Here is a 56837-nt window from a genome sequence, read left to right as displayed (position 1 = left end):
GTATTGCCACTTTTCAGACGCCGAACGGATGTGCAGCACCTTTCCATTCATCAGCAGATCGATGTCGCCGATCTCGTCGATGTTGTCCCGGATGCGCATGAACTCCCAGTCGTTCGGATCGTCGACCTTGGCGGCAAATGTCGATGTCGGACCCTCGGAACGCGGCCGATCGATCCAGAACTGGACGGCGTATTTGTCCCCGGCCACCAGCGATCCCGGCCCGCTGAACTCGATCGCGAACCGGCCTTTCCCGCTGGAGAAGGCGAGCCAGGTCTCGGTGCCATAGGGCCGCTTGGCGCGGCAGAAGGATGGGCGGCCGCTGCGGTCGGGAATCACCTCGACGATCCATTCTCCCTTGCGCGCGTAGGGCTTGGCCTGCGCATGCGCCGCCGCTTCACACGAGAACTGAAACCCAGCAAACAGCGCAAGACATGCAATGGCGCCTCGGCGCCATGTCCTTTCCAGAAACATTTCATTCCCTTCGCAACGAAGAAGCCGCGGCGATACCGTGATGTGATGCAGGCAAAAACGTCAACGCGCTTATTCACAGATGATCACAGGAAGTTATAAAGCAACAGGGCCTCGCCGATCGCGACCAACCAGGACCGCGATCGCTGGTCGCAGCAATGCGTTCGCCCACTGAGCTTGACTCGGATTTTTTCCATCGCGTACGACCTACCGCACCGGGATTTGACGCGCGTTGGGGGAACTTTGGACATGCGAGAACTGGGGCTTGTCGCCATCACAATCGGTGCGCTCGCGTGCGCCGGACCGGCTCACGCCGGGCCGTCGAACTTTCAGCGATCCTGCAACGATATCCGGATCGAGCGCCCCGCCGGCGACGTGTCGATCGGGGCGACGTGCCGCGACCGATCTGGTCGAACGGGGCCGGCTGATTTCGATCTGCATGGCTACCATAACGTCGATGGGCGCCTGACATTCGACGGGAGGGGCAAGTCCACCTTCCAGCGCTCTTGTGACGGGATCGACATCAGGGTCAGCCCGGAGCGTGTCCTCCTCGTCGCAGAATGCCGGGACCGCAATCAGAACGTCCGCAAGACCACGATCGAAATCCAGGACATCCAGAACATCGATGGCCGGCTGACCCGTATCGTCGCGTCCGCGCAGCCCGCGCAGAACGTGGGCATCGATCTGAACCTGCGATGGAGCGGAAACTGGGTCTGGCGGAAGACGGGACAATCAAACAACATCTCGACATTTGAAATGCTGAAGAACAATACAGCATCCTATTGCTACGACCGTGACTGCCAGACCGTACGATATCAGTTCAAGGATGGCGTGCTTCGCTTCTCGAAGAACGGCAAGGATCATTTCGAATTCCGTCCCACAAACGGCGGCGAGGTCGTTTTTGCCAAATACTGGTTCGACCGCAAGGATCGCGATGACGCGCCCGTCGCGACTGCCAGGTTCAACAAGGCGGGCCGATGACGCCGGGTTTTCGCCCGGCGTCCGACCATGCGCTGATCATCAAACCTGTTGCGCCATCAAGGAGCGACCAGACGCCGCATAGTCTCCTGGCGCCGTCCGGTCGGAGTGTCGTCTGCTGGTTGTGAGCACGTCGAAGGGACCCCACACCGTTGACCTGCACGACGTTTCGCCGTCGGTCCGGGCGTAGTGCGGCGGTTCAGCGTTTGATGATGACGGCTTCCAGATATTGCGACGGCACCACCATCGTGCCGTCCGTCGACGCGTTGGACTGTTCGACCAGAGCGACGACATCGCGCGCGAGCGCCGTTCTGCCGGCATCGTCGAGTGCCTCGAATGCCTTGAGCATCGGCCCGTAATAGGTTCGGAAAATCTCAAGGAAGTGCTGCGGCGAGCGATAGCGGAAGTTGAAAATGCGTGGCTCGGCGACAATTTCGCTCGCGTCCTTGCCGAACAACTCCTGCAGGCGCGCGCGCGTGCCCCACATTGCCGGTGACTTGACGCCGGCCGGTGGCGGCAGGTGCTTGCCGATGACCTTGAACATCTGCCCGATGAAACCGTCCGGGGTCCAGTTGGCGAGACCGATCCTGCCGCCGGAACGGCACACCCGCAGCAGTTCGGCCGCGGCGCGATCCTGGTCGGCGGTGAACATCACGCCGAAGGTCGACACCACCGCGTCGAACGCGCCGTCCGCGAACGGGAGTTTCTCGGCGTCGGCGGTCCGGAACTGGACGGCGACCCCCTCCGCCTCGGCCCGCTGACGACCGCGCGCCAGCAGGGAATCGACGTAATCGGTCGAAGTAACCTCGCACCAGCGGCGTGCGGCAGCCAGCGTCGCGTTGCCGTTGCCGGCCGCGACGTCGAGCACGGTCTGGCCCGAACGCAAATCCATCGCCTCGGCCAAACGCTCTCCAACAATCTGTAGCGTGGTGCCGACGATGGCGTAGTCACCCGATGCCCAGCTCGCCTGTTGTTTGGCCTTGACGGCAGCGAGGTCGGGTCCGGTCTTCGCAACGCCGGGATGGCATTCGATCACGGTGGTCATGCTGGTCTCCCTATATGAAACGCCCTGAAGGCGGCGCGGTCGGATTACCCGCCTTGAGGCCTTGTCTGAATGACCGAGCCGCCAGACTTGTTGCCCATGCGTCCAGACTTGCTATCGTCCCGGCCCGCGCGTCCGGTCGGCTTGCTTCTGCGTCCGCCACGGCGGGCGCGGGGCAAGACGGAACGCTCAGCCCCGGCAAGACTTCGATCCGCCTCCGGTGAAAGGAAGTCTCGATGAGCACCGATGTCCTGTCAGACGTGCTTTCGGCCGTGCGCCTGACCGGTTCGGTATTCTACGATGTCAGCGCGAGATCGCCCTGGGTCGCCGAAGCGCCGCCTGCGGCACAAATCGCCAATGAGGTGACGCCCGGCGCACAGCACGCAATCGAGTATCATGTGGTTACCAGCGGGTCCTGCTGGATTTCGCTGGTCGATTGCGGCCCCTTCGATCCGGTCAGGCTCAACGAGGGCGACATTGCCGTCATGCCGCACGGCGATCCCCATGCGCTTTCCAGCACGCAAGGCATGCGCGCCGAGCCGGTCCCGGAAATCTACCGCCGGCCGGAAGACGACAACGCACTGCCTTTCATGCTGCATACTGGAACCGAAGGACCCGCGGAGACCCATCTGGTTTGCGGCTTCTTCAGTTGCGATGTTCGGCCATTCAATCCGCTGCTCGATTCGCTGCCGCGCTTCATGCGGGTCGGTCGCAATACATCGAATGCTCCGGGCGGGCTGCTCGACCAGTTCATTCGCTTCGCCACGGCCGAGACGACGAGCAAGCGTGCGGGAAGCCAGAGCATTCTCAACAAGCTCTCGGAACTGATGTTCGTCGAGGTCATCCGCATGCATATGGACACGCTCGCGACCGACAATACCGGCTGGCTCGCCGGGTTGCGCGATCCGCTTGTCGGGCGGGTGCTGGCGCTGCTGCACGCGCGTCCCGCCCGCGCCTGGACGCTGGAGGACCTCGCAGCCGAAGCCGGCGCATCGCGTTCGGCAATGACCGAGAGATTTTCACATCTCCTCGGCTGCGCGCCGATCCAGTACCTGACGCGGTGGCGCATGCAGATTGCCGCCAGGCGGCTTGCGGATCGCAGTGCCAAGATTGCTGCGATCGCCCAGGACGTTGGCTATGAGTCGGAGGCGGCGTTCAGCCGGGCGTTCAAGAAGACGGTCGGCCAGTCGCCGAGTGAGTGGCGTTCCAGGCTCTCGTGAGGCCGTAGCCGCGGTCGCCGAATATCTTCGCTGAATATTGAACTGGCTGGGGGACTAGGATTCGAACCTAGAAAAACAGAGTCAGAGTCTGCTGTGATACCATTTCACCATCCCCCAGCAGGGGCGCGCGCGTGCGCGATCCGGACCGGATTCGGCCCCTAGATATACGTACCCGCGCAGCATTTCAAATGCTCAGGCGGCGTCTCAAATGTTCAGGCGGCGTCACCCCGCGGCTGGTTTGGCACGGGGCCGAAGCGGCGGGGCCGGAAGCGCCTCGTCCACCTCGCGACACAGAATGCCGCAATAGAAGCGCTCGGCGCCGAGTTGCCAGGCCCGCAATTCCTCAAGACAGCGGCCGCAGCCGGCACACAGGAACCCGAACATCGGATGCCGCACAATGGATGCATGGTTAGATCTGGTCATGGCGGCCTCCAACGCCCGGCCGGGCGGGACGTTACAGGACGGCCTGCCGCACGGCGAGCGGCACCATCGCCGCTTAAAGCCTCCTTAGCCCTGACGGCGCTAGGATTGCGGTTCCGATATCACGCGCGACAGAAGCCGCCATGCCGCCCTCGACGATCGCCGCAATACAGGCTCCCGCCGCATCGCTCGCAAAACCGGTCGAACTGACCCTGTTCGGCCTGTGCGTGGCGAATGCGCTCTATCTCGTGTTCGCGCTCCTGCATGGCACCATTCTCGTCGGTGCGGACGGCCTGCCGATTCCGACCGACTTCGTCAATGTCTGGGCGGGCGGACGGGTCGCGCTGGAAGGCCAGGCGGCCGCGGCCTACGACGCAGTGGCACACAAGGCTGCGCAGGTCGCCGCGCTCGGCCGTGACTTCGCGGGCGAATATCCTTGGGTCTATCCGCCCACGTTTTTCTTCGCGGCCGCCCCGCTCGCCATGCTGCCGCTCACGGCGGCACATGTCGCGTGGGTGGCCATGACTTTCGCGGCTTTCGCCGCCGTCATGGTTGCCATCATGCGCGGTCCGGTGGGACTTGTCATGGCCTGCGCGTTTCCCGGCATCGTCGCCAACGCCTCTGTCGGGCAGAACGGATTTCTCACCGCGGCCCTGATCGGCGGCATGCTGATCGTCCTGAACAGCCGGCCGTTGCTGGCCGGCATCCTGCTCGGCCTCCTGTCGTTCAAGCCGCATTTCGGCGTGCTGATCCCGCTGGTGCTGATCGCGGGCGGCTATTGGCGCGTGCTGTTTGCGGCGGCGGCGACCACGCTGCTGCTGGCGCTCGCCGCCTGGCTCGTCTTCGGTTTTGAGGTCTGGGAGGGCTTCTTCGATGCGCTGCGCAGCGCCTCTCAGGCCGCGCTCTCGCTTGGACTTGCGGACTGGTCCAAGCTGCAAAGCCTGTTCGGGCTCGTGCGCATCCTCGGCGGCGGCGAAACACTCGCCTTCGTGCTGCAATGGATGCTGGCGGGAGCGACCGGGCTGCTGCTCTGTCTGCTGTGGCGAAGCCGCGCGCCGTTCAATCTGAAGGCCGCAGGCCTTGCCGTCGGCATCCTGCTCGTGCCGCCCTATCTCTTCATGTACGATGATGTGACGCTGGCGGTCGCGATGGCGTTCTTGTTCCGCGAGATGCAGGCGCGCGGCGCGTTGCCGGGCGAACAGGCGGGACTCGGCGCAGCCCTGCTGCTCGTTCTGATCTTTCCGATCGTAAAGGTGCCGGTGGGGTTTGACGCCACGCTGGTGGTTGCGCTGCTGATCGCGCGGCGGACGGACATGGATTCCGGCTTCGCGCCCTTCGGGCGCGCCCCGGAATGACGAGTGCCCTACCCTGCCGCTCGCACCCGCTCCGGCACCAGCCGTTCGCTCTTCAGCGCATGCTGCGCGCCTGACGCGCCGGCCTCGTGATACTCAGCATCCTCGTTGACGTCCCAGACATCGTAGAGCCGCTCGCCGGCGAGGATGTTCCGCGCGGTCAGCATCGCCGTCATCATCGCATGATCCTGGTTGTTGTATTTGTGCATGCCGTTGCGGCCGATCATGTGCAGCGTCGGGAACGTGGTTTCGAGATCGAGCCGTACCATCTCCATGTTCTGCCGGTAGGCGTCGTCATAGACCGGATAGGCCTTGGGCTGCCGCACCACGCAGGCATCGACCACATCGCCCGCCTTGACGAGGCCGATCTGCGCGATTTCGCGTTTCGCCAGCGCTACGAGGTCGGCATCGCTCGAATCCCACAGATCGTCGCCCTCGAAGCAGAAATATTCCAGCCCGAGACAGCTCATGCCGGGCGGCACCATTTCCGGCGACCAGGAACTGAAATTCTGCACCCGCCCGACCTTCACCTTCGGATCGTGGACATAGATCCAGTTGTCCGGGAACAGGTTCTCCTTGTTGACCATCAGCGCGACGGTAAGGAAGTCGCGGTAGCGCAGCGCGCGCGCATGCAACAGCGAGATCGGGCGTGGCGAGATCGTTTCGACCAGTTCGCGCACCGGCGCCGAACTGATGACATGACGCGCGACATAGCGTTCGGTCGTGCCGTCGGCGAGCGTGGCCTGTGCGGTCCATAATCCCCGGCTGGCGTCATAGGAAAGGCTGTTCAGCTCTTTGCCCTTGAGGATGGTGCCGCCCTGTTTCTGGATCTTGCGGGCCGCGGCCTCCCACATCATGCCCGGGCCCTTGCGCGGATACTGAAAGCTCTCGATCAGCGTCTTCACCACGGCGCCATCCGCCGATGCGGATTTCCGCTTCGGCAGGGCACGCATCAGCGCATTCCTGATCGCGACGCCGAGGTCGAGCCCCTTGATGCGCTGCGCCGCCCAGTCGGCGGAAATCTCGTCGCAGGACATGCCCCACACTTTCTCGGTGTAGGTCTTGAAGAAGATCGAGAACAGCTTCTCGCCGAACTGGTTGCGCACCCATTGGTGGAACGTCTTCGCATCGGCGATCGGATTGGCGCGCGCCCAGGCATAGGACAGCACGCAGGCGGCGCTTCGGATCACACCCAGATTGGTCAGCGCTTCGAATGCGCTGAGCGGATAGGAATAATATTTGCCGCCGTAATAGATTCGCGACAGCCGCGGGCGCTCGATGAAATCGTCCGGCAGGATTTCATGCCAGAGATCGACCACCTCCTTCGCCTTGGAGAAGAAGCGGTGGCCGCCGATGTCGAACAGATAATCCTTGTAGCGCACGGTGCGGCTGATGCCGCCGACATAGACCGGGTCCTTCTCGATCACCAGAACCGAAGGCATTTCCTTGGTCAGGCAATAGGCCGCAGTGAGACCGGCCGGACCCGCGCCGATCACCAGAACGTCAACATGTCTTGTCATGATTGGGCGCCGTCACCGGTTTTTTGAAGTGTGGGTTGCTGCGACCGGCGCAAAGGCGAACAGCCGGTGACCGTTGTAGGAAATGAGCGCGCCGCAGGCGGCGCCGATCACGATCGCGGCCTGCGGCAGGCCTGCGAGCAGAGTCAATGTCAGGACCGCAAAGACCGCGTAGCTCGTGCCCTGCGCCGCTGCCGTGACGGCGCCGTAGCGAATCGCTTCGCGGTGCTGCCGGCGTCCACTGCGATCGAATGTCAGCGCGCGGTTGAGCCGCCAGGTCACCAGCGTCGCCAGCGACAGAGAGACCAGGCGGGCGATCAGCGGAGAGACGCCGAAATTGACAACCAGCGTGAAAGCGCCGAGGTCGGTGACCAGGCCGAGACCGCCGACGATCAGAAACCGGGCCGGGCGCGGCAGCCGTTCGGCCAGGGCGCGCAACGTATCCCGTTCGGATTCGGCAGCGGGCTCGAAACGCTCTCCGCCGCCAAACGCCATCGACTTGCCCTGCATTTCGCCGCCCGTCCCGTTGTCGCCGGCGCACGCGCCCGCGTCCGGTCATCCCGGGCTATCCATCGCAGGTGGGGGTTAAGGCGCGGCTTATCCGGTGCCGGAAATGCCGCCTTTTCGATTACGGTTAAGCAAATCGAAAAGGGTCGGCCCCGATATTCCGCGCGAAACGCCGCGCGGTTTCACATCGGGAGAATGCGCAATGTCGGTTCAGGCGGCGGCATCGTTGCGGATGCAGGAGGCGAACCGGGACTTGTTCTTCAAGCTCGCTTTCGCGTTCGGCGTCGTCATTTTCGGTCTCGAGATCGGCTATCTCGTCAAATCGCCGCTGCCCTACGATGCAGTCGGATATTATCTCGGCCGCGATTTCGTCAATGCCTGGCTCGGGGCCAAGCTCGCGCTTTCCGGGAATCCGGCGCCGTATTTCGAGTTCGGCGCCTATCAGGCGCTGCTGCAGAAGAATTTCGGCGCCGATTACCCGATCCACATCTGGTCGTATCCGCCGCATCTCCTCCTGCTTACCTGGCCGCTCGGGCTGATGCCCTACGTCACGGCCTATGTCGTCTATTGCGTCTTTGGCCTGATCCTCTATGTCGCGGTCGCAAGCGAAGGTTCCAGGCGGCCGGAACATCTGCTGCTGCTGATCATCGCTCCGGCGGTGACGGTCAATATCTGGTGCGGCCAGAACGGCTTCATCATCGCAGCGTTGCTGGTCGGCGGACTGACGCAGCTCGACCGCCGCCCGGTGCTTTCGGGCATCCTGTTTGGGCTGCTGAGCATCAAGCCGCAGCTCGGCCTGCTGCTGCCGCTGATGCTCGTGCTCACCGGACGCTGGCGAACGGTCGTCGCGGCGACAGCGACCATCGCGATCCTGCTGGTCGCAACGGCGCTGGTCTTCGGCGGCGAGGTCTGGACCGCCTATATCCGCGACGCGATGCCGATCCAGCGGCGTCATACCTTCGAGGGCGTGCAGAATTTCATGCTGCACATGCCGACCGCCTTCATGAATGCGAAGATCGCCGGGCTGCCGATGGCGGCGTGCATCGCGATCCAGTCCGTGGTGTCGGCCGCGACCGTCGCCGCGGTGGTCTGGACCTTCTGGCGCAGGCGCGATCCGGCCCTTTCGATGGCGCTGTTCGTGACCGCGATCTTCACGGTCACGCCCTATGCCTTCAACTACGACATGGTGGTGTTCGGCTGGATCGTCGTGAAGCTGATGGACCGCGCCGACAACGAGCCGCTGGATTACGCGCTGATGCTCGCGGTGTGGGCGACGCCGGCGCTGACCGTCGCGCTCGGCATGACCGGCTTTCTGCCGTTCTCCGCGTTGCCGATCATCGCTTTCGGCGCACGGCTCTGGTGGCGGCTGCGTCGCGACCCTGCCATCGCAGGAGTCGCGCCTTGATCGATCGGCAATTCAGAATGCCTGGGCGATGGCCCATATGACGTGGCCTATCGCAACCCACATCAGGATGGAGACCACGACCGCGAAGAGCACGCCCTGTCGCCTGTTCCTGTCGGTGCCGGGGCGGGCGCTGGTTCGTTGAAGGCGCATTGAGCCTGCTTTTCAAATCAGCGATGCGCGGCATTGCCGGCAAGGCGTCTCACGAGGAGCACGCCGCCTGCCACCACCGATGTCCGGAACGGACTCATGGGTCCGTTTCGCTCGCGCGAGCCTCGGTCGCGGGCTGAGGCCGCGCGTTGTCCGGCTGACGCGATCGTTCCGGCAAATCGATATCGGTCCATCGTACCGTCGCTGAAAACAGTCCGAAAATGTCTCCCGAAGAAAACTGAATCGGCTTGCGCACCATTGGACTGAGCAGCGACGACCCATAATAGGAAAGAACATCCTCAGCGCGGTAACCCATCAGCTTCATCAGGGTCGGCGCGATATCGAAGTGGCTGAAATGCCCCGCGGTGCCGTTCGTCGACGCATCGAAGCTGGTTTTCAGGGCTGGCCTATTGGTCGAAACAAGCAACGGCACCACCGCCTCGCTCGGATCGGGCCCCTCTACGCTGCAATGGGTCAGGCGGCCCTCGCTCAGATTCTGCCCGTGATCCGATGTGTAGATCACCACCGCGTCATCGGACGGCGTATCCCGAAGCAGTCGGGCGACAACCCGATCGACCGACCAGCGGATCGCGTTCCTGTATGAATTCGTCCGCGCCTGCGGCGACCGTTCGTCCTGCAAGGTCGGCTGAAATTCGCGCGCGGAGGGCGGGTATCGGTCCTCGTAGGGGAAATGCGCGCCGACCTTGTTGGCATAGATGAAGACCGGCTCCGGCAACCGCATCAGTTCCAGGACCTTCTCGATCAGCTGATGGTCGAGATCGTGGGCCGGCTGCGTTCCATCAAGCTCCACATAATAGTCGATGTCCTGGGCTTCCCAGGCGGTCATGAAATTGTTGAACTTGCTGCCGTATTTTTTCACCAGGACCGCCTGAGCGTCGATGAACGCGGTCTTGTAGCCGGCAGCCTTGGCGAATTTCCAGATTGGCGCGTTGGTGCGGACGGAGTGGGTGAGGTCATCCTGCTTCGCGCCGAACCGTAGAATCGCATTGGAATAGGCGGAGCAGTTCGATCCCGAGGCTGCCGGACCGAAATTGACGACCTTGTCGCGAAGCGCTGCCAGCTCTGGCGACGTTCGGCTGCTCGATTGCAGGTCGATGTGATCGGATCGGACGCTTTCGTCGACCAGCAGCACGATCTTGCGAGCGAGGCCGGGGCCGGGTTCCCAGGCGACGGCTTGTCGCTCCTGTTTCTGGTCGGATACGAGGATCGGTGCGACCAGCGCAATCATGCCCAGCGGAGCGAATTGCTGCGGAAGACCGCGGCTGCCTTGCCCTTCACGCGCATGGATGATCGCCACGATCGCAAGAATGGGCACAACCGGAAAGCACCAGAGAACTTTCCATTGCGGAAGCAGGCGGCCGCGGAACGGCGACAGGATGGCAGCCAGTGCCAGAAGCACAGCGACGGCAATCCCAAGCGCGAAGTCGAACTGATGAAACGCGATCGCGTCCCCGGCGCCGTATCGCGCGTACCAGATCGACAGGATGTCGAAGACCGAGAGTTCGCCGCCGCTGGTTCGCAGGAAGATCAGTCCGGACGCCGTCGATGCGCCGAGCAAAATGCCCCAGAAGGCGCGGACCGCAAGGCTCGATGATGTGACGACACACAGCACGGCGAACAGGGACATCAACCACACGCCCAGCAGACCGAGCAGCGCCGCGGTCTTGCCTTCCTCGACGACGATTGAAATCCGTTGCAGGACGCCGGGATTGGAGATCACGAAAAGCCCGGCAAGCGCCAGAAGCCAGGCCGCTTGCAGTATCGGCAATCGCTTGTGACCATTCTGTCGCATCGCTGCACCGTTTGCACCGTGAGGTTGTACTCAACGGCTACAGGGCCGGCCGGCGCGGATCAATCAAAGGTGGCAAGCGGCACTGGCGCAACTTGCTTTAACATTACATATTAAGGTTTATGCCGCGCGGCAGGGTGCGGCACGTTTTCGCCAAACCTGACAGCCTCATCCCGCGTCTGGAATAGGCAGCGGCGGCAGGTCGGACTCATCCTTCAGCCGAACGCCGGAAAATCTGCGCATGCGCATTGCGCGCAGAAGATGCGCGATCTTGAAGGCCGAGTCGGCATGGCCGATGCCTTCGGTGCGGATGTTCGAGAGGCAGTTGCGGTCGGCGTCGGTGGTCTCCGCGTTGGGCCGCCAGGTGAGATACGCGCCCATGGAATCCGGTGCGGACAAGCCGGGCCGCTCGCCGATCAGGATTGTGACCGCGTCGGCCCGCAGCGCCTGCGCAATCGCATCCCCGATTGCGACGCGAGCATTGCGTGCGATCACCAGCGGGGCGATGGTCAATCGCTCCGCCTGCAACGCCGGCAGCAATGCCGCGAGCACCGGCGCCGCATGGGTCTGCACGGCGCGCGCGGACAGGCCGTCGGCGACAACCAGCGCGACGTCGGTTTGCCCGGCATGAGGCGCAAGCGCCGCTTCCGACTCCGGCGAAAGCCGACGCCCGAGGTCGGGCCGCATCAGGTAGTCGCGGCGCGAGCCGACGGCGCTGTCGACCACGAGCACCGGCAGGCCGAATGCGGACAGGTCGGAGCGAAGTTTCTCCGCATCCAGTTCCTCATGCACGGCGTCGCGGGCGCGTGCATGCGCGAGCTGAAATTCAAGCAGCGGTCCGGTGCCGATGGAGGCACCGGTGCGTGCAAGCCCGATGCGCGCGGCGGTCAATGTTCGCAGACCGCGCCAGATCGGGGAAACCGTATCCTTGGGCGCAAGCTTGTCGTTCATGCCGGCAACAGCGCGCGGAAGCGGCCCGGCAGCGCCTGCGGCCGGATGCGATTGACCTCGTCGATCAGCCCCTGCCGGTGCAGCCAGGCCTCGAATTCCGGGGCGGGGCGCTTGCCGTAAAGATCGCGCGCCGCCAGCGCATCATGGAACGAGGTACTCTGATAGCCGAGCATGATGTCGTCGGCGCCCGGCACCCCCATCACGAAGGTGACGCCGGCCGCCGTCAGCAATGCGAGCAGCGCGTCGGCGTCGTCCTGATCGGCCTCCGCGTGGTTGGTGTAGCAGACATCGACACCCATCGGCAGGCCAAGCAGCTTGCCGCAGCAATGATCCTCCAGGCCGGCGCGCGTGATCTGCTTGCCGTCATACAGATATTCCGGACCGATGAAGCCGACCACGGTGTTGACGAGCAGCGGCTGGAAATGCCGCGCCACCGCATAGGCGCGCGCTTCCAGCGTCTGCTGGTCGACGCCGTGATGCGCGTTGGCCGACAGCGCCGAACCCTGACCGGTTTCGAAATACATGACATTGATGCCGACGCTGCCGCGGTGCAGCGACAAGGCGGCCTCGCGCGCCTCCGACAACAGCGCGAGATCGACGCCGAAGCTGCTGTTCGCGCCCTGCGTCCCCGCGATCGACTGAAACACGAGATCGACGGGCGATCCCCTGCGGATCAGGTCGAGCGTGGTGGTGACATGCGCCAGCACGCAGGATTGCGTCGGGATGTCGAGTTTTACACGAATGTCGTCCAGCATCGACAGCAGCGCATGAACGCGTTCCGGGCTGTCGGTCGCCGGATTGATGCCGATCACGGCGTCGCCCGCGCCAAGCAGAAGGCCATCGAGGATGCTGGCCGCGATCCCCCGCGGGTCATCTGTCGGGTGGTTCGGCTGCAGCCGCACCGACAATGTCCCGGGCAGCCCGATGGTATTTCGAAAGCGCGTGACCACCGAACATTTCGAGGCGATCACCATGAGGTCCTGCAACCGGCAGATCTTTGCGACCGCGGCGACCATCTCCGGCATCAGGCCGGGCGCAAGCGCGGCAAGTCCAGCCGCCGTCGCCTCGTCGGAGAGCAGGAAATCGCGCAATCCGCCGACCGTGAGATGCGATACCGCGGCGTAGGCCGCCCGGTCGTGCCGGTCGATAATGAGCCGGGTCACCTCGTCCTGCTCGTAGGGCACCACCGTCTCGTTGAGGAAGGTATCGAGCGGGAGGTCGGCGAGCGCAACCTGCGCGGCGACCCGTTCCTCGCCGCTCTCCGCAGCGACGCCCGCCAGCCGGTCTCCGGATCGCAGCGGAGAAGCCCTGGCCATGAGGACTTTGAGGTCCCCGAAGGTAAAGCGCTGTCGCCCGATCGTGGTCTGATACATGATGGGTTCCGAAAATCGCCCATGATCCTCTATAACAGTGATCGCATCGTTCCGAACCTCGACTTTGCTTATGGCTTCGGCTCAGGCCGGGTCGGTATCCGTCTGAAAGGCCCGTCATGCCCGCAACCCGCACCGCCTTGACCCTCCTGTGCTGCCTTGTCCTGCTGCTTTCGGTAGCGCCGGTCCGCGCGCAGCCCTCCCAACTCGCCACCGGGATGAAGCTGGAGGACGCGGGCTTCAAGATGCGGGAAGCGAACACCCCGGAAAAAATGGCGCGGCTGCGCTCCATCCCGCCGCACCGGTTCGTGCCACACCGCAAGAACGGTCAGCGCTACTATGTCTATGCCGACCCGACCTCGTGCCGGTGCGCCTATGTCGGCGGCGAGACCGCCATGCAGGCCTATCGCGACATGGTGGCTCCGCCGCAGGCGACCGGCTTGCCCGGCGTCGGGGATATCGGGCGTGATACCGGCGGCATCAATCTCGGGAACGAGCTCCAGACCGAGATGAACGACGAAAGCGGCACCAATTTTGACGATATTTTCCATCCGGGTTTCTGACCCGGACCGGCATCGAAACCGCTCGCCGCGCCGCCGCGGCAGGCCCGCTTCCGGGCCGCCCTGGCCTTGCAGTTCCGGCAAAATCCGTGTCCACTGGCGCAATGGGGGCATCGGCAGTCATTGCGAGTGACCGCGAGGCGACCGCAGCGGCCCCGCCGCCGGCCGCGGTCGCGTCGCGATGCTTCAAGATCGTTCTGATCAAGCCGTCGCATTACGATGCGGACGGTTATGTCATCCAGTGGTGGCGCTCGACCATCCCGTCCAACAGCCTCGCCAGCGTGTATGGGCTGCTGCGTGAATGCGCCGAAGCCCGGACCCTCGGCGACGATGTCGAGATCGACATCGAGGCCATGGACGAGTGCAACACCGTCGTCGACGTCAGGAAAATCGTACGCGACATCCGGCAAGCCGGCGGCGGCTTTGTCGGCCTGGTCGGCGTGCAGTCCAATCAATATCCCCGCGCCCTCGATCTTGCCCGCATCTTCCGGCAGCAGGATATTCCGGTCGTGATCGGCGGCTTCCATGTCAGCGGCGTGATCTCCATGCTGCCGAAGCTGACGCCGGAATTGCAGGACGCGCTCGATCTCGGCGTCGTGCTTTATGCCGGCGAGGCCGAGGGCCGCATGTCCGACTTCCTGCGCGACATGGCGTCCGGACAGGCGAAGGGCATCTACAATTACCTGAAGGACCAGCCCGGCATGGAGGCGGCCACCTTCCCGATCCTGCCGCGCGAGGTCGTGACCCGCGTCGCCGGGCATTACGCCAGCTTCGATGCCGGACGCGGCTGCCCGTTCCAGTGCAGCTTCTGCACCATCATCAACGTGCAGGGCCGCAAATCGCGCTACCGCACCGCCGACGACGTCGAAGGCATCGTGCGCGCCAACGCCAAGCAGAACATCACCCGCTTCTTCATCACCGACGACAATTACGCCCGCAACAAGAACTGGGAACCGATCCTCGACCGGCTGATCCATCTGCGGGAACAGGAAGGCTTCAAGATCCGCCTGCTGCTGCAGGTCGACACGCTGTGTCACAGGATACCGGGCTTCATCGAGAAGGCGGCGCGGGCGGGCTGCACCGCCGTGTTCATCGGGCTGGAGAACATCAATCCCCAATCGCTCGCCGGCGCGAAGAAGCGGCAGAACAAGATCTGGGAATACCAGGAGATGTTCCACGCCTGGCGCAAGGCCAAGGTGATGACCTTCGCCGGCTATATCCTCGGCTTCCCGACCGACACTCCGGAATCGATCGCGCGCGACATCGAGATCATCAAGAAGGAATTGCCGGTCGATATTCTCGAATTCTTCTATCTAACACCCCTGCCCGGCTCCGAGGATCACAAGGTCCTGCATCTGAAGGGCGTACCGGTCGATCCGGACCTGAACAAATACGATCTCGAACACGCCTGCACGGCCCACCCGATCATGTCGAAGGAGACATGGGAGGAGGTCTATCGCAGCGCCTGGACCCGCTATTACTCGGACGAGCATGTCGAAACCATCATGCGCCGCGCCGCAGCGACCGGCCTGAACAAGACCAAGGTGATGGACGGTATCACGCTGTTCTCCGGCGCCTCGCGGATCGAGGGTGTGCATCCGCTGCAATTCGGCTTCGTCCGCCGGAAAATCCGCACCCAGCGCCGCTACGGCATGACGATCGTCAATCCGCTGATCTTCTATCCGTGGCGCGCCTACGACTTCACGCGGACGGCTGTTCGCTGGGTCAGGCTGGTGCGAAAATATCGCAAGATCCTGAAGAAGGTTTATTCCGATCCCGATGCGGTCAAATACACCGACCATGCGCTCGACCCGCCGGCCGGGCACAACGCGCCGATGTCGGATTTCGTGAAGACCTATGCCGACAAGATCCCGAATACCCACGGCGCGCCGGTGCGCGAGGCGGCGCTGAATTAGCGGCGGCGGCGTTCCGCTGTTGCATGGCGTGTGACGCCCACGCTAATCCTGTCGGCATGACCGACAGCGCAACCGCCACCGGCCCGCTTTCCGGGGTCCGCATCCTCGATCTGACCAGCGTCATCCTCGGCCCCTACGCGACCCAGATCCTCGCCGATTTTGGCGCCGATGTGATCAAGGTGGAGTCGCCATCGGGCGATATCATGCGTCATGTCGGCCCGATGCGGAACCAGGGCATGGGCCACATCTATCTCAACCTGAACCGCAACAAGCGCTCGATCGCGCTCGACCTGAAGCAGGAGGCCGCGCGCGACGCGCTGCGCAGGCTCGGCGCCACCGCCGATGTATTCGTCACCAATGTGCGGCCCGCCGCGATGGCAAGGCTGGGGCTGGGCTACGACGACATCCGCAAGGTCAATCCGCGTATCGTCTACGCCAGCGCGACCGGCTTCGGCGCGCGCGGCCGCTATGCCGGCAAGCCCGCCTATGACGATCTGATCCAGGGCCTGTCCGGGATCGCTGCGATCGCGCCACAGGCATGGGGCGGCGAGCCGCGCTACATGCCGCTGGCGATCGCCGACCGCACCACCGGCCTCTATCTTGCCAACGCGATCTCCGCCGCGCTGTTTCATCGCGAGCGCACCGGCGAAGGTCAGACCATCGAAATCCCTATGTTCGAGGTATTCGTCGAATACCTGCTCGGCGACCACCTGTCGGGCCTGACCTTCGACCCGCCCGAGGGCCCGCATTATTATCCGCGGCTGGTCTCGAAGCATCGCAGGCCTTACGCCACAAAGGACGGCCATGTCTGTGCGCTGGTCTATACCGACACGCACTGGAGGAATTTCTTCAAGGCGATCGGGCGTGAGGACCTGCTGGTCGATCCGCGCTTTTCGACGCATGGCGGGCGCGCCGACCATATCGACGCGGTCTATGCGTTCGTCGCCGACACGCTGAAGACGAAGACCACCGCGGAATGGATCGCGCTGCTCGACCAAGCCGACATTCCGGTCGCGCCGCTGCACGACATTGCGAGCCTGTTCGACGATCCGCATCTGAACGATGTCGGCTTCTTCCGGTTCGTCGACCATCCGACCGAAGGGCGGCTGCGGATGACGGATGTGCCGGGCACCTGGTCGGCGTCGCAGCCCGCAGTGCGCAGCCTGCCGCCCAACCTCGGAGAACACACCACAGAGGTGCTGCGCGAGGCGGGACTGTCCGAGACGGAAATCACGGCGGTCTTGGGTGAAAAGGCGCCGCGCGGCTGACGCCGCCCAACATCAGCCGCTTGCGGCGGCTTCGCAATCGCGGTCAAATGGACTCCTGTGAGCGGGAGTTGAGGGGCTTTTCATGCGTGCGCAGGTTTCCGCAGGCGTTGGCGCCGTTGCAATGGCAGTATTGGTGGCGACATCCTTCAGCGCGCTGGCCGCGGAGGTAGAGCGGCCGGCCACCTACAGTCCCGGCAAGATTCCGGGCATCCGTGCGGCCGGCCCGAACTACACCATCCTGAACCCGGTGCGCAGCGACGGCTTCCTGCGCATCTACAGCGTTCGCTCGCCCTACGGCAATTTCACCGTCGTAAGCGATGCCATGATGCAGGTGCGCATCCGTGAGCTCGCGGCCGTCGCCGAGCTTGACAAGCTCACCGAGTCGAACGAATTCAACAACGCCCTCGGCCAGGCCGGGCTCGCCCCGGTGAAGTTCGCCGGCGAGTTGCTGGTCAATCCGCTGGAGACGCTCAACAACACGTTCACCGGCCTCGGCAACCAGATCGGCCAGATCGGGTCTGGCATCAGCAACGCCGGCAAGTCGCAGGACCAGGCGTTCGGCGGCTTCGGCGCCGACCAGAAGCGGCGCGAGCTCGCCGCCAAGCTCGGCGTCGATCCCTATTCCGATTACGAACCGCTGCAATCGCGGCTCCAGAAGCTGTCGCAGGCGGCCGCCGCCGGCGGTCTCGTGGTGTCCGGCGCGATGATGGCGATCCCCGGCGCGGTCGGCATCGTCATCTCGAATGTCGGGACGTCGGGCAAGGTCAAGGATTCGTTGCGCGACCGGACCGCCGCCCAGCTCATGGATATGAACCGCGAAAAGATGATGGCGATGGGGCTCGACCGCGGCACCGCCGACGCGCTGCTGCAGAACCGCAACTACACGCCGCTCGACATGACCTCGATGGTGTCGTCGCTCGAGGTTGTGCCGGTGCCGGGCCGCGCCGAATTCCTGAGGCGTGCCGTGGCCGTCAAACGCCGCGACGCGGCGGTGTTCAACCGCCGCTATACCGAGATGGTGGCGGACTATCACCTGAAGAACCGGTCGATCGTGAGCTACGTATCGGTTGCCGAATTTCCGTTCAATCAGACCGCCAACGGTGCGGTGGTCGGTATCTGGCCGGTCGACGCGCTGTCCTGGACCGAGGGCACGCAGCGCGCGGCGACTAGCGCCGCGAGCGCGATCCGTGCCAACCGGCTCGGACGTCCGGAATTGCGGATTTCCGGTCAGGCGACGCCGCGCGCAAAGGAAGGGTTGCGCGAACTCGGCTTCTCGATCGCGGAGAATACGCGGCGGTAGCGCCTGTCATTTCCGCGGCGCAAGAGAAGCTCGCGAACCCGGAATGACAGTCAGTTTGCGAGTCGCAGCGAGTCAACCGTTCCGCCACAGATAAATGACTCGCCCTACCCGCGCAGAATCGCGATTCATGTTTGCCTGTCGGACCAAACGAGGATCGGCCATGCTGCCGCTGTCCCGCTCGCTATTTGACGCTCACGCCGCACGGCTGATGACGCTGTGCGTGACCGGGGCGCTTCTCTCCGCCACGCTGGTGGTGATCGCCGTGCTGAGCGTCTAGGGGGAGTCCGGCGCAACCGTCCTGATCGCGATCTCCAGCCCGTCGAGGTCGAACGGCTTGCCGAGAAAGCAGATCGGCGCGTAGTCCTTGAGCCGCGCCGTGACCTCGGTCTGATCCTCGCCGCTCGCCACCACCAGCGGCAAGGACGCATGGGTCTGCCGGATTTCACGCACCAGGTCGTCTCCGCGCTTGTCGGGCAGGCCGAGATCGAGCAGCACCAGCGCGTAATCCGCCCCGGGCGCGTGCAGCAATGCGAGCGCCTCCGCTGCGGTGCCAGCCTCGTCCGCCTCGCGCCCGAGATCGAGCAGCATGTCAACCGCGAGCATGCGGATCAGCACCTCGTCTTCGACGACGAGTACCCGGCCCGAACTCATGTCCCCCTCATTCTCCGCGCCGCTTCATCTATAATCCGCCGCGGCACAAGCGCATAAAAAAATCGGCGGCGGGCCGTCAAGCCCGCCGCCGCTTTGTCTCACGTCAAGGCGATCAGTTGGTCTGGGCGCCGCTCTTGAGGATCGGCTCGCGCCATTTCGCGATTTCGTCCTTCACGAATTTCGCGAGATAGTCGGGGGAGCGGCGGTCGGGCGCAACGATCATCGCTCCGAGGCCGGCCAGACGCTCCTTCACTGCCGGGGTCTCCATCGCCTGATTGGCGGCATCGGCAAGTTTCTTGACGATCGGCGCGGGCGTGCCCTTGGGCAGGAAGATCGCGTTCCAGGTATAGGCTTCCATGCCCTTGGTGCCCTGCTCCTCCGCGGTCGCCAGATTCGGCAGCGCCGGCGAACGATCCTTGGTCATGATGGCGATCGCCTTCACGGTGCCGCCGTCGATCTGCGGCTTGGCCGTGGAGATGATCTCGCACAGGAAATCGATGCGACCGCCCTGCAGATCCTGCATCGCGGGGCCGGTGCCCTTGTAGGGCACATGCACGATATCGGTGCCCATCACCATGTTGGCGACCACGCAGCCCAGATGCGTCGCCGAACCCGCGCCGGCCGAACCGAACTGCATCTTCGCGGCGTTCTTCTTCGAATATTCTACGAATTCCTTCAGGTTGTTCGCCGGGAAATCCTTGCGCGCGATCAGCGCGATCGGCACCTCGGCGATCAGGGCGACCGGCGTGAAATCTTCCGCGGCGTTGTAGAGCGGCTTCTTGCTGAGCGTCTGGCTCTGGGCATGAGTGCCCACCGTGCCGAGCACCATCGTATAGCCGTCGGGCTTGGCTTGCTCGACGCGCTTGGAGCCCGTCTGTCCGCCGGCCCCGCCGACATTCTCGATCACCACCTGCTGGCCGAGAATTTCGCCCATGCGGGCGGCAAGAACCCGGCCGAGGACGTCCGTTGGGCCGCCGGCGGCAAACGGAATGATCATGGTGATGGGCCGGCTTGGATAATCCTGCGCCGACGCCGTGCCGGACGATACCATCAGACCCACGGCCGCAGCCGTGAGAAACAACTTCCTGAGCATGCATTCCTCCCTTGGGGATTTTGGCCAGACTTGCCCGCCGGCCCGGCCGGGGTCAAGCCACACCTTGTGGGCACGTCGTCTCAGACGTAAACACCGGACCCACATCGGAGCACGCCTCGAACATGCCGGAAATTCGGGTTGCCATCGCAGGCCTTGGAGCCATCGGGCGCATGCTGGCCCGCAAGCTGAGTGCCGGACTGCCCGGCCTGACGCTGGCCTGCGCCGCCGCCGGCGACCGCGCCAAGGCTCAGGCCTTTCTGGAAAGCGAGGGCATCGCCTGCCCGATCGTTGCGCCCTCCGAGTTCCCGGCGCGGGCCGACATCGCCGTCGAATGTGCGCCGTCCGCCCTGATCGAAGACATCTGCCGGCCGATGCTGCAGGCCGGCAAGTCGGTCATCGTGCTGAGTTGCGGCGCGCTGCTGCCGCGCCCGGAACTGCTCGAACTGGCCAAGGCCAGAGGCGGCAAGGTCATCGTGCCGACCGGCGCTCTTCTTGGTCTCGACGCGGTGGTTGCCGCCGCCGAGGGAGAAATCATCTCGGTGCGCATGACCACCCGCAAGCCGCCGGGCGGCCTGAAGGGCGCGCCCTATCTCGAGAAGCACGGTATCTCTGTTGATGGCCTGACCGCGGCCAGGCGCGTGTTCTCCGGCAGCGCGCGGCAAGCCGCGGCGGGCTTTCCGGCCAACGTGAATGTGGCCGCGGCGCTCTCGCTCGCCGGCATCGGCCCGGACCGCACGCAGATCGACATCTGGGCCGATCCCATGGTTACCCGCAATTGCCATGAGATCGAGGTCGAAGCCGATTCCGCGCGGTTTCGCATGTCGATCGAGAATGTGCCGTCGGAGAATCCGAAAACCGGGCGGATCGTCGCGCTGTCGGTGCTCGCCACGCTGCGCAAGCTTGGCGCGCCGCTGAGTGTCGGCACATGAGCACGGCGGCGCCGCGGATTCTGGTCCTCGATTCCGGCCTTGGCGGACTGACCGTCTATCGCGAGGTGACGAAGCTGCGGCCGGACGCGCACTATGTCTATGTCGCGGACGATGTGGCGTTTCCCTATGGCCGGCTGCCGGAAGATGATCTCTCATCGCGCGTCGTCGGCCTGATGGGACAGTTGATCGATGTCCATCGGCCCGATCTCGTCGTGATCGCCTGCAACACGGCATCGACCATCGTGCTGGCGCAATTGCGCGAGCGCTTCGCCGTGCGGTTCGTCGGCACCGTGCCCGCGATCAAGCCGGCCTGCGCGGCTTCGCAGACGCGGCTCGTCTCGGTGCTCGGCACCGAGGCAACGGTCACCCGCGAATACACCAGAAAGCTGATCGCGGATTTCGGTCAGGGTTGCGACGTGACGCTGGTCGGCTCGCGCCGGCTCGCGGTGCTGGCCGAAGCGGTGCTGCGCGGGGAAGCGGTGGAGGATGCCGACATCGCCGACGAGATCGCGCCCTGCTTCGTCGCGCGGGGCGGCCTGCGAACCGACACCGTGGTAATGGCGTGCACGCATTACCCCCTGCTCGACCGGCAATTCTCCCGCCTCGCGCCATGGCCGGTAACCTTCGTCGACCCGGCGCCGGCGATCGCCCGGCGGGTCGTGGACCTGATCGGGGCGCGTCCCGCACAGGCCGGCGAAGGCAGCGCAGACTTCCTGCTGACCTCGGGCAAGCCGGCCAATGCGACCCTGGCCGCCGGCCTTGCCCGCTTCGGATTGCGGCAGACCTCACCGGTTTGACAGCCGGATCGCAAACCCCTAGATACGCGGCGTGGTCCGGCCCCCATCGGGGCCGTTCCTCGTTTCGCGACCCGTGGTTCCGGCCATCCGCTTTGGCCGAATGGGACCTGTCGGTTCCGGGGGGAAATCCCCGGAACAGAGGAGGGCGCGTTTCCTCACACTCTCGGACTTTTCAAGAGGACGCGATGACAAAGCGCACTGAAGCAAAATACAAGCTCGACCGCCGCATGGGCCAGAATGTCTGGGGCCGCCCGAAGAGCCCGGTCAACCGACGTGAATACGGCCCCGGCCAGCACGGCCAGCGCCGCAAGGGCAAGCTTTCCGACTATGGCGTGCAACTGCGCGCCAAACAGAAGCTCAAGGGCTATTACGGCGACATTTCGGAGAAGCAGTTCCGTGCGGTCTATACCGAAGCGATCCGGCTGCGCGGTGATTCCGGCGCGAACCTGATCGGGCTCCTGGAGCGGCGTCTGGACGCGGTGGTCTATCGCGCCAAGTTCGTGCCCACGGTGTTCGCCGCCCGCCAGTTCGTGAACCACGGCCACGTCAAGGTGAACGGCCGCCGCGTCAACATCCCGAGCTATCAGGTCAAGGTCGGCGACGTGATCGAAGTGAAGGACAAGTCGAAGGAAATGGCGCTGGTGATCGAGGCGATGTCGCTCACCGAGCGCGACGTGCCGGAATATATCGAGGTCGACGAAAGCAAGAAGACCGCGAAGTTCCTGCGCATCCCCTCGCTGGGCGACGTCCCCTACCCGGTGCAGATGGAACCGCATCTGGTGGTCGAATTCTATTCGCGCTGATCGTTCGCGGCGCGACGAAAACACGAAAAGGGTCGCCCGGAATGGGGGCGGCCCTTTTTTGTTTCGGAAGGAGCCATCGCGCGTCGGGAAGCGAGCGCTACCCCAACGAAAGCGGGTGCAGCCCGCATCGCGCGCTGAAATTTCTGAAGACACTCCAGGTTGCAGTTGCTATGGTTCCCTGAGGTATCCTGGGACAGGAGGCGCTGATGCGCCGTCTTCCGATGGGAATGCTTGCTGCCGTGGCGGCGCTCTGGTGCGCTCAGGCCGTCGCACAGCACCATATGCCGGGACACAGGCCCGCGCCCGCGCCGGTGCCTCCGGGCACGACCCTGAACAACACACCGGGTCTGACCAACCGGGGCCCGGGTGGTGGTGGCCCCTGGGGTACCGAAACAGTCGACCCGCGTTGCGCGACGTCCGTTGTGTGCGGGCCCAATCAGACCGCAGCACCGGGCGGCCCCTCACTCCTGAACAACCAGAATATCGGACCGGTCACCGAAAAACCCCGTCTCGGCGGGCCGGCGACCGCGGTCGAGGCCAACCGCCAGAGATTGATCGACGAACTTGCGGACAAGCAAGAAAGACTCAACATCTTGTCTTCAGCGGAGTCTTTCGAGCAGTTCGTGGAGCGCAAGGAAGACAGACTGAGTCAGGAATTGCAGAGCCTGCTCGCCGGCACTCACGTCGAATCAAAAATTGCTGCCTCGGTGCGTGACCGGATCGCAGCGGTGCAGGCAGACCTTGCGACATTTCAGAATGCACGCGACGACACAACCAATCCGGAGATGCGGGAAAGATATGTCGCGGCGATCGCCGATCTCACGCGGGTGCTCGGACTTCTTGGCAAAGAGTTGAGAGACGCGGAGCGCAGGGTGGCCGAACGGACCGCCGAGTTGCGGGCGAGACGAGACGCGGTCCGCGCCGAAAACGCAAAAAGCTGGGAGGAGGCCCGGGTACGACTTGTCGGCGAAGTCGCCAGCCTGCGGGCGCGTCTGGGCATTGCACCAGCAACCGGCGAATCGCTGACTGCCGACTTGATCAATTTGCTGGGTCAGTAGGGTTTCGACTTTTCGACTGTGTCAGGCGTTGGGGGCGTTTGATGTGGGGGGCGTTTCGCGGGTGTATGCCGCCGTGGCCGCGTGCGCGGCGCGCGATCGGACGCCGACCGCAATCGTCTGGCCAATCCGCGGTCCGGCGCACGGTCGTCTGCACGCCGCTGATCGCATGCACAATGCTGATTGCGCCGGCATCGCCGAGCGCTGCCTCCCCGGAGTCAGAGCGGCTTCGGGCCGAGGCCATCGAAGCGATCAAGTCCCAAGAGCCGAGCTATGAAATCCTTCTCAAGCTGCGCGACGCCACCGCCGCCGACGATAAGGACGCACGCACGTGGTTCACTCGCGGCGCCTATGAACTCACGATCCATGCACCGCGCGCAGCCTTGAAATCCCTCGACCGCGCCGCCGCACTCGACCCCGCCATCCGCAATCTGCAATTCTTCCGCGGGCGCGCGCTGTACGATCTGCGCCGCTATCGCCAGGCGGTGCAGGCCTTCGAGAAGGAGTCGAACCAGGACGGCAATCCAAGCTACTGGTTCTATCGCGGGCTCGCCAACAAGGATGCGAAGCGCTACCGCGCCGCGCTGTCGGATTTCGAACAATCGGACAAGGCTTACGAAACCGGCCGGGCGGCGACGCAATTGCATCGCGGCGACATTCTGATCGCGCAAGGCAAGCGGGCCGAGGCGCAGCGTGCGTACCAGTCCGTGGTCACGCTGGACCCGAAAAGCCCGGTCTCGGGAACGGCCGAAGAGCGCCTGAAGATCTCGCGCACGCCGGTGATCGACATTGCGCCGACACCAAGTCAGATCGTAACACCAACGACGCCGGTCCCGGCCACGCCATCCAGGCCGTTCCATGTGCGCGCCTTCGCGGGGATCGAGCGAGACAGCAATGTGGCGCGGCTCGATCATGGCATCCTGTGGCCTGCGCAATTGCACCGCAGGGGCGACCTTCGTGCGGTTCTGGACGCGCGCGCCTCCTATTATTTCGTGCAAAATCCTGACTATCTGATCGGCGTGCTCGGCGACGCGCGCGCCTCCTATCACCGGCAAAACTCGGCCTATGACGACGCGCTTCTCGGCGGGTCGGTCTTCGCAACGCGCTATCTCGGACCGTGGCGCATTGGCGCGGAATTGCGTTACGACCAGACCTTTGTGAACCAGGACCCCTATGCGCGAGCGACCAACGGCACGTTCTGGATGGCGTTCCGGCCAAGCGCCCATCACGAAACGCTGTTCGCCTTCCGAGCGCGCTATCAGGGTTTCAATTCGGTGCCGCTCGACAACCGCTACAACCGCAACGGCCAGACCTACTTCTACTCGCTGAGCCATTCCTGGCGCCCGTGGATCTCCGGCGCGCAGTTTTTCGAAATCGAGCCCGGCATCCGTTACGCGCAGGAGCGCACGCATGGCGCCTATTTCGACAATAACGAGCGAGCGGCGTTCGTAACCGTGCGCTATTTCAAAGATCTCGGCCCGGGCGCGATCCGTCCGACTCTGTTCGAAGCCGGGCTGTTCTATTACCAACAGCGCTATGTCGCCGAGGAGGTCCAGCGCGCCGTCAATCTCGCGACCGGTGGCAATGTGCGCGAGGACGACAACTTCGTGCAGTTCGTGCGCATCGTGCAGCCGCTGACCGCCGCACTCAACCTGGATGCCTCGTACCGCCACACCACCAATTGGACGACGGTGTGGAGCTTCGGTCATGATGTCCATGTTTGGCGGCTGGGCCTGCTCGCCGTCCAATAGACGGCGGACCTCCGGTCGATTGCCGCGCGGTGCTTCACCGGGCAGACGCCGGACGCGCCTGCGGCACGCCTGGATGCGAATGCCGCACGGCGGCGTCCCGCTCGGCGGTCGCCGAACCTTCGCGATCGCGCTTTTTTTCTTGAGCAAAGACCGCCGTTACAGGCGGCCTTCGCATTTCCAACCCCGCCTCTATCGGTCCGCCCGCCCGCCAAGCGCGAAATCGCGCAGCACGCGGATCACAAGCCGCATCAGTTCTGCTTGGGTTCGTGTCCCGGTTCGCGCCAGCGCGGTGCGCAAATGGAAGCGCGCGGTGTGGATCGTGATGCCTTGCCGTTCGGCGAAGGTCTTCAGGTCGTCGTCGCCGCAGAGCGCCAGTGCGAGTTGTGCGGCCCCTTCCGGCAAATCCAGCGTCTGCCGCAGGATATCGCTTCGCGCCGGAAAGCGGCTGGCCGGATCGTGCACGATCACGAGCGCGCCGGCGCGGCGGCGGCGCGGCCAGCCCGGCTCGGCCAGTGCAGCCGGAACCCGCGCAATCAGCACCGGATAGCCGCGCTCGGACCGCGATGAGGGAACGCTCAACGCCCCACCAGCGCCGCCATGCATGACGTCATGCAGCAAGCCCAGGAAAATGCGCCGCGCATCTGAGTTGCGCGGCAAAAGAAATCCCGCGGCATCGAGAAAGAACGCGTCCCCGCGCTGCACGATCGCGTGCATCGCCTTGTTGATGAAGATCGCGCTGCCGCGTTCGTCCAGCAGCAGCAGACCCGACGGCAGGCCGTCGAGAACCGCCTGAAGGGCGCTGTTCTTCGCCTCCAGCGCCCAGAATTGCCGCCGCAACTGCAGAATGCGTCGCAGGTGCGGCGACAGCCGTTCGACTGCCGCGATTTCGGCATCGGTGAACGCGCCGCGATCGTCACTGCGATGCAATCCGATAAGCGCGAAGCGCCCCTGATCGGAAAACAGATTGCCGCCGAGCGTTTCCGACAGGCCGAGCGGACGATAGAATTCGTTGCCGAACTGCGACGTCCTGCGTACATCCTCCGACATGATACGATCGGTCGTCGTTGCACGGCCGACGGCAATGCTCGCAAACAATCCGGGTGCCGGGTCAAGCGCTGCATATTCGAGATAGCGCCGCTGAACATCCTCCTCGGCAAATATTCCGGTGGTCATGGTCAGACCCGCAACCGGTTCCTGCGCGTCGAATGCGATAAAGGCCGCCGACGGACAGGCAAACGCAGTCGCAAGCATCTCAAGTGCCGATCTCAGCGCTGCCGCGTCGGTGACTCCGCGATACAGCGCATCCAGAATCCGGCTTTCAAGCGCATCGTCCATTGGCGAAATCGCCATGCATCCTGTGGGTAACGACGTATGCCTGCAAACCCTATCGTATTGCCTATCCATTTGAATAGTGCGTGACCGTAACGCCCTCGGCACTCTCGGGTCGCAATCCGGGATGGGGGGGTCGAATGAAATGCAGGAAAACGCGGCGGCGCCGGGCGATGTCCCATGCCGTTGCCACGGCCCTGAGCATTGCGCCGCTTTCGATCGCGATCGCCGACGACGTCGACATCACCGCCAGCACCAATAGCGGGCTCGATCTCGACAGTTTCACAGGTACGACCGCGCGGATATTTCCCGGGGTCACCGTTGCAAATACCGGCACCCTGATGCCCGGCGGAACCTTTTCGGGCGTGGTGGCAACCACGCAGGCCTGGACTCTGACCAATCAGGGAACCATCGACGCGCAACTCGGCAACGGCGTCAGCTTCACGCAGGGCGGCACCGTCGATAACCAGGGCTTGATCGACAGTGGTTTCAACGCCGTCCGGATACAGAACGGCGGCGCGGTCACCAATGCAGTCGGGGCAACGATACGCGCGGACACCAGCGCCGTCCATGTGAGCGGCGGCGGATCACTCAACAATTCCGGCGATGTCATCGGACTCGGCGCCGCAACGGCGGTGAGCTTCGACGGCGGGGGCACCATCACCAACCAGGCCGGCGCCCTGATCGAAGGCAACGGTGCCGGTAACGCGTTGTCGTTGATGGGAGGCACCACTCGCATCCTGACCAATCACGGCACCATCACCGACATGGCCGGAGGATTTGCCGCGGGCGCCGTGATGCAAGGCGGCACCCTGACAAACAGCGCGACCGGCGTCATCTCCGGCAGCTATAACGCGATCTGGGCCATCACCGGTCAGCCGATCTCGATCGTCAATGCGGGCGAGTTGACCTCCGTTACCTCGAGTGCGGGCGCAATCGAATTGCAGCACGGCGGCTCGGTGCAGAATTCCGGCACCATCCAGGGCGGGATGGGCATCGAGGTGCTTCCCGGCTTCATGGTGACGGACGCATCCACCGCCGTCACCAATTCCGGCACCATCACCGGCACCGATGGAACTGCCATCCGCTTTCGCGCCGGCACCAATTCGCTGACGCTGCAGACCGGCAGCGTCCTCAATGGCAATGTCGTCGGCGGACCGAACGCCGACAGTCTGGTGCTTGCCGGCAACGGCACCGAAAGCATCGACAAGTTCACGAGTTTCGAAACGCTGACGATGCAAGGAACGGCGTGGACCCTCACCGGAACCGGCACCTTCAGCACCGGCAGTTCGGTTCAGAGCGGCACGCTGATGGTCAACGGCCAGCTCACGAGCCCGGCCGTTGCCGTGCAGGCCGGCGGCACGCTCGGCGGCACCGGCACGATCACAGGCGCGGTGACGAATAACGGCACGATCGCGCCCGGAAATTCGATCGGCACCCTCAATGTCGTCGGCTCCTATATTCAGGCCACGGGCTCGACCTACCAGGTCGAGATCAGTCCGGCTCCGCTTGCCGACCTCATCAACATCACCGGTGCCGCCTCCATTCTGGGCGGGACCGTGAATGTGATCACCGCGCCCGGCTCCTATAGCGTCGGCCAGCGCTACACGATCCTCACCGCCTCGGGCGGCGTGACCGGAACCTATGCTTCGCTGAACGACAACGCACCGTTCCTCGACTTCGCGCTGTTCTACGATCCGAACAACGTCTATCTCGATGTGACCCGCGCTCTCGCGGTGACCTTTCCCTCGGTTGCACAGACGCCCAACCAAAGGGCTGCGGCGTCGGGCGCGGAACAACTCGGACCCGGCAACCCGATCTACGATGCGATCCTCAATCTCGATACTGCGAACGCATTGCGGGCATTCGACCTGCTGTCAGGCGAAATCCACGCGACGATTCGCACTATCCTCACCGACGACAGCCGCTTTCTGCGCGATGGCATCATCGGACGGCTGCGCCAATTGTCCGGTGCGCTCGGCTCAGCGACCCCGCAGGCCGTTTCGCACCTCGCCGACAACGACGTCAGGTTGCCGCTCGCCTATGCGGCACCAAAGCGCGTCAAGGCCGCAGCGGCCGGACCCTTCGCAACCAAGGCCGAAGCGGCGCCGGACAGGCGATCGGCGGTATGGGGCAACGCTTTCGGCAATTGGGGCAGGAGCGATGGCGACGGCAATGCCGCGACGGTCAGCAACCGCACCGGCGGATTCATCTCCGGCTTCGACACAACGTTGGGCGGCGCCTTCGGACCGGCGCTGCGCGCCGGCCTGGCTGGCGCCTATCAGACGCATGCGATCAGCGTGCCCGATCGCAATTCCTCCGCCGATATCGACAGCTATCACCTCGCGGCCTATGCGGCGCTGCTCAACGGTCCGCTCGCATTGCGGGTTGGAATGGGCCACGCCTGGCATGCGGTCGAAACCAGCCGCAACATCGTCTTCCCCGGCTTCAGCGACACGGCCAAGTCACGCTATGACGCGGACACGGCGCAGATTTTCGGCGAAATCGGTTATGCGCTGGCCTTCGGCGCGCTTGCAATCGAGCCCTATTCGGGCCTTGCCCATGTCCGGGTGAACGCCGATGGCTTCACCGAAAGCGGTGGCGCCGCCGCGCTGACCGCCCTCGCCGCAGATTCAAGCACGACCTTCTCGACGCTCGGCCTGCGCGCGGCGCTTCCGCTCGCGCAGGGAGGGACCATGATGGCGCTCAAGGGCGGGCTGGCCTGGCGGCATGCATTCAGCGCCACGGCACCGACCACCGCGCTTGCATTCGCCAGCGGAACGCCCTTCACCGTTGCAGGCGTACCGGTTCCGCGCGATGCGCTGCTGGTGGAAGCCGGCTTCGATATGGTGTGGTCCGCTGAAACGACGGTCAGTGTCGCCTTTACCGGGCAATATTCCGGGGGCATCGCCGAAAACGGAGTCACGGGACGGGTAATCCGGCGGTTTTGAATCCGACTCGACCTGCATATAGGCAGGCCGATGCTCGCCTCCCGTCCGGCTCGCAGCCGATGCTTCACGCGCTTGTGCACTCGCAATGGCGTGCATGCCGGGCTGGTCTCTCCTAGCATCGGCCGATGCGGATGCAGGGAACCCGAGCGCGATGCTTCGCAATCCCGTCCTCGCGGCAATCGCACTTTCGATCACCGCGTTGAACTTCGCCTCGCCATCCTTCGCCGGTGGCCTGTTTCTCGACGTGCCGATGACGCGCGTGTTCGTCTGCGAAGGCCCGGATGCGCGGATGGAAATCTATGTCCCGCAATCGGTGCTGTTGAGGCGCGATATCGCGAAGGTCGGTCTCGGCCGCACCGTGAACGGGCTCTACGCGCTCGACCTGACCGGCGCGCAGAAGGGCAAGGTGATCGAGCCGGTGCGCCTGCGCTCGACCAGGAACAACAGGGCGATCGTGATGGAGCAATTCACCCGCAAGGGGCTGACCCCTGCAACCATTCCACTGGCCGGCGGCATCCTCGATTTCGACCGCCGCTTCGGCACGCAGGCAAAATGTGAGGCTTTCAGACCGTCATAGAGACCGGCGGAAACCCTAGCGGCACGGCGACATCCCCGGCTTTTCCCGCGCTCGGAGTTACCCACCGGTCAGGCGATCGCCTTGCCCTGAACCGCCAGACCCTTTTCGAGCATCAGGCTCTGCAACTCGCCCGCCTGGAACATCTCGCGCACGATATCGCAGCCACCCACGAACTCGCCCTTCACGTAGAGCTGCGGAATGGTCGGCCATTGCGAATATTGCTTGATGCCGTCGCGCAGTTCGCCGGATTCCAGCACGTTGACGCCCTTATAGGGGACCTGCAGGTAGTCGAGAATCTGCACGACCTGGCCGGAGAATCCGCATTGCGGGAATTGCGGCGTGCCCTTCATGAACAGCACGACGTCGTTGGCCTTCACCTCGTTGTCGATGAACTGGTGGATGCTCATGGAGTATCTGATCCTTCAGGGGCTGCTCGTGGCACACAACCGGCCCGGCCGGCCTTGCCCCGAATATAGGGCACGGCAGTTGCATCGCAACAGCCGTGCTCCCGACGGTTCCGGGCCGCGGTTCAATTCTCCGGCACACCGGTCTGCAGAGCAAGCGCATGCAGGGCGCCGCCCATCTGTCCTTTCAATGCCTGGTAGACCAGTTGATGCTGCTGCACCCGCGATTTGCCGCGAAAGCTCTCGGCAAGCACCGTGGCAGCATAGTGATCGCCGTCGCCGGCGAGATCCCGAATCGACACCTCGGCATCCGGGATATGGGTCTTGATCAGCCGCTCGATCTCGGCGGCGTCCATCGGCATCGCACAACTCCCTAAATCACGGCGGAACCGGGTTATGCCAAGCCGCCGGAACTGGTTACACTAGGAATATGGTGATTTGCGGTGACTGACAAACCAGCATCGGCCAAATCAGGACGGCTGACGGCGCGCGTCCGGCACATTATTGTGGCACCGATGCCCTGGACGAGACGAGGGGGAAAAGGATGCGGAGCGTGATGATGAAACCCGGATCGCTGATCGGCGCGCTCGGCGCAGCCGCCATGTTGCTGGGCGCGGATACCGCCAGCGCCCAGTTCTTCCCGTTCTTCGGCCCGCCACAGCAGCAGCAGCAGCGCCAGGTTCCGCAACCCCAGCCGCAGGCGCGGCCGGCGCCGGCCAAGAAATCGGCACCACCAGCCCGGAGGGCGCAAGAGCCGGCGCAGCAAAGGGCGGCGCCCAAAGCCGCGGCAGCACCGAAGGCACCGCCGCCCGGAACCGCCGCCGTCCCCTATCCGGAAGTTCGGACCGCCTGCCATGCCGAGATCAGATCGACCTGCGCGGGGGTGGTTCCGGGCAGCGCCGAATCGGTGCAATGCCTGCGCCCGAATTTCGGGGCCCATATGCCGCCCTGCCAGGAGGCGCTGACCCGCGCTGCAAGCGTCACCGCTCCGGCCGCGGCGCCGGCCGAAGCGAAACCGAGCGAGCCCGCGGGTACCGCTGACGCGCCGCGCGTCGTCTCGACCGACCGCATCACCCGGCCGGAAAGCATGAAGGAATCGGCCGCGCCGGATTTGAAGCTCCCGGCGATGCGTCCGACCCAGGAGGCGCGCTGGGTGAACCGCAATTGCCGGGAAGACCATTCCCTGCTCTGTCAGGGCGTGACCTTCGGGCAAAGCCGGGTGCTGAAATGCCTGCTGTCGCACCACTCCTCGCTGACCAATGCCTGCAAGAACGCGCTGGCCAAACGCTGACGCGTTGCTTCAGAGGCCGGCACGCGCGGCCGGTATCGTCCCGTTGGAATTGGCAGGAGTTTCCTTGCAATGACGTTCCGTTTCCCAAACATGCTGGCCGCGCTGGTCCTGCTGTCGGTGCCCGTGGCCGCACAGGCCCAGGCCCCAAGCAAGGCACAGCAGGACGCGATCCGCAGCAATTGCCGCTCCGACTTCCTCTCGCTGTGCTCGGGGGTGCAACGCGGCGGACGCGAGGCGCTGGAGTGTCTTGCAAAGAATCAGGCGCGTCTGTCCGGCGGCTGCCGCTCCGCAGTGACTGCGATTGCGCCACCGGCACCGCCACCGGCCGCCGTAAAGCCTGCTCCCGCACCGGCACAGGCGGCTCCCGCGGCTCCGGCCCCGGTCCAGGCCGCACCCACAGCGCCCGCGCCGGCCGTATCGGCGCCGGCGGCTCCGGCGACAGCCGCACCGGCCGCACCACCCGCAGCGCCGGCCGCGAAAAAGCCAGCCAGGCCCGCAAGAACTGCGACGCCCGCGCGACCGCAAGCCGCCCCGCCGCCACCTCCGGCAGCGGCGCCCGCCCCGGCCGCGGTCGCGCCTGCGCCGCCGCAGACCCATCAGCCCAGGCTGGGTGAAGCGATCATGATCCGGCGTTTCTGCGCCAATGATTTCCGTGTGCTGTGCAAGGGCGTACCGATCGGCCAAGGGCGCGCGGTGCAGTGCCTCGCCAATAACGGGCCAGCGCTGTCGCCCGGCTGCCGCGAGGTAATGATGAAGACCGGCGAATTGCGGTAGTCAGGGTTCGATTGTGCCGCCCATATAGTCCGGCAGCCAGGATTCGAAGCGGCTGGCCAGATCGGCGACGGGCACAGCTTTCTCGTCGTCGATGGTGAGCACCGTGCCGCCGACGGTACCGATCCGCGCGATCGCAACACCCGCGACCTGAGCCGCCTCGATCACCGCGGCCAGCGCGTCCGGCCTGGCGGTCACGACGTAGCGCGCCTGATCCTCGCCGAACCAATAGGCGTGCGACGGGCCCCCCCGCGGCGCATCAAGCACGGCGCCAAGTCCCGAGGCCATCGCCATCTCTGTAAGCGCAATGGCAAGACCGCCGTCGGAGAGATCGTGCACGGCGGTCACGCGGCCCTCGCCGATCAGCTTGCGTACGAATTCGCCGTGGCGCTTTTCGACGGCGAGATCGACCGGCGGCGGAGCCCCCTCCTCTCGCCCGCAAATTTCGCGCAGATACATCGACTGGCCGAGCCATCCCGTGGTCTCGCCGATCAGCAGGATGGCATCGCCTTCATTCCTGAACGCGAGACTCGCCGATTTGGTGAAGTCGGCCATCACCCCCACCCCGCCGATGCTCGGCGTTGGCAGGATCGCGCGGCCGTTGGTCTCGTTGTAGAGCGACACATTGCCGGACACGACCGGGAAATCCAGCGCCGTGCAGGCGGCCGAGATGCCGCGCACGCAGCCAACGAACTGCCCCATGATCTCGGGGCGCTCGGGATTGCCGAAATTCAGATTGTCGGTGATCGCCAGCGGCGTCGCGCCAACCGCCGAGAGATTGCGATAGGCTTCCGCCACTGCCTGCTTACCGCCCTCGAACGGATCGGCCTCGCAATAGCGGGGGGTCACGTCGCAGGTCATGGCAAGGCCCTTCGGACCGTCCTCGATCCGCACCACCGCGGCATCGCCACCGGGCCTCTGCACGGTGTTGCCGAGAATGATGTGGTCATATTGCTCCCACACCCAGCGCTTTGAGCACAGGTCGGGCGAGCCGATCAGCTTGAGCAGCGCGTCGGCATTCGACAACGGCGGCTTGACGTCGGCCGCGGCGATCACCGGCTGTTTCGGCGTCTCGACAAACGGCCGGTTATAGACCGGCGCCTCGTCGCCCAGTTCCTTGATCGGCAGGTCGGCCAAGGTGTCGCCGTGATGGCGAATAAGGAAGCGCCTTGTGGGCGTGGTCTCGCCGACGATCGCGAAGTCGAGTCCCCATTTGCGGAAGATGTCCTCGGCTTCCTTTTCCTTCTCCGGCTTGAGCACCATGAGCATGCGCTCCTGGCTTTCCGAAAGCATCATCTCGTAGCCGCTCATGCCGGTCTCGCGAACCGGCACCTTTTCCAGATCGAGCGTGACGCCGAGATCGCCCTTCGCGCCCATCTCGACCGCGGAGCAGGTCAGCCCCGCCGCGCCCATGTCCTGGATCGCGATCACGCAGCCTTTCTGCATGATCTCGAGACACGCTTCGAGCAGCAGCTTTTCGGCGAACGGGTCGCCGACCTGCACGGTCGGACGCTTCTCCTCGGAATCGTCGTCGAATTCCGCCGACGCCATCGAAGCGCCGTGGATGCCGTCGCGCCCTGTCTTCGACCCGAGATAGACGATCGGCATGCCGACGCCGGACGCCGCCGCGTAGAAGATCGAGTCAGCGCGGGCGAGACCGACCGCCATCGCGTTGACCAGGATGTTACCATCATAGCGGGTGTGGAATCGGGTCTGGCCGCCCACCGTCGGCACGCCGAAGGAATTGCCATACCCGCCGATACCGGCGACCACACCCGACACCAAATGCCGCGTCTTCGGATGCTTCGGGTCGCCGAACGACAATGCGTTCAGGCAGGCAATCGGCCGCGCGCCCATGGTGAAGACGTCGCGCAGGATGCCGCCGACGCCGGTGGTCGCGCCCTGATACGGCTCGATATAGCTCGGGTGATTGTGGCTCTCCATCTTGAAGACCACCGCCAGCCCATCGCCGATGTCGATCACGCCGGCATTCTCGCCCGGCCCCTGGATCACCCACGGCGCCTCGGTCGGAAGGCCGCGCAAATGCACCTTGGAGGACTTGTACGAGCAATGCTCGTTCCACATCGCCGAGAAAATGCCGAGCTCGGTCAGCGTCGGCTCGCGACCGATCAGGTCGAGGACGCGCTGATACTCGTCGGGCTTGAGCCCGTGTTCGGCGACCAGCGCGGGGGTGATCTTGGGTTCGTTGCGCAGCACGGCCTGTATTTAGGCGAGCCCGCGCTCCTTTTCACCTTTCAAAGGTCCGTTTGCGCGGCCATCCACGCATAATTTCTAAGCGGGATGGCGGGGCCGGCAGGCCGGTCATCTCGGCTGCGGCCGCGATATCCTGAAAATGCGGTCCCACAAGGTGCCGCCAAGACGACGACGGCCGACATAGAAATAGACGATAATGATGGCGAAGAGCACAAGCGCCGGCCAGCCCGACAGTTGAAAACCCTCGGACGTGGTGTTGCCGGTCAGGGCTCCGATCACATAGCCACCGACAAAAAACACCGTAAAGAAATCCAGGATCGAAGCGACGACGCGTTTCCAGATTGCAGCCGGCTCGGGCTCTCGCGTTACCGGGGGGGTGTCCGTCATCGCGCGCTCCCGTTTCGGCGTCAGGCAAGGAACGCGAGGCGCGGGCGCCGCTCCCGCGATCGCTCATCGATCTGCAACGGTCAAGCCGCCTTGCGAAACTGCGCCACCAGCCCTGCGAACAGCCCGCGCCCGTCCGTGCAGCCGATGATGCTTTCCACGTGGTTTTCCGGATGCGGCATCATGCCGGCGACGTTGCCGCGATCGTTGACGATGCCGGCGATGGCGTTGGTGGCGCCGTTGATGTTGGACGTTTCGCCGAGTGAGCCATCCGGCGCGCAATAGCGGAAGATCACCTGGCCGCCACTCTCGATCTTCCGTACCGTCTCGTCATCCGCGATCCAGTTCCCCTCGCCATGCGCAACCGGCACGCGGATCACCTGCCCCGCATTGTAACCGCGCGTGAACGGCGTATCCGACCGTTCGACCTTGAGATGCACGTCCCGGCAGATGAATTTCAGCTTCGCATTGCGCATCAGCACGCCGGGCAGGAGCCCGGACTCGCAGAGAATCTGGAAGCCGTTGCAGACGCCGAGCACGAGCCCGCCCTTGTCGGCGAAGGCGCGCACCGCGTCCATAATGGGGCTGCGGGCTGCGATCGCCCCGCAGCGCAGATAGTCGCCATAGGAAAATCCGCCCGGCACCACGACGAGATCGGTGCCTGCGGGCAACTGCGTGTCGGCGTGCCAGACCATCGCCGGTTCGACGCCGGACACGAGCTTCAGCGTGCGCGCCATGTCGCGCTCGCGATTGATGCCGGGAAAGACGAGGACGGCGGATTTCATGGCGCTGATATCGGCTCAGATAACTTCGATACGGTAATTCTCGATCACCGTATTCGCCAGAAGCTTGTCCGCCGCATTTTTGAGTGCGGCCTCGGCCTTCGCCTTGTCGGTGCCTTCGAGCTCGATGTCGAACACCTTGCCCTGGCGGACGCTCGCCACGCCCGAAACGCCCAGCGACTTCAGCGCGCCCTCGATCGCCTTGCCCTGCGGATCGAGAATGCCCGTTTTCAACGTGACGGTGACGCGCGCTTTCATCTCAATCATTTCTTGTGGAGGCCGGTGTCGCGATAGATGTCAGCGAGCGCAAGCGTGACGCCGATCGCCGGTAATTCGAGCGAGGCGCCGATCGTTTCGAGACGCCGCTCGGCAAAGCCCGACTTGCGCTCGTAGACGGCCACCTCGACCACGTCTTGTGCAATGACAACATAGTCGGTCACGCTGTCCAGCGACGCATAGGCTTTCCGCTTCCAGCGCAGATCGCGGTCGGCGGTGGACGGCGAAAGAATTTCGAACACGACGATGGCGTCGTCGCATTCGCGGCTCATCGGGTCGTTTTGCGGCGCTTCTTTCGGCCGGACGATGATGTCCGGCTCGGGACGATCTTTAACCGCTATTCGGATGCCCATGGAAGGCAGGACAATCCAGCTTCGCCGTTCTTGGAACTGGATGATTTTCAACAGGCCCACGACATTCGAAACGATTACCTGATGCGTAAAACTGGGCGACGCATTCATGACCGGCTCCCCATCGATCAGTTCCCAGCGCTCGTCGTCCGGCCGCGTATCCGTGAACGCGTAGAACTCGGAGAGCGTCATCGGGCCTGTATCGATGCGGGGGATGCCCATCGTCCTGCTCGTCGGGTCAGCCTTTCACAAGCACCGGGCCGGTGCCGCGCGGCGGCTCGCCTTCATTCATGATGCCGAGGCGCTTGGCCACTTCGGTATAGGCCTCCAGCAAGCCTCCGAGGTCGCGGCGGAAGCGGTCCTTGTCGAGTTTCTCGCTCGACTTGATGTCCCAGAGCCTGCAGGAATCGGGCGAAATCTCGTCAGCGACGACGATCCGCATCATGTCGTTTTCCCACAGCCGCCCGCATTCCATCTTGAAGTCGACCAGACGGATGCCGACGCCGAGGAACAGACCTGAGAGGAAGTCATTGACGCGGATGGCAAGCGCCATGATGTCGTCGATTTCCTGCGGGTTCGCCCAGGCGAACGCGGTAATGTGCTCTTCCGAGACCATCGGATCGCCGAGCTGATCGTTCTTGTAATAGAACTCGATGATCGAACGCGGCAGTTGCGTGCCTTCCTCGATGCCGAGGCGGGTCGACAGCGAGCCGGCGGCGACGTTGCGCACCACCACCTCGAGCGGGATGATCTCCACTTCGCGAATCAATTGCTCGCGCATGTTGAGCCGCCGAATGAAGTGAGTCGGCACCCCGATGTCGTTCAGATTCTGGAACACATATTCCGAAATCCGGTTGTTCAGCACGCCCTTGCCTTCGATCACCTCATGCTTCTTGGCGTTGAAGGCGGTCGCATCGTCCTTGAAATGCTGGATCAGGGTGCCTGGTTCGGGGCCCTCATACAGGACTTTGGCTTTGCCTTCGTAGATTCGGCGGCGGCGGCTCATCGGAATATACCGTGTTTTGTGGAAGTCCATCGAAGGCCGGGGTTCCTGTTGCTGTTCTTTGGTCCGCGGCTGGGCGAACGGCGCGACGTGAAAGACGAATGGGTCGTCCGGTCCGTGCGGGCAACCTAGCCCATCGATCCGCCGGATACAATCTGCGCATCGGGAGCCTTTCCACGTCCCATATAGGCACCGGACGCCAATCGCCAATGGTCGCCTTGACGCCATAATTCCGTTATGCCAGCGGTCGCTGTTGCGGTATGCCGGTCACGCGCGGACGATCGGCCGCGTTCCTGCGGCGCTCTTTGCGTGGTAATTTTCGTGTGCCCGTTGATCGCCTCTGCCATCCCCCATATCTGTACGACGAATCAGCCGCCAGCGAGGGACTAATGACCACGTTCGACAAGCGCGAAGAAGGCTTCGAGAAGAAGTTCGCGCATGATGAGGAATTGAAGTTCAAGGCGACCGCCCGCCGCAACAGGCTGCTCGGCCTGTGGGCCGCCGCTGAACTTGGCAAGACCGGCGCGGAAGCCGATGCCTATTCGAAGGAAGTGGTCGCAGCCGATTTCGAAGAGGCGGGCGACGACGACGTGCTGCGCAAGGTCGTCACCGATCTCGCCGGCAAGGCCACCGATGCCGAGGTGCGCGCCAAGATGACGGAACTTCTCGCCGAAGCCGTGAAGCAGATTCAGGCCGGCAAGTAGCTCGGCCAGCGATGCAGGCATTGCAGTCCTACCTGCCGGTGCCGATCGAGGAGACGGCGCGCTGGTACGAGGGAAAGACGTTCAGCACCGACTGGACGTCGTGGCATTTCCCGACCTGGATGAAGCTGCTGGCTCCGTTCCGCAACAAGCCGGCGCGCATGCTGGAAATCGGCTCCTGGGAAGGCCGGTCGGCTCTGTTTTTCCTGAACTACCTGCCGCAGATGCAGCTCACCTGCGTGGACACCTTCGCCGGCGGTCAGGAACATCAGGAGGCCGCCGCCGTCAACGCTCAGGAGGCCGCAACATTGCGTTCGATCGAAGCGCATTTCGACTTCAACACCGGCGCGTTTTTCGGACGGCTTGAAAAAATCAAGGCGCCCTCGGTCGACGCGTTGATTGAGCTGGGTGTTGCCGGGCGTCGTTTCGACATCGCCTATATCGACGGCGGGCATCGCGCGCGCGAGGTCTATGCCGACAGCGCGCTGACCTGGCCGCTGATGGCCCAGGGCGGACTTGTGATTTTCGACGATTACCAATGGGCTGCAATGCCAGATCGCATGGACAATCCGAAACCCGGCGTCGATGCATTCTTGAATTCGGTCGAAGGGCAGTACCGGACGGTCCATTACGACTATCAGGTCGCTATCGAGAAATTATAGCGGTTCATCACCGGGAAATCCGAAACCATGTCAACTCCGGCCTTTACGCTCGCCCGTCGGCTGCGCGCCGGCGAAACCGTCTATTCGGCCTGGTGCGGCCTGCCGGAACCGCTGGTTTGTGAGGCGGTTGCGCGCGAGGGCTTTTCGGCCGTTACCCTCGATATGCAGCACGGCATGTGGGATACCGCATCCGCTCTCGCGGCGATTGCATCGGTGCATCTTGCGGGGGCTGCGCCGGTGGTGCGGGTGCCGCTGTGGGAAAATGCGACCGTCAGCCGCATGCTCGATTTTGGCGCGGAAGGCATCATCGCCCCGATGATCAATGGGACCGCGGAGGCCGCAGCGTTCGTGCAGGTCGCGAAATATCCGCCGGTCGGCGAGCGCTCGATCGGCGCGCATCGGGCCGGGATGCTCGCCCGCGTAGCGGACCAGAAGCTCTATATCGCCGACGCCAACGAGACCACGATCAGCTTCGCCATGATCGAGACCCGCGCAGCCCTCGATAATCTCGATGCGATCGCCGGCATGCCCGGCATCGATTCGCTGTTCGTGGGCCCGTCCGACCTCTCCTGCAGCCTGTCGAACGGCGCCTCGATGGATTCGCACTCGGCCGACGTGGAAGCCGCGCTCGAACGCGTCCTGAAGGCATGTGAAAAACACCGGAAAATTCCGGCTCTCTATTGCCGCGACGCCGAGCGGGCCGTGGCCAAGGCCAAGCAGGGCTTCCGCTTCCTTGCGGTCGCGAGCGATCTTGCGTTTCTGCGCGCTGGAACGGCGGCGCAACTGAAAGTTCTGAATTCGTAGCCGGTCAGTCTGGAGCGCTGTTCCGCGGCTCGCCCGGCGTGACTGCGAGGATGCGCTCGAGCACCTGGCCTGCGTCTGAGATCACCTCCGCCGCCGTCACCTGAACGATCCGGTAGCCGCGCTCCTGCATCCAGGCGAGCTTCTGCCGCCGCGCCTCGGCCGCCGGCGCGTCCTCGCTGCCGGGCACGACGTCGGCCACGAGACGCAAGGGGAAGGACACGAAATCGGCGACATGCGGGCCGATCGGGGTTTGGCGCTTGAAGCCGAGGCCGGCGAAACGCCGGTCCCCCGTCATGGCGGTCCATAATGCACGCTCGGCATCGGTCGGATTGCGCCGCAGCAGGCGCGCCAGCCCGCGCACCGGCGAATCCTTGCGTACGATTTCGGCCTTGCCATGCCGCGCCAGCATGTTGCGAAGCATTTCGGCTTCCGGACCGTCGAGCAGCCCGCCGCGGGCTGGTCCCTTGCGTCCCTCGACCAGCGCCATGACGATGCCGTGCAGCGTACGGATATCCTGCTGGGTCGGCTGCATGCGCGTGAAGATGTTGCGCATGTTCACCGTCATGGTGCCGCGCTTCTCGTGCGGCCGGAAATATTCGATGCGCTCCAGCTCGCGTTCGAGATCGCCGAAGAAGGCGAGCAATTGCTCCTTCGGCGCGGGCGGCGACCTGTTGGGCGCCGCGAAGGGCAGCGCGCCGGAGCTTCGCAGCTTGAACCACTCATAACCGGCGATCACCACCGCCTGCGCCAGATTGAGCGAGGCGAAAGCCGGGTTGACCGGCAGCGTCAGGATTGCGTCGGCGAGACCGACCTCGTCATTCTCCAGTCCGTTGCGCTCGCGGCCGAACACCAGTGCGACCCGTTCTCCCGCAGCCACGCGTGAGACGGACAGACGCGCCGCGTCATCCGCTCCCATGACGGGTTTCGCCTGATCATGCGAGCGGGCGGTTGCAGCGATGACAAGCTGGCAATCGGCGATGGCATCCGCGAGCGTTGCGTACAACGCCGCTCCGGCCAGAACCCGGTCCGCGCCCGATGCCATGATCGCGGCTTCCCGGCTCGGCCAGCCGCAGCGCGGATTGACGAGACGCAATTCCGACAATCCGAAATTCGCCATCGCGCGCGCCGCCGCCCCGATATTCTCGCCCAGTTGAGGCTCGACGAGGATCACTGCCGGCGCAGCCTCCATCACCCAGTGTCTGGTCTTGTCGGTTCCGGCGCCCGGCATCTCACTCTCCCGGAGCTTTCATAGCGGCGGGAGAGCAGCCGCGAAAGCATGCGATCATGCGCGACCGATTCGCGGGAGAGGTCGCGGAGAGCCGCCGATGAAAATCATGATCGCTACGCCGGCCTATGGCGGCGAGGTGACCACGACCTATTGCGACGCGCTGATGCGGTTGCTCGACCATTTCCGCGAAAAGCACCCGCATATCCGTTTCGAGCACAGGTTCCTGTCGCTTTCGATCCTGCCGTTCATGCGCAATCTGTTTGCAAGCCTGGTCATGCAGGACGAGACCTGCACGCACCTCCTGTTCGTCGATGCCGATATGGGCTATGCGCCTTCGCTGATCGAGCACATGATCACAGCCGACAAGCCGGTGGTCGGCGCAATGTATCCCCATCGAAAATTCGAGCTTGCGAAGTTCTATGCGCTGCATGACGAGATCGCGGACCCCGCCGTCGCCCGGATGGTGGCGATCGACTATGTCAATGCCGGCTCGGTCGATCTTGTCGATGGCACGACGAGACAGGGCGAGAGCCGCTCATCCAGCGATCTTGTCACGGACGGTCCCTGTATCCGCGTGCGCGACATCGGCACCGGCATCATGCTGGTCAGGCGCGACGTCTTCGGCCGCATCCGGGAGCGCTATCCGGAATTGTGGTGCGAAAAAATCGAAGACACCTATGGCAGGTTCGGGCTCAGGGATGGCGTGCTGCAATGTTTCGAGCCGATGCCGGACGAGCACGGCCATTATTGCGGCGAGGACACGGCCTTCTGCCGCCGCTGGGTCGAAGGCTGCGGCGGAGAAATCTGGGCGGTGGTCACGGAGACCATCGTGCATGTCGGCGCCGAGAACTTCGCCGGCAATTTCCTGACCAAACTTCAACACGGGCGGTTGTAGTTCCGCTATTCCGGGACTACTAGCCCAGCTCCTCCGGCGGCGGCCGGCGCTCCCGGACACGCCTAAAGAGGTCGCATTTGAATGCGGCGCCAGTTGTCGCAACCGATAAATCCAGCTAAACGATCGCGGCCCGATCCCGCCGATCCCTCCAATGTCCCAGCTCATCCTTGGCGTCCATTCCGGCTCGCATGATGCGGCCGCGGCCTTGTTCGACGACTATGATCTCAAGGCTGCCGTGTCGCTGGAGCGCCTGACGCGGAACAAGGGCGACGGCGCCTATCCCGATCCGGCAATCGACGAGGTGCTCTCCATCGTTGGCGCCACGCGCCAGGACGTGGACGTGGTGTGCCACAGCCGCACCCTGATGCCGACCCGGTATTTTCGACACCTGTCGATTTTCGACCGGATCAAGGAACAATACCGCACCCATTTGCGCGGCAAGCCGCGGCGGCAGATGATGCCGGAATTGCGCCGGCACCACACCGCCGATGTCGAGCGCTTCTACGATTCAGCCGCGCTGTTGCGCGACAATGGCTTCCGCGACGGCACGCAGTCCTTTTTCTACAATCATCACGAAGCGCATGCTCTGCCCGCCTTGTTCTACAGCCCGGACTGGGAGGATGCGCTGCTCGTCACGGCTGATGGCGGCGGCGACAACGTGCACTACAGCCATCGTCACTTCGCGCATGGTGCGCTGACGAATATCTATGGCGGCGAAGACACCATTCTGACCCCGCCGGTGGAGGACAGCCTCGGCAAGATGTACGGCGCCGCGACCAAGGCGCTCGGCTTCCGTCGGGTGCGGCACGAAGGCAAGGTCACTGGCCTCGCCGCAATGGGCAATCCTGTGCGCGCCGCCGAACTTGCCGCAAAGTTTTCCGTCGACGCCAATGGCCGCGTGCATTCGACGCTCGGGAGCGACCGCGAGATCAACGCCTTCATGCAGGCTCTGAAGCGGGGGCTCGGCAGGGAGGACTATGCGGCGAGCGTCCAGCAGGTGCTGGAAGACACCATGCGGCTCTCGTTCGAGCGGCTGCTCGCCAGGCATCCGGCGAAGCATGTCGGCGTGTCGGGCGGCGTGTTCGCGAACGTGAAGCTCAACCGGCTCCTGGCGGAGACATTCGGACTGAACGAGGTCTTCATCTTCCCCGCCATGGGCGATGACGGGCTGCCCGTAGGCGGCGCGCTCGCCTTTCTTCTGCGCCGCGACGGCCTGGCGGCGTGGCTGAACAACAGGCGCGATCTCGGCCCGGTCTATCTCGGCCGCGATTTCACCGCCACCGTGGACCGAGCGCTCGCCGCCATCCCGAACGTGCGTCGGACGCCGGACGCGCCGGTTGCCGGCAGCGTGAAGCGGCTCGAAGCGGGGCAACTCGGGGCGATCTATACCGGCCGCATGGAATACGGGCCCCGCGCGCTCGGCAACCGAACCATCCTTGCCAATCCGTCGCGCCGCGAGACCCATGACCTGCTGAACGAGCGGCTGTCACGGTCCGAATTCATGCCGTTTGCGCCGGTTGCGACCGCGGAGCGCGCGGCGGATGTTTTCGATATCACGAAAGTGAACGCCCGCGCCTGCCGCTACATGACGATCGCAACCGATGTGCGCCCGGACTGGCGTAAGCGCATCGCGGCGGTGGTGCATGTCGACCAGTCGGCACGGCCACAGGTGATCGAACGCGCCGACAACCCGCTCTATCACGACATCATCTCGGGGTTCGATCGCGCGACGGGGCTCGCAGCCCTGGTCAATACCTCGTTCAACGTGCACGAGGAGCCGATCGTGAACACGCCGGCCGAATGCGCACGCGCACTCACCGACGGCCGGATCGATTTCGTGGTCACGAACGAGGCACTCTACGTGCGCGGCTAGACCGTTTTCCCGCAGGCGGCGCCGTCGCCCAACAAGGCTTTCACCTTCACGGGGCGGATGCTATAGGGCGCCCGCCGACCGGCCGACCAGGGGTGCAAGCATGCCGAATCTCGAGATCATGTGGACGAAAGTCGATGAAGCCCCGGCGCTTGCGACCTATTCCCTGCTGCCGATCGTCGAGGCCTTCGTGGGCGCGGCAGGCATCTCCGTGAAGCTGAAGGACATCTCCTTGGCCGGCCGCATCCTCGCGAATTTCCCCGAAAAGCTTAAGCCCGAGCAACGGATCGGCGACGAACTCACCGAACTCGGAGAGCTCGCGACCCGGCCCGAAGCCAATATCATGAAGCTGCCCAACATTTCCGCCTCGATCCCGCAGCTCAAGGCCGCGATCAAGGAATTGCAGGGCAAGGGCTACGACATCCCGGACTATCCGGATAATCCTGCGACCGACGCCGAGAAGGACATCAAGGCCCGCTACGCCAAGGTGTTCGGCAGCGTCGTCAATCCGGTGCTGCGCGAGGGCAATTCGGATCGCCGCGCCGCCGGCGCCGTCAAGCAATATGCTCGCGACAATCCGCACAAGATGGGGGCCTGGAGCAAAGACTCGAGGTCGCATGTCGCACATATGTCGGCCGGCGATTATTACGGCTCGGAAGTTTCGACCACCGTGCCGGCAGCGACCAACGCCCGCATCGAACTGGTCGGCAAGGACGGCGCGGTCACGGTGCTGAAGGCGAAGACGCCGATCCAGGCGGGCGAGATCATCGACGCCGCCGTGATGAGCCGCAAGGCGTTGCGCGCGTTCTTTGCCGAAAAGATCGACGCCGCCAGGAAGGAAGGCGTGCTGTTCTCGCTGCACGTCAAGGCGACCATGATGAAGATCGCCGATCCCATCATTTTCGGTCACGCCGTATCCACCTTCTTCGCCGATGTGATCGAGAAGCATGCCGCCACTCTGAAGAAGCTGGGCGTCAATCTCAACAACGGCTTCGGCGACCTGCTGGCGAAGATCGAGACATTGCCGGCGGCGGAGAAAGAAGCCATCGAGGCCGATATCGCAGCCCAATATGCGAAACGGCCGGGCCTCGCCATGGTCAATTCCGACAAGGGGATCACGAACCTGCACGTGCCCTCGGACGTGATCGTCGACGCCTCGATGCCGGCGATGATCCGCGACTCCGGCAAGATGTGGGGCGCCGACGGCAAGCTGCACGATGTCATGGCCGCGATCCCGGATCGTTCCTATGCGAGCCTGTATCAGGCGGTCATCGATGACTGTAAGGCCAACGGTGCGTTCGATCCCAAAACCATGGGTACGGTTCCGAATGTGGGGCTGATGGCGCAAAAGGCCGAGGAATATGGCTCCCACGACAAGACCTTCGAAGTGCCGTCGGCCGGCACGGTTCGGGTTGTTGCCGAAGACGGCAAGGTGTTGCTGGAGCGTCCGGTCGAACAGGGCGACATCTTCCGGATGTGCGAGGTTCGCGATGCGCCGATTCAGGACTGGGTGAAGCTCGCGGTGCGCCGCGCCCGCATCACCGGCACCCCGGCGGTGTTCTGGCTCGACAAGAACCGGGCGCACGATGCCCAGGTCATCGCCAAGGTCGAAAAGTACCTGAAGGATCACGACACGGCGGGGCTCGACATTCGAATCCTGGCGCCGGTCGAGGCGATGAAATTCTCACTCGACCGCATCCGCAAGGGACATGACACGATCTCCGTCACCGGCAACGTGCTGCGCGACTATCTCACCGACCTGTTTCCGATCATGGAGCTCGGCACGTCGGCCAAGATGCTGTCGGTCGTGCCATTAATGGCGGGCGGCGGCCTGTTCGAGACCGGGGCCGGCGGCTCTGCGCCCAAGCACGTGGAGCAGTTCCAGCAGGAAGGCTATCTGCGCTGGGATTCGCTCGGTGAATTCCTCGCGCTGGGCGCATCGCTAGAACATCTCGCGCACACCTACAAGAATCCGAAGGCGCAGGTTCTCGCCGAGGCGCTCGACACCGCCATCGGCAAATTCCTTCAGTTCAACCGCAATCCGGCGCGCAAGGTCGGCGAGATCGACAACCGCGGCAGCCATTTCTATCTGGCTTTGTACTGGGCGGAGGCACTGGCCGCGCAGACCAAGGACGCGGAGTTGCAGGCCCGCTTCAAGCCGCTGGCCGAGACGCTCGCCAGCAACGAGGCCAGGATCAATGCGGAACTGATTGCCGCCCAAGGCAAGCCGGTCGACACCGGAGGTTATTACAAGCCGGATGACGCCAAGACATCGGCGGCGATGCGGCCGAGCGCAACGCTGAACGCAGCGCTGTCCGCGCTTTAACCTCACACCGCCGCGAAAGCGGGGAGCCCAGTGTTCCTGACAAGAGAACTGGATGCCCGCTTTCGCGGGCATGAGCGGAGTTTGGATAACGGCCGGGCTAAAGCGGATTCGAGGCGCTCTCTCCGCGCGCGGCCGGACGCTTTCGCGACACCCGGCCGGCCATCACCTTGACGGCCGCCAGCACGACAAGCGCACACAGGGCCGCTTTCGACATCGTCTCCATCGTCCCTTCGATCAGAAGGCTGTGCACCACGCTGCAAACGACGATGACGACGGCGAGCGACATGTGAGCGGAGCGCCACGTCCGTGGCGCCAGTCCCGATCTCCGGCGAAGCGCAGCAAACAGTGCTGTGGCGAAAATCGCCCACATCGCGATAACCCCGAAGGGGGAAAACAAGGTCGGCGACATGAACAGCAGCGCGTCGATCATGTCCGGCGGGCTGGCGATCCAGAGCCCCCCGACATGGACCAGGACCGCTGCGACCAGGGCGCCACCGATCCAGAGATGCGTACGCCGTCCGCTGTAACCCTGCAGCCCCGGCAGGTAGCCGCCGATCAGCAGCGGCTGAAGCAGCACGAGACCAAGCGCGACGATCCCGGCGAACCCGGCGACGATATAGGTCAGGCTGCGATATTCGTGCAGCGGGCTCACCGCCGCAAAGCCCATCGGAACAAGGATGGCGGCTGCTAGGGCGGCCCAGATCAGGGCCACCCGGACGGCTCTCATCGGCGCATTCCCAACCCGCTCAGGCCGGCTGAAGGACGAAGTGCGCCTCGAGGCTCTTGTCCTTTGCGGACTTCATCAAGGGGCGAAGAAAGACGGTCTTGAACTCGCCGCTGTCATAGGCGAGGTGACCATGCGGCTGTCCGAAGATGGGGACGATCTGCGGCATTTCGAGACGGAACCGGCCGTCTTTGTCCGTAAGCGTGGCGCCATGGCTCTGCGGCTCGTGCTCCTGCCCTTCCGTCGTGTGCGCCCAGATCTGGATGCGCTGCCCGGCCAACGGCGCGCCGTCGCCCGCGCGGCGGACGGTCCCGCTCATCCAGAAGCCGCCCTTGCCGATCCGCTGCACGATCGGCGCCCCCTTGCGGTAGTTGTTCGCGCCGCCCCGCATCGACGGCGTGGGAGCGATGCCCTGCGCGTGCGCCGGCAGCAGCAGACCGCACGCGCCGGCTGCGATCACGGAGCCGCCAGTCACGAGGAGGTTGCGGCGATTGAGAAGCACGGTGGTCATCTGAGTTCCTCCTGCCGACATTCGATTGGCGACATGCGACGACTCCAGTTAGGCGCGAGGCCCGTCGAATCTACCCCGGTTGCGACCAAATGCCAGTCACGAGGCAAACCCTGCGGCCAGCCGCAATGACAGTTCCGTGAAGGCGGATGCCCGCGGCACGAGGTCGTCCCTCGATGGTGAACCATCGAACGGATTTCATATTCCCGGCGGACGATCGTTTTGCGTCGCGCATATCGAAAAGGCCACCGTACGACTTCCGGCCAGCTTCGCTTCGTGCGCGACGGCGTGCTATAGACCCCGCAAGCGGCTGCCGGGGCTGCGCGCGCTCAACAGGTGGCTTGCTGACATGGCTAAGATCAAGGTGAAAAATCCCGTCGTCGAGATGGACGGCGACGAGATGACCCGCATCATCTGGCAGTTCATCAAGGACAAGCTGATCCATCCCTATCTCGACATCGACCTGCTCTATTACGATCTCAGCATCCAGAAGCGCGACGAGACGGACGACCAGATCACCATCGATGCCGCCAACAAGACAAAGGAAGTGGGCGTCGCGGTGAAATGCGCCACCATCACGCCGGACGAAGGCCGCGTGAAGGAATTCGGCCTGAAGGAAATGTGGCGCTCGCCCAACGGCACCATCCGCAACATCCTCGGCGGCACCATCTTCCGCGAGCCGATCATCTGCAGGAACGTGCCGCGCCTTGTGCCGGGCTGGACCCAGCCGATCATCATCGGCCGCCACGCCTATGGCGACCAGTACCGCGCCACCGATTTCAAATTCCCCGGCAAGGGCAAGCTAACGCTCAAGTTCGAAGGCGACGACGGCAAGGTGATCGAGAAGGAGGTCTTCCAGGCGCCGGGCTCCGGCGTCACCATGGCGATGTACAATCTCGACGATTCGATTCGTGACTTTGCGTATGCCTCCTTCAACTACGGCCTGTCGCGCAACTACTCGGTCTACCTGTCGACCAAGAACACCATCCTGAAGCAGTATGACGGCCGCTTCATGGAGCTGTTCCAGGAAATCTTCGACAGGGATTTCAAGGCCGAGTTCGACAAGCGCAAGATCGTCTACCAGCATCGCCTGATCGACGACATGGTGGCGTCGGCGCTGAAATGGTCGGGCGGCTATGTCTGGGCCTGCAAGAATTACGACGGCGACGTCCAGTCCGACACGGTGGCGCAGGGCTTCGGCTCGCTCGGCCTGATGACCTCGGTGCTGATGACACCGGACGGCAAGGTGGTGGAAGCCGAAGCCGCGCACGGCACGGTCACGCGCCATTACCGCGAGCATCAGAAGGGCAACGAGACCTCCACCAATTCCATTGCCTCGATCTTCGCCTGGACCCGCGGCCTCGCCCACCGCGCCAAGCTCGACGACAACGCGGCGCTCGCAAAGTTCTCCGCCACGCTTGAGAAAGTCTGCGTCGACACGGTGGAGTCCGGCTTCATGACCAAGGATCTCGCGCTCCTGGTCGGGCCCGAGCAGAAGTGGCTTTCAACCACGGGTTTCCTCGACAAGATCGATGAGAATCTGAAGAAGGCGATGGCGTAGCTTCGGGTGTCACCACATACTCCGCTCGCCCCCGCGAAGGCGGGGGCCCAGACTCTTTCGCGGAAGAACTGGGTCCCCGCTTCCGCGGGGAAGAACGGAGAATGAAGAGAGACGGCGCCTGCCGCCTCGCTTGCCGCCCCCCTCACCAGTTCCAGCGCAGGCCGCCGGAGACGAGGTGCGATACGTCGCCGCCGCGCAGTTCGGCGTCGTAGGAGGCGAAGGCCCGCAGCCAGGCCGCAAGCCGCGCGGTCATCGCGCCGCCGAGCATCACCGCGAAGCGGTCGGGCTGGATGCCGGTCACCGGCAGCGGCGTGTTCGCGGGATCGGCGACAAACCGCGCCGTGAAGCCGCGCGGATCGTCGAGGAAATCGTAGACCACGCGCCCGCGCAGTTCCGGCGTCCAGTCTGCGCCGCCATAGGCGAACGTGGTGGACACGCGCCCGCCGGCATAGCCCTGCAGCGCATCGATGGTGGCGCGGTCGCCGCGAATGTCGAGGAAGGTCGAGCCGGTCTCGGTGAAGCCGTCGACCCGCAAGGCGGTATAGACGAGGCCCGCCAGCGGCTCGACGCGATAGGCGCCGACATCATAGCGCCGCACCGCCTCGAAGCCCGCCGCAATCGTGGTGGCGTCGTAGCTCGCGGTGGCGGGCGTCGGGAACAGCGTCAGCCGCTTCGAGTCGATGTCGCTCCAGCCCGCGGTGACCGTGCCGGTGAAGGACCATGGCCCCGGACGATACGCGGCATAGGCGCCGGCGCGCAGCGTGTCGATCCTGCCGCTGTCGCCGGTCCTGTCCTGCTCGACCTTTGCGGTGCCGAAGCCGAAGGCCGCGCCATAGAGCCAGTCGCCGACGAGGCGCTCGATGCCGCCCTCGCCCGAGGCGGTGCGGTTGCGGTAGCCGAAATTGGTCGCGGTGCCGTCGAAGGTGGCGCGGCCGAGCGTGCCCCTGATCCACGCCCGCCAGCCGTCGCCCAACGCGACCGTCATCGGCACGCGCGGCGCCTTGGTGGCGAAGGCGAGCGCACCGTCGAAGTCGAACGCGGATGCGCCCATCGCATCGGCCGCGAATGCCATCGGCAAAGGCGAGAACAGCGCGCCCGCGCCGTCGCCATTCTGCGATCCGCGCGCCAGCAATGCGCCGGTGAACCAGAACGAGCCGTCGAGCAATGTGGTCTGGAACGCCGTGTGCAGGTCGCCGAGCAGGAAGTTGACGCCTTGGGCCGACAGCGTCCGCGCCGCCTGCAGGAAGTTGGTGACGAAGGTCTCGGTGTGGGTGTTGGTGTTGAGGTTGGTGGTGCCGGGAGCGACGAAGAACGTCTGGCTTTGATCTGAGCCGATCAGGATGGTGCCGGGTCCGATGGCCACCTGCGTTGAGACACTCACGACAGGGGTCACATCTTTTGCGACCAGCGTCAGCCCTTTTGCCCCCCCAGCACGCCGAGACCGGCCAGCGCGTTCTGGATCGCGCCGCCGTTCGGGCCGGCCAGCGCGGCCTGCAACTGGCCCGACAGCACCGGCTGGCCGGGCGCAACCGCGGTCGTGCCGGGCTCAGTCACGCTGACGGTCGTGGTGCCGTGCGTGGTCGACACCGTACACGTGTTCGGCGGGTTGGGCGGCACGCAGGCGACCTGCTGCGCTTGCGCCGGCCCGGCCGCGACCAGCGCGGCCGCCGCCGCGAGCGCGGCATAAGACGACCTGCGACGGCACGCAGGCAGCCCGCGCGGCACGCGGGTGAGCCGATGCCGGCCAGACGCGACGCCCCCCATGCAGCCGCCCCTCTGGTGATCAACCGAAAGTAGAGGGTAGTGGAGACCCCCCCCGCAATACCCAAACGGACAGGACCGGTGGACACGCGTCAATTTCGTCGGGGCGTAGCGGCGCCGCCACAGCGGCCGGACGCCGCGCCGAAGCCGGCTCCCGGCGCAACCTCGACGGCATCACCACATACTCCGCTCGCCCCCGCGAAGGCGGGGGCCCAGACTCTTTCGCGGAAGAACTGGGTCCCCGCTGGGGCCTGTCATCGGGCCGCGCTTTGCGCGGACCCGTTGGCGGGGACGAACGGAATTTCTTGCTTGTCCGCCGTGACGCCTGCCGTCTACTCGGCCGCGGCTTCGTCGGTCTTCGCACCCTTTTCCGATTTGCGCGACTTCTTCGCCGCCCGCCAGACCGCGGCGACCTCCAGGTTGCGGATGTCGGCGATGCGCCGGTCGGCCACGTCTTCCGGGAAGTCGAGATTTTCGAGAAGCCGCCCGGCGAGTTGAAGGCTGGCTTCGACCGCTTCCGGGATCGCATCGGTTGCGCCGAGTTTGGTCAGCCGCGTCGCATGCTCGGAATCCTTGGCGCGCGCCAGAACACAGGCCTTCGGCCGCAGCTTGGTGATCTCCATCACCATGCGCTCCGTGGCATCGGCGCTGCCGAGCGTTACGATAAAGGCTCGCGCCTTTCTCACTCCGGCATGATGCAGGATTTCATGACGGCTGGCATCGCCGAAATAGACCGGGCGATCCTTCTCCCGATGTTCGGTCACCAGCGCGCCGTTGGTATCGAACGCGATCCAGGGCACGTTTTCGGTGTCGAGTACGCGCGCGACCGTTTGCCCGACCCGGCCGAACCCGCCAATGATGACATGGTCGCGCATCTCGGACATGCCCGCGTCCGGCGAATGATGCTCGTGCTCCATCGGCTCCAGCCGCTCGCCGAGCGCGCGTGCCGCTTTCGCCAGCACCGGCGTCACCATCATGCTCAGGCCGGCAACCGCGATCGCAGACGTTGCGAGTTCCGGGTGCAGCAATCCTTTGGCGCTGGCCAGTCCGATCACAATGAACGCAAATTCGCCGCCCTGCGCCAGCAGCAACGCAACCTCCGCGGCGATCGGACGCTCGACCCGGAAAAGCCGCGCGGCCCCGTACAGCGCCAGCGCCTTGATCGCGACCAGCCCGATCAGCGAGAGCAGGATCCAGCCGATATGCTGCCACACCACCTTGAGGTCGATCACCATGCCGACGGTGACGAAGAAAATGCCGAGCAGCAGGCCCTTGAACGGATCGAGGTCGACTTCGATCTGATGGCGATATTCGCTGTCGCTGAGCAACAGTCCCGCGAGGAACGCGCCAAGCGCGACCGAAAGTCCGGAGGCGCCGGTCGCCGCCGATATGCCGACGACGATGGTGAGCGTGATCGCCATGATCAGTTCGCGGCTGCCGGTGCGGGCCGCCGAGCGGATCAGCGGGGTCACCACATACCGTCCGATCACCATGATGAGGGCAACCGCCGCGAAGGCCTGTGCGAAGGGCAGCAGCAGATCGAACAGCGACTTGTCGCCGGCGCTGCGCGCTTCGAGGATTCCGATCGTGAACAGGACGGGGACGACGCACAGATCCTGGAACAGCAGCACCGAGAGCGCCACCCGTCCGACCGGCGTGGCCGCGCGGTGCTGTTCGACCAGAAGCTGCATCACGATCGCGGTCGACGACAGCGCAAAGCACATGCCGAGAATGAGGCCCGCGGGCGGCGTGATCCCGCTCATGCGGATGATGGTGCCGATCACCACGATGCAGACACCGACCTGCAAGAGCCCGACACCCAGCACATAGCGCCGCAATTGCCACAGCCGCGGCAGCGACAATTCCATGCCGAGCAGGAACAGCAGAAACACCACCCCGAGTTCGGCGAGCGGTTCCGCGGCCTTCGGATCTTCGAGCGTGATGTAGCGCAGGATCGGATAATGGTCGTCAAGATAGCCGATGCCGAACGGGCCGAGCACGAGGCCGATCAGCAGGAAGGCGAGCACCGTGCCGACAAACCGGTGCAGGAGCGGGACCAGAATTCCCGCAGCGACGAGAAAGATCAGGATGCCCTTCAGGTGTTCGGCGTGCAGCACGAATTCAGTTCTCCTTCCCGCACGTCGACAGCAGCTCGACGTCATCCCCGCGAACGCGGGACCGTAACCGCTGCTCTGGAACATGGGTCCCCGCTTTCGCGGGAACGCCGAACCTCACCCCGCGCCGATCGCGGCTTCGATCGCCTTCAGCGCGGCATCGGCCTTGGAACCGTCCGGCCCGCCGGCCTGCGCCATGTCGGGCTTGCCGCCGCCACCCTTGCCGCCCAGCACTGCGGAGGCCTTGCGCACCAGATCGACGGCCGAGAATCTTGAAACAAGATCGGGCGTCACGCCAACCACGATGCTGCCCTTGCCGTCGTCGCTGGTCGCGACCAGCGCGACCACGCCCGAGCCCACTTGCTTCTTGCCCTCGTCGGCCAGGCCTTTCAGGTCCTTGATGTCGATGCCCGTCACCGCGCGCGCCAGCAGCTTGACGTTGCCGACATTTCTGATGCTGTCGCCGCCGCTGGACGCGCCTCCACCACCCATGGCGAGTTTCTTCTTCGCCTCGGCCAGATCGCGTTCGAGCTTCCGGCGCTCGTCGAGCAACTGGGTGACGCGCTCGGGCATCTCGGTAACACTGGTGCGAAGAAGATCGCCGGCAACCGCCTGTGCCACCTGCAGGGTGGCGTTGGCGGCCTTGCGCGCGGCGCGCCCCGTCAGCGCCTCGAGCCGTCGCACGCCCGCCGCGACGCCCTGATCCGACACCACCGATATCAGCCCGATATCGCCGGTGCGTCTCACATGCGTGCCGCCGCAGAGTTCGACCGACCAGCCGAGCGCGTTGCCGCCGCTTTCGCCCATGGCCACGACCCGCACCTCGTCGCCGTATTTCTCGCCGAACAGCGCGCGCGCACCGGATGCGCGGGCATCGTCGAGGCTCATCAGGCGCGTGGTGACCGCGGAATTCTGCGTCACATAGTCATTGGCGAGGTCCTCGACCTTCTCGATTTCCTCGGCCGTCATCGGCTTGGGATGCGAGAAGTCGAAGCGCAGCCGCTCGGGCGCGACCAGCGAGCCCTTCTGCGCAACGTGATCGCCGAGAATCTGCCGCAGGGCCTCATGCAGCAGATGCGTGGCGGAATGGTTGGCGCGGATCGCGCTGCGCCGCGTGTGGTCGACGTCAAGTTGCAGCGCGAGGCCCGGCTTGAGACTTCCCTCCTCGACCACGCCGACATGCACGAACAGGTCGCCGGCCTTCTTCTGGGTCTCGCTGACACGAAACCGCACACCGTCCGCCGCCATCACCCCGGTGTCGCCGACCTGACCGCCCGATTCGGCATAGAACGGGGTCTGGTTGACGATCACCACGCCGGTGTCGCCCTTTTTCAGTTCGGCAACGTCCCTGCCCTCGCGCAGGAGCGCCGTCACGACACCCTCGGCGCCCTCGGTTTCGTAGCCCAGGAATTCGGTGGCGCCGAGCTTTTCGCGCAGCGGGAAATAGACCGCCTCGTCGGCGGCGCCGCCGGAGCCCGACCACGAGGCCCGCGCCTTTTCGCGCTGCTTTTCCATCGCCGCATTGAAGCCTTCGAGATCGACCGAGATGCCGCGCGGCCGCAGCGCGTCCTGCGTCAGGTCGAGCGGGAAGCCATAGGTGTCGTAGAGCGTGAACGCGGTTTCGCCCTGCAGCGCATCGCCGTGCTTCAGCGCCTTCGACTCGTCTTCCAGAATCGACAATCCGCGTTCCAGCGTCTTGCGGAAGCGGGTCTCTTCCAGTTTCAGCGTCTCGGCGATCAGCGCCTCGGCGCGATGCAGTTCCGGATAGGCCTGGCCCATCTCGCGCACCAGCACGGGGACGAGCCGCCACATCAGCGGCTCGCGGGCGCCGAGCAGTTCGGCGTGCCGCATCGCGCGGCGCATGATCCGCCGCAGCACATAGCCGCGGCCCTCGTTGGAGGGCAGCACCCCGTCGGCGATCAGGAAGGCCGAGGCGCGCAGATGGTCGGCGATCACCCGGTGCGAGGCCTTTTGCGGGCCGTCGGGGGACACCTTGGTCAGTTCGGCGATCGCGGAGATGATCGCGCGGAACAGGTCGATATTGTAATTGTCGTGGGTGCCCTGCAGCACCGCGGCGATGCGCTCGAGCCCCATGCCGGTATCGACCGAAGCCTTCGGCAGGTCGACGCGCGTGCCGTCCGCCAGCGCCTCGTATTGCATGAACACGAGATTCCAGATCTCGATGAAGCGGTCGCCGTCCTGATCGGGCGAACCGGGAGGACCGCCTGGAATCCGGTCGCCGTGGTCGTAGAAGATTTCCGAGCACGGCCCGCACGGACCGGTGTCGCCCATCGCCCAGAAATTGTCCGAGCCGGCGATGCGGATGATGCGGCTTTCGGGCAGGCCTGCGATCTTCTTCCACAGTTCGAACGCCACGTCGTCGTCGATATAGACCGTGGCGGTCAGCCTGTCCTTCGGCAGTCCGAAATCCCTGGTGATCAGATTCCATGCCAGTTCGATCGCTTGGTCCTTGAAATAATCGCCGAACGAAAAATTGCCGAGCATCTCGAAGAAGGTGTGATGGCGCGCGGTATAGCCGACATTGTCGAGATCGTTGTGCTTGCCGCCGGCGCGCACGCATTTCTGCGCGGTGACGGCGCGGCTATAGGGACGCTTCTCCAGACCGGTGAAGACGTTCTTGAACTGCACCATCCCGGCATTGGTGAACATCAGGGTCGGATCGTTTCGGGGCACCAGCGGCGAGGACGGCACCGCGGCGTGGCCGTTGCGCGCGAAATAGTCGAGAAAGCCTGCCCGGATATCGTTGACGCCGCTCATGAAGGTCTTGCCGCCAAAGTCTTGCCGCCGCGCACCCCGAAGGCCCGCGGCCCTGCTGCCCCGGGATGACAGGCCCGGATCGGATGGATGGTTCGGGGGATATGTAGCGACGGGGTCCCGTCAAGTCCAGAAAACCCGGGATTTTCCGGGCGGTTGCCGCCATTCGTGACGCCGCAGGGGCGCCGGCACGCGAACCGCGACGCCCCCGACGCCTTACGGGGCGCGCAGCAGCGGCTCTGCCTGGCTCTGCCAAAAAAAGCGCCGGGGAAAGGACCGCGAGGCAAGCGGTCCCCTCACCCGGCCCGCGCGGCGACGCGGTTTGGAAGTCACTCCGGCTGGCAAAAATCGGGCTGGCAAAAATCGGGCATTCCGGGACGCCGCCAGAAGCGCTTTCACGCGCGTCTTCGAGGCGGCAGCGCGGCCGGTCCGGAATCCGCAACCGCGACCGGGCGCATGGTTTTCGGGCTCGCGACCTGCGGCCGCGCCCCGGAATGACGCATGCCCAAAACTATCCCTCGGCGGCCTCGTCCTCGCCGTCGTCGTCTTCCTTCTCGCCGGCCAGGATCTTCTCGGCAATCAGCCCGGAATTCTGCCGCACCGCCGCCTCGATGGCGACCGCCATGTCGGGATTGTTGCGCAGGAAGGTTTTCGCATTCTCGCGGCCCTGCCCGATGCGCTGGCTGTCATAGGAGAACCAGGCACCGGATTTCTCGACCACGCCGGCCTTGACGCCGAGATCGATCAGTTCGCCCACCTTGGACACGCCCTCGCCATACATGATGTCGAACTCGACCTGCTTGAACGGCGGCGCCAGCTTGTTCTTCACCACCTTGACGCGGGTCTGGTTGCCCACCACCTCGTCGCGATCCTTGATCGCGCCGATACGGCGGATGTCGAGCCGGATCGAGGCGTAGAATTTCAGCGCATTGCCGCCGGTGGTGGTTTCCGGCGAGCCATACATCACCCCGATCTTCATGCGGATCTGGTTGATGAAGATCACCATGGTCTTGGACTTGTTGATCGAGGCGGTGAGCTTGCGGAGCGCCTGACTCATCAGCCGGGCCTGCAGGCCGGGCAGCGAATCGCCCATCTCGCCATCGAGTTCGGCCTTGGGCACCAGCGCCGCGACGGAATCCACCACCACCACATCGACCGCGCCGGAACGCACCAGGGTGTCGGTGATTTCCAGCGCCTGCTCGCCGGCATCGGGCTGCGAGATCAAAAGGTCGTCGACATTGACACCGAGCTTGCGCGCATAGACCG

The 56837-nt window shown here is 64.5% G+C and carries 51 protein-coding genes and 1 tRNA gene (1 of these 52 running past the window's edge); 24 read left to right on the top strand and 28 right to left on the bottom strand.

The features are described 5' to 3' along the window. Positions 1-471, bottom strand: partial view of a DUF3421 domain-containing protein gene (locus AB7F49_RS11335; protein WP_428522339.1) — the beginning only. The gene continues 564 nt to the left of window position 1, outside the view; the window shows 471 of its 1035 coding nt (coding positions 1-471); its start codon is at positions 469-471; its stop codon lies off the left edge, out of view. Between the two features lie 246 nt (positions 472-717). Here AB7F49_RS11335 and AB7F49_RS11330 point away from each other — a divergent pair, with 246 nt between their 5' ends. Next, positions 718-1449 carry a CVNH domain-containing protein gene (locus AB7F49_RS11330; protein WP_428522337.1) on the top strand — a complete coding sequence of 244 codons (732 nt, stop codon included), beginning with the start codon at positions 718-720 and terminating at the stop codon, positions 1447-1449. Between the two features lie 196 nt (positions 1450-1645). Here AB7F49_RS11330 and AB7F49_RS11325 read toward each other — a convergent pair whose 3' ends face one another. Further along, positions 1646-2491, bottom strand: a complete 846-nt coding sequence (locus AB7F49_RS11325) for a class I SAM-dependent methyltransferase (protein WP_428522335.1) — start codon at positions 2489-2491, stop codon at positions 1646-1648. Between the two features lie 233 nt (positions 2492-2724). Here AB7F49_RS11325 and AB7F49_RS11320 point away from each other — a divergent pair, with 233 nt between their 5' ends. Continuing rightward, positions 2725-3708, top strand: a complete 984-nt coding sequence (locus AB7F49_RS11320; RefSeq protein WP_428522333.1) for an AraC family transcriptional regulator — start codon at positions 2725-2727, stop codon at positions 3706-3708. A gap of 43 nt (positions 3709-3751) precedes the next feature. Here AB7F49_RS11320 and AB7F49_RS11315 read toward each other — a convergent pair. Together AB7F49_RS11315 and AB7F49_RS11310 are read right to left on the bottom strand one after the other, a co-directional pair. Next, a tRNA-Gln gene (locus AB7F49_RS11315) sits at positions 3752-3825 on the bottom strand. 105 nt (positions 3826-3930) lie between these two features. Beyond that, a complete protein-coding gene (locus AB7F49_RS11310; RefSeq protein WP_428522331.1) occupies positions 3931-4131 on the bottom strand; it encodes a hypothetical protein in 201 nt (66 codons plus the stop codon). A gap of 140 nt (positions 4132-4271) precedes the next feature. Here AB7F49_RS11310 and AB7F49_RS11305 point away from each other — a divergent pair, with 140 nt between their 5' ends. Further along, positions 4272-5483 (top strand): glycosyltransferase family 87 protein, encoded by a 1212-nt coding sequence (locus AB7F49_RS11305; protein WP_428522329.1) that lies wholly within the window; start codon positions 4272-4274, stop codon positions 5481-5483. An 8-nt stretch (positions 5484-5491) separates the two neighbouring features. Here AB7F49_RS11305 and AB7F49_RS11300 read toward each other — a convergent pair whose 3' ends face one another. Together AB7F49_RS11300 and AB7F49_RS11295 are read right to left on the bottom strand one after the other, a co-directional pair. Beyond that, the gene (locus tag AB7F49_RS11300) at positions 5492-7000 is read right to left on the bottom strand and encodes an NAD(P)/FAD-dependent oxidoreductase (RefSeq protein ID WP_428522327.1); all 1509 of its coding nucleotides are present in this window, start codon (positions 6998-7000) and stop codon (positions 5492-5494) included. A gap of 12 nt (positions 7001-7012) precedes the next feature. Further along, positions 7013-7507, bottom strand: a complete 495-nt coding sequence (locus AB7F49_RS11295; RefSeq protein ID WP_428522325.1) for a GtrA family protein — start codon at positions 7505-7507, stop codon at positions 7013-7015. A gap of 199 nt (positions 7508-7706) precedes the next feature. On the opposite strand from AB7F49_RS11295, the gene AB7F49_RS11290 reads away from it, so the two are divergent. Continuing rightward, positions 7707-8909 (top strand): glycosyltransferase family 87 protein, encoded by a 1203-nt coding sequence (locus AB7F49_RS11290; protein ID WP_428522323.1) that lies wholly within the window; start codon positions 7707-7709, stop codon positions 8907-8909. 244 nt (positions 8910-9153) lie between these two features. Here the strand turns inward: AB7F49_RS11290 and AB7F49_RS11285 are convergent, their stop codons facing one another. The 3 genes from AB7F49_RS11285 to AB7F49_RS11275 all read right to left on the bottom strand — a co-directional run bounded on the left by AB7F49_RS11285 (position 9154) and on the right by AB7F49_RS11275 (position 13190). Beyond that, complete coding sequence (locus tag AB7F49_RS11285) at positions 9154-10869, bottom strand: sulfatase-like hydrolase/transferase (RefSeq protein WP_428522321.1); 1716 nt, start codon at positions 10867-10869, stop codon at positions 9154-9156. Positions 10870-11034: 165 nt separating this feature from the next. Next, on the bottom strand, positions 11035-11817 hold the full coding sequence (eutC, locus tag AB7F49_RS11280; protein ID WP_428522319.1) for an ethanolamine ammonia-lyase subunit EutC: 783 nt from the start codon (positions 11815-11817) through the stop codon (positions 11035-11037). Next, complete coding sequence (locus AB7F49_RS11275) at positions 11814-13190, bottom strand: ethanolamine ammonia-lyase subunit EutB (RefSeq protein ID WP_428522317.1); 1377 nt, start codon at positions 13188-13190, stop codon at positions 11814-11816. Before AB7F49_RS11275 ends, eutC begins: the two co-directional genes overlap by 4 nt. Before the next feature lie 116 nt (positions 13191-13306). Here AB7F49_RS11275 and AB7F49_RS11270 point away from each other — a divergent pair, with 116 nt between their 5' ends. From AB7F49_RS11270 to AB7F49_RS11255, 4 genes are all read left to right on the top strand, one after another. Then, positions 13307-13750: a hypothetical protein gene (locus AB7F49_RS11270; protein WP_428522315.1), complete on the top strand. Its 444-nt coding sequence runs from the start codon at positions 13307-13309 to the stop codon at positions 13748-13750. Between the two features lie 86 nt (positions 13751-13836). Further along, entirely contained in the window at positions 13837-15663 is a 1827-nt protein-coding gene (locus AB7F49_RS11265) for a B12-binding domain-containing radical SAM protein (RefSeq protein ID WP_428522313.1), read from the top strand. Positions 15664-15719: 56 nt separating this feature from the next. Then, positions 15720-16931, top strand: a complete 1212-nt coding sequence (locus AB7F49_RS11260; protein WP_428522311.1) for a CaiB/BaiF CoA transferase family protein — start codon at positions 15720-15722, stop codon at positions 16929-16931. 82 nt (positions 16932-17013) lie between these two features. Continuing rightward, positions 17014-18231, top strand: coding sequence for a hypothetical protein (locus AB7F49_RS11255; RefSeq protein WP_428522309.1), 1218 nt, complete (start codon positions 17014-17016; stop codon positions 18229-18231). A gap of 273 nt (positions 18232-18504) precedes the next feature. On the opposite strand, the gene AB7F49_RS11250 is transcribed toward AB7F49_RS11255, so the two are convergent. Together AB7F49_RS11250 and AB7F49_RS11245 are read right to left on the bottom strand one after the other, a co-directional pair. Next, positions 18505-18882, bottom strand: coding sequence for a response regulator (locus tag AB7F49_RS11250; protein WP_428522307.1), 378 nt, complete (start codon positions 18880-18882; stop codon positions 18505-18507). A 112-nt stretch (positions 18883-18994) separates the two neighbouring features. Then, positions 18995-19975 carry a Bug family tripartite tricarboxylate transporter substrate binding protein gene (locus AB7F49_RS11245; protein WP_428522305.1) on the bottom strand — a complete coding sequence of 327 codons (981 nt, stop codon included), beginning with the start codon at positions 19973-19975 and terminating at the stop codon, positions 18995-18997. A gap of 122 nt (positions 19976-20097) precedes the next feature. Here AB7F49_RS11245 and AB7F49_RS11240 point away from each other — a divergent pair, with 122 nt between their 5' ends. The 5 genes from AB7F49_RS11240 to AB7F49_RS11220 all read left to right on the top strand — a co-directional run bounded on the left by AB7F49_RS11240 (position 20098) and on the right by AB7F49_RS11220 (position 25310). Beyond that, a complete protein-coding gene (locus AB7F49_RS11240) occupies positions 20098-20904 on the top strand; it encodes an aspartate dehydrogenase (protein ID WP_428522303.1) in 807 nt (268 codons plus the stop codon). Beyond that, positions 20901-21701: a glutamate racemase gene (gene murI / locus AB7F49_RS11235; RefSeq protein ID WP_428522301.1), complete on the top strand. Its 801-nt coding sequence runs from the start codon at positions 20901-20903 to the stop codon at positions 21699-21701. Before AB7F49_RS11240 ends, murI begins: the two co-directional genes overlap by 4 nt. 185 nt (positions 21702-21886) lie before the next feature. Continuing rightward, positions 21887-22504 carry a 30S ribosomal protein S4 gene (rpsD, locus tag AB7F49_RS11230; RefSeq protein ID WP_428522299.1) on the top strand — a complete coding sequence of 206 codons (618 nt, stop codon included), beginning with the start codon at positions 21887-21889 and terminating at the stop codon, positions 22502-22504. Between the two features lie 206 nt (positions 22505-22710). Then, complete coding sequence (locus AB7F49_RS11225; protein ID WP_428522298.1) at positions 22711-23562, top strand: hypothetical protein; 852 nt, start codon at positions 22711-22713, stop codon at positions 23560-23562. Between the two features lie 173 nt (positions 23563-23735). Further along, positions 23736-25310 (top strand): tetratricopeptide repeat protein, encoded by a 1575-nt coding sequence (locus tag AB7F49_RS11220; RefSeq protein ID WP_428522296.1) that lies wholly within the window; start codon positions 23736-23738, stop codon positions 25308-25310. A 189-nt stretch (positions 25311-25499) separates the two neighbouring features. On the opposite strand, the gene AB7F49_RS11215 is transcribed toward AB7F49_RS11220, so the two are convergent. Next, the gene (locus AB7F49_RS11215) at positions 25500-26660 is read right to left on the bottom strand and encodes a hypothetical protein (RefSeq protein ID WP_428522294.1); all 1161 of its coding nucleotides are present in this window, start codon (positions 26658-26660) and stop codon (positions 25500-25502) included. 152 nt (positions 26661-26812) lie between these two features. Between AB7F49_RS11215 and AB7F49_RS11210 the strand changes: the two genes are divergently transcribed. Together AB7F49_RS11210 and AB7F49_RS11205 are read left to right on the top strand one after the other, a co-directional pair. Next, positions 26813-29590 carry an autotransporter outer membrane beta-barrel domain-containing protein gene (locus AB7F49_RS11210; RefSeq protein WP_428522292.1) on the top strand — a complete coding sequence of 926 codons (2778 nt, stop codon included), beginning with the start codon at positions 26813-26815 and terminating at the stop codon, positions 29588-29590. A 151-nt stretch (positions 29591-29741) separates the two neighbouring features. Continuing rightward, complete coding sequence (locus AB7F49_RS11205; RefSeq protein WP_428522290.1) at positions 29742-30167, top strand: hypothetical protein; 426 nt, start codon at positions 29742-29744, stop codon at positions 30165-30167. A 68-nt stretch (positions 30168-30235) separates the two neighbouring features. On the opposite strand, the gene grxD is transcribed toward AB7F49_RS11205, so the two are convergent. Together grxD and AB7F49_RS11195 are read right to left on the bottom strand one after the other, a co-directional pair. Continuing rightward, positions 30236-30574: a Grx4 family monothiol glutaredoxin gene (gene grxD, locus AB7F49_RS11200; RefSeq protein ID WP_428522288.1), complete on the bottom strand. Its 339-nt coding sequence runs from the start codon at positions 30572-30574 to the stop codon at positions 30236-30238. Between the two features lie 122 nt (positions 30575-30696). Then, the gene (locus AB7F49_RS11195; protein ID WP_428522286.1) at positions 30697-30933 is read right to left on the bottom strand and encodes a BolA family protein; all 237 of its coding nucleotides are present in this window, start codon (positions 30931-30933) and stop codon (positions 30697-30699) included. 197 nt (positions 30934-31130) lie between these two features. Between AB7F49_RS11195 and AB7F49_RS11190 the strand changes: the two genes are divergently transcribed. After that, the gene (locus tag AB7F49_RS11190) at positions 31131-31862 is read left to right on the top strand and encodes a hypothetical protein (RefSeq protein WP_428522284.1); all 732 of its coding nucleotides are present in this window, start codon (positions 31131-31133) and stop codon (positions 31860-31862) included. Between the two features lie 69 nt (positions 31863-31931). After that, the gene (locus AB7F49_RS11185; RefSeq protein WP_428522282.1) at positions 31932-32636 is read left to right on the top strand and encodes a hypothetical protein; all 705 of its coding nucleotides are present in this window, start codon (positions 31932-31934) and stop codon (positions 32634-32636) included. Here AB7F49_RS11185 and purL read toward each other — a convergent pair whose 3' ends face one another. The 6 genes from purL to purC form a co-directional block, all read right to left on the bottom strand. Further along, positions 32637-34847, bottom strand: a complete 2211-nt coding sequence (gene purL / locus AB7F49_RS11180) for a phosphoribosylformylglycinamidine synthase subunit PurL (RefSeq protein ID WP_428522383.1) — start codon at positions 34845-34847, stop codon at positions 32637-32639. 108 nt (positions 34848-34955) lie between these two features. Next, complete coding sequence (locus AB7F49_RS11175; RefSeq protein WP_428522280.1) at positions 34956-35234, bottom strand: RDD family protein; 279 nt, start codon at positions 35232-35234, stop codon at positions 34956-34958. 80 nt (positions 35235-35314) lie between these two features. Continuing rightward, entirely contained in the window at positions 35315-36016 is a 702-nt protein-coding gene (gene purQ, locus AB7F49_RS11170; protein WP_428522278.1) for a phosphoribosylformylglycinamidine synthase subunit PurQ, read from the bottom strand. 15 nt (positions 36017-36031) lie between these two features. Beyond that, the gene (gene purS / locus AB7F49_RS11165; RefSeq protein ID WP_428522276.1) at positions 36032-36271 is read right to left on the bottom strand and encodes a phosphoribosylformylglycinamidine synthase subunit PurS; all 240 of its coding nucleotides are present in this window, start codon (positions 36269-36271) and stop codon (positions 36032-36034) included. Positions 36272-36276: 5 nt separating this feature from the next. Then, positions 36277-36861, bottom strand: a complete 585-nt coding sequence (locus tag AB7F49_RS11160; RefSeq protein ID WP_428522274.1) for a Uma2 family endonuclease — start codon at positions 36859-36861, stop codon at positions 36277-36279. Positions 36862-36877: 16 nt separating this feature from the next. Then, positions 36878-37675, bottom strand: a complete 798-nt coding sequence (gene purC, locus AB7F49_RS11155) for a phosphoribosylaminoimidazolesuccinocarboxamide synthase (protein WP_428522272.1) — start codon at positions 37673-37675, stop codon at positions 36878-36880. A 356-nt stretch (positions 37676-38031) separates the two neighbouring features. On the opposite strand from purC, the gene AB7F49_RS11150 reads away from it, so the two are divergent. From AB7F49_RS11150 to AB7F49_RS11140, 3 genes are read left to right on the top strand one after another with little or no spacing between them, the layout of a single operon-like run. Further along, positions 38032-38346, top strand: a complete 315-nt coding sequence (locus AB7F49_RS11150; RefSeq protein WP_428522270.1) for a DUF1476 domain-containing protein — start codon at positions 38032-38034, stop codon at positions 38344-38346. A 20-nt stretch (positions 38347-38366) separates the two neighbouring features. Beyond that, a complete protein-coding gene (locus tag AB7F49_RS11145) occupies positions 38367-39005 on the top strand; it encodes a class I SAM-dependent methyltransferase (protein ID WP_428522268.1) in 639 nt (212 codons plus the stop codon). Between the two features lie 27 nt (positions 39006-39032). Continuing rightward, a complete protein-coding gene (locus tag AB7F49_RS11140; protein ID WP_428522266.1) occupies positions 39033-39809 on the top strand; it encodes an HpcH/HpaI aldolase family protein in 777 nt (258 codons plus the stop codon). A 4-nt stretch (positions 39810-39813) separates the two neighbouring features. Here the strand turns inward: AB7F49_RS11140 and AB7F49_RS11135 are convergent, their stop codons facing one another. Beyond that, on the bottom strand, positions 39814-41037 hold the full coding sequence (locus AB7F49_RS11135) for a TrmJ/YjtD family RNA methyltransferase (protein WP_428522264.1): 1224 nt from the start codon (positions 41035-41037) through the stop codon (positions 39814-39816). 97 nt (positions 41038-41134) lie between these two features. Between AB7F49_RS11135 and AB7F49_RS11130 the strand changes: the two genes are divergently transcribed. From AB7F49_RS11130 to AB7F49_RS11120, 3 genes are all read left to right on the top strand, one after another. Continuing rightward, positions 41135-41932: a hypothetical protein gene (locus AB7F49_RS11130; RefSeq protein ID WP_428522262.1), complete on the top strand. Its 798-nt coding sequence runs from the start codon at positions 41135-41137 to the stop codon at positions 41930-41932. A 151-nt stretch (positions 41933-42083) separates the two neighbouring features. Further along, the gene (locus AB7F49_RS11125; RefSeq protein ID WP_428522260.1) at positions 42084-43805 is read left to right on the top strand and encodes a carbamoyltransferase C-terminal domain-containing protein; all 1722 of its coding nucleotides are present in this window, start codon (positions 42084-42086) and stop codon (positions 43803-43805) included. Between the two features lie 100 nt (positions 43806-43905). Beyond that, positions 43906-46128: an NADP-dependent isocitrate dehydrogenase gene (locus AB7F49_RS11120; RefSeq protein ID WP_428522258.1), complete on the top strand. Its 2223-nt coding sequence runs from the start codon at positions 43906-43908 to the stop codon at positions 46126-46128. A 97-nt stretch (positions 46129-46225) separates the two neighbouring features. On the opposite strand, the gene AB7F49_RS11115 is transcribed toward AB7F49_RS11120, so the two are convergent. After that, positions 46226-46855: a ferric reductase gene (locus AB7F49_RS11115; RefSeq protein ID WP_428522256.1), complete on the bottom strand. Its 630-nt coding sequence runs from the start codon at positions 46853-46855 to the stop codon at positions 46226-46228. A gap of 19 nt (positions 46856-46874) precedes the next feature. Further along, complete coding sequence (locus AB7F49_RS11110; protein ID WP_428522255.1) at positions 46875-47363, bottom strand: Twin-arginine translocation pathway signal; 489 nt, start codon at positions 47361-47363, stop codon at positions 46875-46877. 346 nt (positions 47364-47709) lie between these two features. Between AB7F49_RS11110 and AB7F49_RS11105 the strand changes: the two genes are divergently transcribed. After that, on the top strand, positions 47710-48921 hold the full coding sequence (locus AB7F49_RS11105; protein ID WP_428522253.1) for an NADP-dependent isocitrate dehydrogenase: 1212 nt from the start codon (positions 47710-47712) through the stop codon (positions 48919-48921). 142 nt (positions 48922-49063) lie between these two features. Here the strand turns inward: AB7F49_RS11105 and AB7F49_RS11100 are convergent, their stop codons facing one another. The 5 genes from AB7F49_RS11100 to recA all read right to left on the bottom strand — a co-directional run. Further along, positions 49064-50302: an autotransporter outer membrane beta-barrel domain-containing protein gene (locus tag AB7F49_RS11100; RefSeq protein WP_428522251.1), complete on the bottom strand. Its 1239-nt coding sequence runs from the start codon at positions 50300-50302 to the stop codon at positions 49064-49066. 29 nt (positions 50303-50331) lie between these two features. After that, positions 50332-50685: a hypothetical protein gene (locus tag AB7F49_RS11095; protein ID WP_428522249.1), complete on the bottom strand. Its 354-nt coding sequence runs from the start codon at positions 50683-50685 to the stop codon at positions 50332-50334. A gap of 329 nt (positions 50686-51014) precedes the next feature. Further along, positions 51015-52799: a cation:proton antiporter gene (locus AB7F49_RS11090; protein WP_428522247.1), complete on the bottom strand. Its 1785-nt coding sequence runs from the start codon at positions 52797-52799 to the stop codon at positions 51015-51017. Positions 52800-52913: 114 nt separating this feature from the next. Further along, on the bottom strand, positions 52914-55574 hold the full coding sequence (gene alaS, locus AB7F49_RS11085) for an alanine--tRNA ligase (protein WP_428522245.1): 2661 nt from the start codon (positions 55572-55574) through the stop codon (positions 52914-52916). 508 nt (positions 55575-56082) lie between these two features. Then, positions 56083-56837: recombinase RecA (gene recA, locus AB7F49_RS11080; protein ID WP_428522243.1), on the bottom strand; the 755-nt coding region annotated here is incomplete at its 5' end.

It is taken from the genome of Pseudorhodoplanes sp., assembly GCF_050250235.1.
Lineage (GTDB): Bacteria > Pseudomonadota > Alphaproteobacteria > Rhizobiales > Xanthobacteraceae > Pseudorhodoplanes.
The sequence above is the reverse complement of the archived record's forward strand: the minus strand, read 5'-3'. Positions and strand labels throughout refer to the sequence as shown.

Excerpts from the sequence above, each read along its gene's own strand:
- AB7F49_RS11095 (WP_428522249.1), bottom strand. The coding sequence starts at position 50,685 with ATGGGGGGCGTCGCGTCTGGCCGGCATCGGCTCACCCGCGTGCCGCGC.
- AB7F49_RS11240 (WP_428522303.1), top strand. The coding sequence starts at position 20,098 with ATGCCGGAAATTCGGGTTGCCATCGCAGGCCTTGGAGCCATCGGGCGC.
- AB7F49_RS11185 (WP_428522282.1), top strand. The coding sequence starts at position 31,932 with ATGACGTTCCGTTTCCCAAACATGCTGGCCGCGCTGGTCCTGCTGTCG.
- AB7F49_RS11205 (WP_428522290.1), top strand. The coding sequence starts at position 29,742 with ATGCTTCGCAATCCCGTCCTCGCGGCAATCGCACTTTCGATCACCGCG.
- AB7F49_RS11245 (WP_428522305.1), bottom strand. The coding sequence starts at position 19,975 with ATGCTCAGGAAGTTGTTTCTCACGGCTGCGGCCGTGGGTCTGATGGTA.
- purC (WP_428522272.1), bottom strand. The coding sequence starts at position 37,675 with ATGGACTTCCACAAAACACGGTATATTCCGATGAGCCGCCGCCGCCGA.
- AB7F49_RS11160 (WP_428522274.1), bottom strand. The coding sequence starts at position 36,861 with ATGGGCATCCCCCGCATCGATACAGGCCCGATGACGCTCTCCGAGTTC.
- alaS (WP_428522245.1), bottom strand. The coding sequence starts at position 55,574 with ATGAGCGGCGTCAACGATATCCGGGCAGGCTTTCTCGACTATTTCGCG.
- AB7F49_RS11140 (WP_428522266.1), top strand. The coding sequence starts at position 39,033 with ATGTCAACTCCGGCCTTTACGCTCGCCCGTCGGCTGCGCGCCGGCGAA.
- AB7F49_RS11110 (WP_428522255.1), bottom strand. The coding sequence starts at position 47,363 with ATGACCACCGTGCTTCTCAATCGCCGCAACCTCCTCGTGACTGGCGGC.
- eutC (WP_428522319.1), bottom strand. The coding sequence starts at position 11,817 with ATGAACGACAAGCTTGCGCCCAAGGATACGGTTTCCCCGATCTGGCGC.
- AB7F49_RS11115 (WP_428522256.1), bottom strand. The coding sequence starts at position 46,855 with ATGAGAGCCGTCCGGGTGGCCCTGATCTGGGCCGCCCTAGCAGCCGCC.
- AB7F49_RS11325 (WP_428522335.1), bottom strand. The coding sequence starts at position 2,491 with ATGACCACCGTGATCGAATGCCATCCCGGCGTTGCGAAGACCGGACCC.
- AB7F49_RS11320 (WP_428522333.1), top strand. The coding sequence starts at position 2,725 with ATGAGCACCGATGTCCTGTCAGACGTGCTTTCGGCCGTGCGCCTGACC.
- AB7F49_RS11130 (WP_428522262.1), top strand. The coding sequence starts at position 41,135 with ATGAAAATCATGATCGCTACGCCGGCCTATGGCGGCGAGGTGACCACG.
- AB7F49_RS11285 (WP_428522321.1), bottom strand. The coding sequence starts at position 10,869 with ATGCGACAGAATGGTCACAAGCGATTGCCGATACTGCAAGCGGCCTGG.
- AB7F49_RS11260 (WP_428522311.1), top strand. The coding sequence starts at position 15,720 with ATGACCGACAGCGCAACCGCCACCGGCCCGCTTTCCGGGGTCCGCATC.
- AB7F49_RS11190 (WP_428522284.1), top strand. The coding sequence starts at position 31,131 with ATGAAACCCGGATCGCTGATCGGCGCGCTCGGCGCAGCCGCCATGTTG.
- AB7F49_RS11275 (WP_428522317.1), bottom strand. The coding sequence starts at position 13,190 with ATGTATCAGACCACGATCGGGCGACAGCGCTTTACCTTCGGGGACCTC.
- AB7F49_RS11225 (WP_428522298.1), top strand. The coding sequence starts at position 22,711 with ATGCGCCGTCTTCCGATGGGAATGCTTGCTGCCGTGGCGGCGCTCTGG.
- murI (WP_428522301.1), top strand. The coding sequence starts at position 20,901 with ATGAGCACGGCGGCGCCGCGGATTCTGGTCCTCGATTCCGGCCTTGGC.
- AB7F49_RS11135 (WP_428522264.1), bottom strand. The coding sequence starts at position 41,037 with ATGCCGGGCGCCGGAACCGACAAGACCAGACACTGGGTGATGGAGGCT.
- AB7F49_RS11305 (WP_428522329.1), top strand. The coding sequence starts at position 4,272 with ATGCCGCCCTCGACGATCGCCGCAATACAGGCTCCCGCCGCATCGCTC.
- AB7F49_RS11250 (WP_428522307.1), bottom strand. The coding sequence starts at position 18,882 with ATGAGTTCGGGCCGGGTACTCGTCGTCGAAGACGAGGTGCTGATCCGC.
- AB7F49_RS11195 (WP_428522286.1), bottom strand. The coding sequence starts at position 30,933 with ATGCCGATGGACGCCGCCGAGATCGAGCGGCTGATCAAGACCCATATC.
- AB7F49_RS11150 (WP_428522270.1), top strand. The coding sequence starts at position 38,032 with ATGACCACGTTCGACAAGCGCGAAGAAGGCTTCGAGAAGAAGTTCGCG.
- purS (WP_428522276.1), bottom strand. The coding sequence starts at position 36,271 with ATGAAAGCGCGCGTCACCGTCACGTTGAAAACGGGCATTCTCGATCCG.
- AB7F49_RS11310 (WP_428522331.1), bottom strand. The coding sequence starts at position 4,131 with ATGACCAGATCTAACCATGCATCCATTGTGCGGCATCCGATGTTCGGG.
- AB7F49_RS11210 (WP_428522292.1), top strand. The coding sequence starts at position 26,813 with ATGTCCCATGCCGTTGCCACGGCCCTGAGCATTGCGCCGCTTTCGATC.
- AB7F49_RS11255 (WP_428522309.1), top strand. The coding sequence starts at position 17,014 with ATGCGTGCGCAGGTTTCCGCAGGCGTTGGCGCCGTTGCAATGGCAGTA.
- AB7F49_RS11300 (WP_428522327.1), bottom strand. The coding sequence starts at position 7,000 with ATGACAAGACATGTTGACGTTCTGGTGATCGGCGCGGGTCCGGCCGGT.
- AB7F49_RS11120 (WP_428522258.1), top strand. The coding sequence starts at position 43,906 with ATGCCGAATCTCGAGATCATGTGGACGAAAGTCGATGAAGCCCCGGCG.
- rpsD (WP_428522299.1), top strand. The coding sequence starts at position 21,887 with ATGACAAAGCGCACTGAAGCAAAATACAAGCTCGACCGCCGCATGGGC.
- AB7F49_RS11105 (WP_428522253.1), top strand. The coding sequence starts at position 47,710 with ATGGCTAAGATCAAGGTGAAAAATCCCGTCGTCGAGATGGACGGCGAC.
- AB7F49_RS11175 (WP_428522280.1), bottom strand. The coding sequence starts at position 35,234 with ATGACGGACACCCCCCCGGTAACGCGAGAGCCCGAGCCGGCTGCAATC.
- AB7F49_RS11215 (WP_428522294.1), bottom strand. The coding sequence starts at position 26,660 with ATGGCGATTTCGCCAATGGACGATGCGCTTGAAAGCCGGATTCTGGAT.
- AB7F49_RS11330 (WP_428522337.1), top strand. The coding sequence starts at position 718 with ATGCGAGAACTGGGGCTTGTCGCCATCACAATCGGTGCGCTCGCGTGC.
- AB7F49_RS11295 (WP_428522325.1), bottom strand. The coding sequence starts at position 7,507 with ATGCAGGGCAAGTCGATGGCGTTTGGCGGCGGAGAGCGTTTCGAGCCC.
- AB7F49_RS11220 (WP_428522296.1), top strand. The coding sequence starts at position 23,736 with ATGCTGATTGCGCCGGCATCGCCGAGCGCTGCCTCCCCGGAGTCAGAG.
- AB7F49_RS11290 (WP_428522323.1), top strand. The coding sequence starts at position 7,707 with ATGTCGGTTCAGGCGGCGGCATCGTTGCGGATGCAGGAGGCGAACCGG.
- AB7F49_RS11125 (WP_428522260.1), top strand. The coding sequence starts at position 42,084 with ATGTCCCAGCTCATCCTTGGCGTCCATTCCGGCTCGCATGATGCGGCC.
- purQ (WP_428522278.1), bottom strand. The coding sequence starts at position 36,016 with ATGAAATCCGCCGTCCTCGTCTTTCCCGGCATCAATCGCGAGCGCGAC.
- grxD (WP_428522288.1), bottom strand. The coding sequence starts at position 30,574 with ATGAGCATCCACCAGTTCATCGACAACGAGGTGAAGGCCAACGACGTC.
- AB7F49_RS11270 (WP_428522315.1), top strand. The coding sequence starts at position 13,307 with ATGCCCGCAACCCGCACCGCCTTGACCCTCCTGTGCTGCCTTGTCCTG.